57 protein-coding genes and 1 riboswitch (1 of these 58 only partly in view) are annotated in these 53,781 nt (G+C 72.7%); of the genes, 28 read left to right on the forward strand and 29 right to left on the reverse strand.

From position 1 onward, the window contains the following. Positions 1–77: 77 nt before the first annotated feature. Both ACGFI1_RS43425 and ACGFI1_RS43430 read right to left on the reverse strand, forming a co-directional pair. On the reverse strand, positions 78–1,112 hold the full coding sequence (locus ACGFI1_RS43425) for an NADP-dependent oxidoreductase (RefSeq protein WP_392793486.1): 1,035 nt from the start codon (positions 1,110–1,112) through the stop codon (positions 78–80). Positions 1,113–1,116: 4 nt separating this feature from the next. After that, the gene (locus tag ACGFI1_RS43430; RefSeq protein ID WP_392793488.1) at positions 1,117–1,719 is read right to left on the reverse strand and encodes a TetR/AcrR family transcriptional regulator; all 603 of its coding nucleotides are present in this window, start codon (positions 1,717–1,719) and stop codon (positions 1,117–1,119) included. A 649-nt stretch (positions 1,720–2,368) separates the two neighbouring features. Between ACGFI1_RS43430 and ACGFI1_RS43435 the strand changes: the two genes are divergently transcribed. Beyond that, positions 2,369–3,613, forward strand: a complete 1,245-nt coding sequence (locus ACGFI1_RS43435) for an HNH endonuclease signature motif containing protein (RefSeq protein ID WP_392793489.1) — start codon at positions 2,369–2,371, stop codon at positions 3,611–3,613. A gap of 642 nt (positions 3,614–4,255) precedes the next feature. On the opposite strand, the gene ACGFI1_RS43440 is transcribed toward ACGFI1_RS43435, so the two are convergent. After that, positions 4,256–5,557, reverse strand: a complete 1,302-nt coding sequence (locus ACGFI1_RS43440) for an IS256 family transposase (protein WP_392793490.1) — start codon at positions 5,555–5,557, stop codon at positions 4,256–4,258. A 323-nt stretch (positions 5,558–5,880) separates the two neighbouring features. After that, on the reverse strand, positions 5,881–6,618 hold the full coding sequence (locus tag ACGFI1_RS43445) for an SDR family NAD(P)-dependent oxidoreductase (protein WP_392793491.1): 738 nt from the start codon (positions 6,616–6,618) through the stop codon (positions 5,881–5,883). Positions 6,619–6,749: 131 nt separating this feature from the next. Here ACGFI1_RS43445 and ACGFI1_RS43450 point away from each other — a divergent pair, with 131 nt between their 5' ends. The 3 genes from ACGFI1_RS43450 to bluB all read left to right on the forward strand — a co-directional run bounded on the left by ACGFI1_RS43450 (position 6,750) and on the right by bluB (position 8,703). Continuing rightward, positions 6,750–7,388: a TetR/AcrR family transcriptional regulator gene (locus tag ACGFI1_RS43450; RefSeq protein ID WP_392793492.1), complete on the forward strand. Its 639-nt coding sequence runs from the start codon at positions 6,750–6,752 to the stop codon at positions 7,386–7,388. Beyond that, complete coding sequence (locus ACGFI1_RS43455; RefSeq protein WP_392793494.1) at positions 7,385–7,831, forward strand: NUDIX hydrolase; 447 nt, start codon at positions 7,385–7,387, stop codon at positions 7,829–7,831. Before ACGFI1_RS43450 ends, ACGFI1_RS43455 begins: the two co-directional genes overlap by 4 nt. A gap of 18 nt (positions 7,832–7,849) precedes the next feature. Further along, positions 7,850–8,044, forward strand: a riboswitch (cobalamin riboswitch). 32 nt (positions 8,045–8,076) lie between these two features. Beyond that, a complete protein-coding gene (bluB, locus tag ACGFI1_RS43460) occupies positions 8,077–8,703 on the forward strand; it encodes a 5,6-dimethylbenzimidazole synthase (RefSeq protein ID WP_387077945.1) in 627 nt (208 codons plus the stop codon). Here bluB and ACGFI1_RS43465 read toward each other — a convergent pair. Then, entirely contained in the window at positions 8,600–9,778 is a 1,179-nt protein-coding gene (locus ACGFI1_RS43465) for a glycosyltransferase 87 family protein (protein ID WP_392793495.1), read from the reverse strand. The genes bluB and ACGFI1_RS43465 overlap by 104 nt on opposite strands. Positions 9,779–9,911: 133 nt before the next feature. Here ACGFI1_RS43465 and ACGFI1_RS43470 point away from each other — a divergent pair, with 133 nt between their 5' ends. The 4 genes from ACGFI1_RS43470 to ACGFI1_RS43485 are packed head-to-tail and all read left to right on the forward strand — an operon-like array spanning position 9,912 to position 13,019. Further along, positions 9,912–11,024: a sensor histidine kinase gene (locus tag ACGFI1_RS43470; protein WP_392793497.1), complete on the forward strand. Its 1,113-nt coding sequence runs from the start codon at positions 9,912–9,914 to the stop codon at positions 11,022–11,024. Beyond that, complete coding sequence (locus ACGFI1_RS43475; protein ID WP_138638186.1) at positions 11,021–11,695, forward strand: response regulator; 675 nt, start codon at positions 11,021–11,023, stop codon at positions 11,693–11,695. The genes ACGFI1_RS43470 and ACGFI1_RS43475 overlap by 4 nt, the downstream gene beginning before the upstream one ends. Before the next feature lie 38 nt (positions 11,696–11,733). Then, positions 11,734–12,117, forward strand: a complete 384-nt coding sequence (locus ACGFI1_RS43480) for a BlaI/MecI/CopY family transcriptional regulator (protein ID WP_386876462.1) — start codon at positions 11,734–11,736, stop codon at positions 12,115–12,117. Beyond that, a complete protein-coding gene (locus ACGFI1_RS43485) occupies positions 12,114–13,019 on the forward strand; it encodes a M56 family metallopeptidase (RefSeq protein ID WP_138638185.1) in 906 nt (301 codons plus the stop codon). Before ACGFI1_RS43480 ends, ACGFI1_RS43485 begins: the two co-directional genes overlap by 4 nt. Here the strand turns inward: ACGFI1_RS43485 and ACGFI1_RS43490 are convergent. Continuing rightward, a complete protein-coding gene (locus ACGFI1_RS43490) occupies positions 12,976–14,466 on the reverse strand; it encodes an MFS transporter (protein WP_392793498.1) in 1,491 nt (496 codons plus the stop codon). The two genes, ACGFI1_RS43485 and ACGFI1_RS43490, sit on opposite strands and share 44 nt — an antisense overlap. A gap of 47 nt (positions 14,467–14,513) precedes the next feature. Then, positions 14,514–15,002, reverse strand: coding sequence for a MarR family winged helix-turn-helix transcriptional regulator (locus ACGFI1_RS43495; RefSeq protein WP_138638183.1), 489 nt, complete (start codon positions 15,000–15,002; stop codon positions 14,514–14,516). Between the two features lie 229 nt (positions 15,003–15,231). Between ACGFI1_RS43495 and trpS the strand changes: the two genes are divergently transcribed. Then, entirely contained in the window at positions 15,232–16,299 is a 1,068-nt protein-coding gene (gene trpS, locus ACGFI1_RS43500) for a tryptophan--tRNA ligase (protein WP_392793499.1), read from the forward strand. On the opposite strand, the gene ACGFI1_RS43505 is transcribed toward trpS, so the two are convergent. Genes ACGFI1_RS43505 through ACGFI1_RS43520 form a run of 4 tightly spaced genes read right to left on the reverse strand, consistent with a single transcriptional unit; the run spans position 16,296 to position 18,992 of the window. Then, complete coding sequence (locus ACGFI1_RS43505) at positions 16,296–16,913, reverse strand: TetR/AcrR family transcriptional regulator (protein WP_392793501.1); 618 nt, start codon at positions 16,911–16,913, stop codon at positions 16,296–16,298. The genes trpS and ACGFI1_RS43505 overlap by 4 nt on opposite strands. Next, positions 16,913–17,275, reverse strand: a complete 363-nt coding sequence (locus ACGFI1_RS43510; RefSeq protein WP_392793502.1) for a hypothetical protein — start codon at positions 17,273–17,275, stop codon at positions 16,913–16,915. The genes ACGFI1_RS43505 and ACGFI1_RS43510 overlap by 1 nt, the downstream gene beginning before the upstream one ends. Next, entirely contained in the window at positions 17,251–18,063 is an 813-nt protein-coding gene (locus tag ACGFI1_RS43515; RefSeq protein WP_392793504.1) for a class I SAM-dependent methyltransferase, read from the reverse strand. The genes ACGFI1_RS43510 and ACGFI1_RS43515 overlap by 25 nt, the downstream gene beginning before the upstream one ends. 41 nt (positions 18,064–18,104) lie before the next feature. Continuing rightward, positions 18,105–18,992 (reverse strand): LysR family transcriptional regulator, encoded by an 888-nt coding sequence (locus ACGFI1_RS43520; protein ID WP_392793505.1) that lies wholly within the window; start codon positions 18,990–18,992, stop codon positions 18,105–18,107. A gap of 77 nt (positions 18,993–19,069) precedes the next feature. Between ACGFI1_RS43520 and ACGFI1_RS43525 the strand changes: the two genes are divergently transcribed. Continuing rightward, a complete protein-coding gene (locus tag ACGFI1_RS43525; RefSeq protein WP_386876478.1) occupies positions 19,070–19,771 on the forward strand; it encodes a CTP synthase C-terminal region-related (seleno)protein in 702 nt (233 codons plus the stop codon). Positions 19,772–19,886: 115 nt separating this feature from the next. Next, entirely contained in the window at positions 19,887–20,972 is a 1,086-nt protein-coding gene (locus ACGFI1_RS43530; RefSeq protein WP_392793506.1) for a winged helix DNA-binding domain-containing protein, read from the forward strand. Positions 20,973–21,001: 29 nt separating this feature from the next. Here ACGFI1_RS43530 and ACGFI1_RS43535 read toward each other — a convergent pair whose 3' ends face one another. Next, a complete protein-coding gene (locus ACGFI1_RS43535; RefSeq protein WP_138638177.1) occupies positions 21,002–21,490 on the reverse strand; it encodes a MarR family winged helix-turn-helix transcriptional regulator in 489 nt (162 codons plus the stop codon). A 92-nt stretch (positions 21,491–21,582) separates the two neighbouring features. Here ACGFI1_RS43535 and ACGFI1_RS43540 point away from each other — a divergent pair, with 92 nt between their 5' ends. Next, positions 21,583–22,344, forward strand: coding sequence for a dioxygenase family protein (locus ACGFI1_RS43540; protein ID WP_392793507.1), 762 nt, complete (start codon positions 21,583–21,585; stop codon positions 22,342–22,344). Between the two features lie 33 nt (positions 22,345–22,377). Here ACGFI1_RS43540 and ACGFI1_RS43545 read toward each other — a convergent pair whose 3' ends face one another. Beyond that, on the reverse strand, positions 22,378–23,226 hold the full coding sequence (locus ACGFI1_RS43545) for an NAD-dependent epimerase/dehydratase family protein (protein WP_392793509.1): 849 nt from the start codon (positions 23,224–23,226) through the stop codon (positions 22,378–22,380). Positions 23,227–23,474: 248 nt separating this feature from the next. Here ACGFI1_RS43545 and ACGFI1_RS43550 point away from each other — a divergent pair, with 248 nt between their 5' ends. Further along, a complete protein-coding gene (locus ACGFI1_RS43550; protein ID WP_392793510.1) occupies positions 23,475–23,987 on the forward strand; it encodes an O-acetyl-ADP-ribose deacetylase in 513 nt (170 codons plus the stop codon). 17 nt (positions 23,988–24,004) lie between these two features. On the opposite strand, the gene ACGFI1_RS43555 is transcribed toward ACGFI1_RS43550, so the two are convergent. The 3 genes from ACGFI1_RS43555 to ACGFI1_RS43565 form a co-directional block, all read right to left on the reverse strand. Continuing rightward, a complete protein-coding gene (locus ACGFI1_RS43555) occupies positions 24,005–24,469 on the reverse strand; it encodes a universal stress protein (RefSeq protein WP_387077908.1) in 465 nt (154 codons plus the stop codon). 63 nt (positions 24,470–24,532) lie between these two features. Further along, positions 24,533–25,321, reverse strand: a complete 789-nt coding sequence (locus tag ACGFI1_RS43560) for a TIGR03084 family metal-binding protein (RefSeq protein ID WP_138638172.1) — start codon at positions 25,319–25,321, stop codon at positions 24,533–24,535. Positions 25,322–25,431: 110 nt separating this feature from the next. Next, positions 25,432–27,033 carry an AMP-binding protein gene (locus ACGFI1_RS43565; protein WP_392793511.1) on the reverse strand — a complete coding sequence of 534 codons (1,602 nt, stop codon included), beginning with the start codon at positions 27,031–27,033 and terminating at the stop codon, positions 25,432–25,434. Between the two features lie 146 nt (positions 27,034–27,179). Here ACGFI1_RS43565 and ACGFI1_RS43570 point away from each other — a divergent pair, with 146 nt between their 5' ends. Then, positions 27,180–28,244 carry a class I SAM-dependent methyltransferase gene (locus tag ACGFI1_RS43570; protein WP_392793513.1) on the forward strand — a complete coding sequence of 355 codons (1,065 nt, stop codon included), beginning with the start codon at positions 27,180–27,182 and terminating at the stop codon, positions 28,242–28,244. Positions 28,245–28,251: 7 nt separating this feature from the next. Here the strand turns inward: ACGFI1_RS43570 and ACGFI1_RS43575 are convergent, their stop codons facing one another. Beyond that, positions 28,252–29,010: an SDR family NAD(P)-dependent oxidoreductase gene (locus ACGFI1_RS43575; protein ID WP_301177748.1), complete on the reverse strand. Its 759-nt coding sequence runs from the start codon at positions 29,008–29,010 to the stop codon at positions 28,252–28,254. A gap of 149 nt (positions 29,011–29,159) precedes the next feature. On the opposite strand from ACGFI1_RS43575, the gene mshA reads away from it, so the two are divergent. From mshA to ACGFI1_RS43590, 3 genes are read left to right on the forward strand one after another with little or no spacing between them, the layout of a single operon-like run. Continuing rightward, a complete protein-coding gene (mshA, locus tag ACGFI1_RS43580; RefSeq protein ID WP_386876490.1) occupies positions 29,160–30,479 on the forward strand; it encodes a D-inositol-3-phosphate glycosyltransferase in 1,320 nt (439 codons plus the stop codon). Further along, positions 30,476–30,967, forward strand: a complete 492-nt coding sequence (locus ACGFI1_RS43585; protein ID WP_386876492.1) for a type III secretion system chaperone family protein — start codon at positions 30,476–30,478, stop codon at positions 30,965–30,967. Before mshA ends, ACGFI1_RS43585 begins: the two co-directional genes overlap by 4 nt. Positions 30,968–30,995: 28 nt before the next feature. Next, positions 30,996–31,829, forward strand: coding sequence for a phosphoglyceromutase (locus ACGFI1_RS43590; RefSeq protein ID WP_171069176.1), 834 nt, complete (start codon positions 30,996–30,998; stop codon positions 31,827–31,829). A gap of 27 nt (positions 31,830–31,856) precedes the next feature. Here the strand turns inward: ACGFI1_RS43590 and ACGFI1_RS43595 are convergent, their stop codons facing one another. The 6 genes from ACGFI1_RS43595 to phoU form a co-directional block, all read right to left on the reverse strand. Continuing rightward, positions 31,857–32,309 carry a hypothetical protein gene (locus tag ACGFI1_RS43595; RefSeq protein WP_392793514.1) on the reverse strand — a complete coding sequence of 151 codons (453 nt, stop codon included), beginning with the start codon at positions 32,307–32,309 and terminating at the stop codon, positions 31,857–31,859. Positions 32,310–32,444: 135 nt separating this feature from the next. Beyond that, the gene (locus tag ACGFI1_RS43600) at positions 32,445–32,828 is read right to left on the reverse strand and encodes a hypothetical protein (protein ID WP_392793515.1); all 384 of its coding nucleotides are present in this window, start codon (positions 32,826–32,828) and stop codon (positions 32,445–32,447) included. A 164-nt stretch (positions 32,829–32,992) separates the two neighbouring features. Beyond that, complete coding sequence (locus ACGFI1_RS43605; protein ID WP_392793516.1) at positions 32,993–33,769, reverse strand: hypothetical protein; 777 nt, start codon at positions 33,767–33,769, stop codon at positions 32,993–32,995. Further along, positions 33,769–35,115: a serine/threonine-protein kinase gene (locus tag ACGFI1_RS43610; RefSeq protein WP_392793517.1), complete on the reverse strand. Its 1,347-nt coding sequence runs from the start codon at positions 35,113–35,115 to the stop codon at positions 33,769–33,771. The genes ACGFI1_RS43605 and ACGFI1_RS43610 overlap by 1 nt, the downstream gene beginning before the upstream one ends. Further along, positions 35,102–37,147, reverse strand: a complete 2,046-nt coding sequence (locus ACGFI1_RS43615; RefSeq protein WP_392793518.1) for a protein kinase domain-containing protein — start codon at positions 37,145–37,147, stop codon at positions 35,102–35,104. Before ACGFI1_RS43615 ends, ACGFI1_RS43610 begins: the two co-directional genes overlap by 14 nt. Before the next feature lie 108 nt (positions 37,148–37,255). Next, complete coding sequence (gene phoU / locus ACGFI1_RS43620; protein WP_301176158.1) at positions 37,256–37,918, reverse strand: phosphate signaling complex protein PhoU; 663 nt, start codon at positions 37,916–37,918, stop codon at positions 37,256–37,258. Between the two features lie 166 nt (positions 37,919–38,084). Between phoU and ACGFI1_RS43625 the strand changes: the two genes are divergently transcribed. Next, on the forward strand, positions 38,085–39,290 hold the full coding sequence (locus tag ACGFI1_RS43625) for a sensor histidine kinase (RefSeq protein ID WP_138638459.1): 1,206 nt from the start codon (positions 38,085–38,087) through the stop codon (positions 39,288–39,290). Continuing rightward, entirely contained in the window at positions 39,287–39,967 is a 681-nt protein-coding gene (locus tag ACGFI1_RS43630) for a winged helix-turn-helix domain-containing protein (protein WP_386876503.1), read from the forward strand. Before ACGFI1_RS43625 ends, ACGFI1_RS43630 begins: the two co-directional genes overlap by 4 nt. An 85-nt stretch (positions 39,968–40,052) precedes the next feature. Here the strand turns inward: ACGFI1_RS43630 and ACGFI1_RS43635 are convergent, their stop codons facing one another. Next, positions 40,053–40,949, reverse strand: coding sequence for a hypothetical protein (locus ACGFI1_RS43635; RefSeq protein ID WP_392793519.1), 897 nt, complete (start codon positions 40,947–40,949; stop codon positions 40,053–40,055). A gap of 199 nt (positions 40,950–41,148) precedes the next feature. After that, positions 41,149–41,919 carry a hypothetical protein gene (locus tag ACGFI1_RS43640; RefSeq protein ID WP_387077883.1) on the reverse strand — a complete coding sequence of 257 codons (771 nt, stop codon included), beginning with the start codon at positions 41,917–41,919 and terminating at the stop codon, positions 41,149–41,151. A gap of 350 nt (positions 41,920–42,269) precedes the next feature. Here ACGFI1_RS43640 and ACGFI1_RS43645 point away from each other — a divergent pair, with 350 nt between their 5' ends. Beyond that, positions 42,270–42,752, forward strand: a complete 483-nt coding sequence (locus tag ACGFI1_RS43645; RefSeq protein ID WP_089328581.1) for a CarD family transcriptional regulator — start codon at positions 42,270–42,272, stop codon at positions 42,750–42,752. A gap of 34 nt (positions 42,753–42,786) precedes the next feature. Continuing rightward, positions 42,787–43,260 (forward strand): 2-C-methyl-D-erythritol 2,4-cyclodiphosphate synthase, encoded by a 474-nt coding sequence (gene ispF, locus ACGFI1_RS43650; RefSeq protein ID WP_392793521.1) that lies wholly within the window; start codon positions 42,787–42,789, stop codon positions 43,258–43,260. Here the strand turns inward: ispF and fahA are convergent. From fahA to ACGFI1_RS43665, 3 genes are read right to left on the reverse strand one after another with little or no spacing between them, the layout of a single operon-like run. Beyond that, the gene (gene fahA / locus ACGFI1_RS43655; RefSeq protein WP_392793522.1) at positions 43,257–44,474 is read right to left on the reverse strand and encodes a fumarylacetoacetase; all 1,218 of its coding nucleotides are present in this window, start codon (positions 44,472–44,474) and stop codon (positions 43,257–43,259) included. The two genes, ispF and fahA, sit on opposite strands and share 4 nt — an antisense overlap. Further along, positions 44,471–45,253, reverse strand: a complete 783-nt coding sequence (locus tag ACGFI1_RS43660; RefSeq protein WP_392793524.1) for a hypothetical protein — start codon at positions 45,251–45,253, stop codon at positions 44,471–44,473. Before ACGFI1_RS43660 ends, fahA begins: the two co-directional genes overlap by 4 nt. Positions 45,254–45,282: 29 nt before the next feature. Further along, the gene (locus ACGFI1_RS43665) at positions 45,283–46,395 is read right to left on the reverse strand and encodes a hypothetical protein (protein ID WP_392793526.1); all 1,113 of its coding nucleotides are present in this window, start codon (positions 46,393–46,395) and stop codon (positions 45,283–45,285) included. Positions 46,396–46,611: 216 nt separating this feature from the next. Between ACGFI1_RS43665 and ACGFI1_RS43670 the strand changes: the two genes are divergently transcribed. From ACGFI1_RS43670 to ACGFI1_RS43700, 7 genes are all read left to right on the forward strand, one after another. After that, a complete protein-coding gene (locus ACGFI1_RS43670; RefSeq protein WP_392793527.1) occupies positions 46,612–47,340 on the forward strand; it encodes a DUF6585 family protein in 729 nt (242 codons plus the stop codon). A gap of 130 nt (positions 47,341–47,470) precedes the next feature. Next, positions 47,471–47,827: a YciI family protein gene (locus ACGFI1_RS43675; RefSeq protein ID WP_205719424.1), complete on the forward strand. Its 357-nt coding sequence runs from the start codon at positions 47,471–47,473 to the stop codon at positions 47,825–47,827. Further along, a complete protein-coding gene (locus ACGFI1_RS43680; protein WP_392793528.1) occupies positions 47,824–49,101 on the forward strand; it encodes an RNA polymerase sigma factor in 1,278 nt (425 codons plus the stop codon). The genes ACGFI1_RS43675 and ACGFI1_RS43680 overlap by 4 nt, the downstream gene beginning before the upstream one ends. Further along, complete coding sequence (locus ACGFI1_RS43685) at positions 49,088–49,939, forward strand: alpha/beta fold hydrolase (RefSeq protein WP_392793529.1); 852 nt, start codon at positions 49,088–49,090, stop codon at positions 49,937–49,939. Before ACGFI1_RS43680 ends, ACGFI1_RS43685 begins: the two co-directional genes overlap by 14 nt. Before the next feature lie 114 nt (positions 49,940–50,053). Further along, entirely contained in the window at positions 50,054–51,448 is a 1,395-nt protein-coding gene (cysS, locus tag ACGFI1_RS43690) for a cysteine--tRNA ligase (RefSeq protein ID WP_364547342.1), read from the forward strand. Between the two features lie 160 nt (positions 51,449–51,608). Further along, a complete protein-coding gene (gene rlmB, locus ACGFI1_RS43695) occupies positions 51,609–52,523 on the forward strand; it encodes a 23S rRNA (guanosine(2251)-2'-O)-methyltransferase RlmB (protein ID WP_387077861.1) in 915 nt (304 codons plus the stop codon). A 107-nt stretch (positions 52,524–52,630) separates the two neighbouring features. Beyond that, positions 52,631–53,593: an EamA family transporter gene (locus tag ACGFI1_RS43700; RefSeq protein ID WP_392793530.1), complete on the forward strand. Its 963-nt coding sequence runs from the start codon at positions 52,631–52,633 to the stop codon at positions 53,591–53,593. Between the two features lie 2 nt (positions 53,594–53,595). On the opposite strand, the gene ACGFI1_RS43705 is transcribed toward ACGFI1_RS43700, so the two are convergent. Beyond that, positions 53,596–53,781, reverse strand: partial view of an RNA polymerase sigma factor gene (locus tag ACGFI1_RS43705; protein ID WP_392793531.1) — the 3' portion only. Its footprint extends 963 nt past the window's final position; only the last 186 of its 1,149 coding nucleotides appear in the window; its start codon lies off the right edge, out of view — the gene reads right to left on this strand; its stop codon occupies positions 53,596–53,598.

The following is a 53,781-nucleotide window of genomic DNA, read 5'->3' on the forward strand; positions in this document are numbered from 1 at the left end:
GACAACCTCATCTAGCAGGAGCTTCGCTACTTATGGGCGGCGGTCACCCGTCCGCAACCGCCCCGTGACCTGCGGACTCAGGTTGGAATCAGCTCCTTGCTCACCTGGACGAGCTGTTTTCCGAGGTTGGCGCCGTCGAAGAGCCGTTGCAGAGCGGCAGGGGCGTTATCGAGACCGTCGATGACGTCTTCGGCCCAGCGCAGTCGCCCCTCGGATACCCAGCCGGCGAGACGGGACAGCGCTTCGGGGAACTCGGACACGTAGTCGAAGAAGATGAAGCCCTCCATGCGAGCCCGCCGGAAAGCCAGTTGCATGTAGTTGGACGGCCCCGAGCCGTATCCGGTGGCCGTGTACCCGGACGAGATCGACCCGCACAGTGCGATGCGCGCATGGAGGGCCAGCCGGTCGAGCGCGTTCTCCAGGAGTACGCCGCCCACGTTGTCGAAGACGGCGCTGAACCCGTCGGGCGCGAAGGCGCGCAAAGCGGCCGGGACATCGTCGGCGCGGTAATCGACGCACGCGTCGAACCCGGCGACGTCCCTCACCCAGGCGACCTTTTCGGGCGAGCCGGCGGTGCCGATGACCCGAGCGCCGAGAAGCCGCGCGATCTGCCCCGCGAGCGAGCCCACGCTCCCGGCCGCGCCGGTGACCAGAACGGTGTCCCCGTCGGAGACGTCCAGCACGTGTGACATTCCGATGAATGCCGTCAGCCCGCTCACGCCGAAGACGGTGAGCATGTGGCGGGGATCGATCCCGTCCGGGACGGGGTTGACGCCGAACAAGCCGCCGTCGCGGGCCACGACATATTCTCGCCATCCCAGGTCGCCATAGACCCACTGCCCCTCCGGCAGCACCGGATTGCGGGACGCGACCACGCGGCCGACGCCACTGCCGCGCATCACCTCGCCGATTCCTACAGGTGCGATGTAGGTGGCGTCGGCATTGAGCCACGTCCGTTGTGTGGCGTCGATTCCAAGCCAGACGACCTGCACCAACGCTTCGCCGTCCTTGAGGGAAGGCACTGGCTCGGTCTGCTCAGCGAACGTGTCGGCGGTGATGCCCGCGCTCGGACGTTCACGAAGCACCATCTGGCGGGAGGTCTGGACGGGCATGAAATCAAGCTTTCTCGTTGGAGCGTGTCGCTTGGCTGAACGTCGCGGTCAGTTCGCTGATGACGTCGTCCACTGGAGCGCCGAGTGCGACCCGCAGCCCTTCACTGTCGAGGGTGCGTCGAAGCATTGATGCCATCATGACGGGGTCGAAGCGACGCAGTTCCTCGCTTTTCTGGCCTTCCTCGAACAGCGCCACAAGGTCTGAGAGGGACGCCGCCACGAGATCGTCGTAGGAACCCGCCGCCGTTGCCGCCCGGTGTGCGACGACGGCAATCAAGGCACGCGTCTCCACTGGTCGCTGCGCGCAGTACGCAAGAAAAGTGCGGATGTAGGAGGTGAGCCGGGCTAGGACGCTGCCTTGGCTATGCAGCGTGGCGGCGAGTTCCGGCCCGAGACTTCCGACCACGTGAGCGACGACGGCGTTGAGGATCTCGTCCCTGGTCTCGAAATTGCTGTGGTAGGCGCCACGGCTGTACCCGGCCTCCTCCGCGATCGCCTCGACGGAGGTGGCGGCGACCCCACGCTCCGCGAACAGCCGCGCCGCCGACACCACAAGCTCAGCACGCGTCCGCCGCTGCCGCTCGACCCGCGTCTCTCGTCTCGCCATGGCCGCAGGATACATCACCGTATCTGGATACGTGGCCGTATGCAGACGGTTGAGACGGAGGGCTGCTGGTGTCGAGCTGCTTGCCTGAGTGCGACGTGGTGACCCCGCAGGGTGGTTCATGTGCCCAGACGGCTGTGTGCCTTGCCTTCAACGGAAAGGGAGATCGCCGGCGGCCCGGAATGCGGAGATGTCATGGTTGAAGGCTGGCGCGGTGCTGTGAACTCGACAATCGTCCAACAGTCGAGAGATGCGGGATGTTCGCCGGAGGTCGTTCCTGCGAGGCATGTTCGTACGAGGCATGTTCGTGGAATTGTGGTGGGGGCGGCGCTGCGTACGGGGCTGCCCCTCCAAAGTCAAGGGCGCCTTCGGCGTCGCTTCGCGATGGGACTCCGTCCCACCCTTGACTTCGGAGCCTCTACGGCCCCTGAGTGCAGCTTTCGTCGGGCAGGCTCCGCCTGCCCTCTGCCTGACGCGCCGCCCCCACCCCAACAAAGAAACCACAACACACAAGTGCAGAGCGTCAAATCGAAATGCCCGAAATGAGCCTTTGGAGAAAACAGGCGAGAGCCGATCAAGGAAGTCCAAAAGAATCATGGTCGAATTTCGGCTCGAAAGGACGAAGTGGCGTCCGGCCGGATATCATAAGGGCATGAGTTCAATCGCGGTCGACCTCGATGCCGCGTCCACCATGGAATTGGTGAACGCGGCATCGGCGATCGCCGCCGAACTCGCCTCCCGCACCGCCCCCGAATCGGCAGCGGCGTGCATGGAACTCACCGAGACCCTCGCCACCGCAGGCGATCTGCAGGAGGCCGCTCTGGCCGGGTTCATCGGCGTGGTGGACGGTGCCCGGGAGGTGCAGCGGTGGGGCTTCCCCTCCACCCGATCGTGGCTGCGGTCCCGCCTGGGGATGCGCGAGTCCCGCGCCAAGGAACGCCTGACCCTGGCCCGGCAGCGCCACCGTCTGCCCGAGATGACCGAGCGGTGGACCGCTGGTGACCTGTCGGCCGGATATGCCGCCACCATCGCCGACGCGACCGCCCGACTCGACGACGATGACTGCGGCAAAGCCGAAGACATCCTGCTGGGCATGGTCGACCAGTGCTTCTCCGCCGGGAAGGTCGCCAGCTTCGGCAAGCGGATCCGCGACGTCATCGCCGAACGCGACGGCACCGAACAGGCACCCGAGGACGCCCAACGCGGTTATGAGCGGTCGTGGGTCGACTCGACGCGTTCGCTGGACGGTGGCCGCTACATCAAGGGCTGGCTGAACGCCGAAGACGCCGCCATCTGGGACGGCACCCTCGGGCCGCTGGCCAAACCCGCCGGAACCGACGACCACCGCGACCTGTCCGAACGCACCGCCGCCGCACTCACCACCGTCCTGTCGGGCGGGCACAAGGCCACCAAGGTCACCGTCATCTGCGACCTGGACACCCTCACCGGCGGCACCACCCCCGCCCGCCTCACCGACGGCACCCCCATCCCCGCCGCCCAAGCCCGCCGCATCGCACTCGCAGCCGGAGTCTCACCCCTGCTGCTCGGCGGCGGCAACACTCCGCTGTACCTGGGCCACCGGGTCCGATTCGCCACCGCCCCGCAACGCCAGGTCCTGGAGACCCTGTACTCCACCTGCGCCGTCCAGGACTGCGAAGTACCCGGCAGCCTCTGCGAGGTCGACCACGTCAACGGCTGGGCCATCGGACGAAGTCCCACCGACATCGACCAACTCGCCCTCACCTGCGGATGGCACAACCGCTACAAACACACCAACCCAGACCGCCTCCACATCACCAAAACACCGGACGGCCGCTACACCTACCGCCTCCACCCACCCGGAACCAGAGCCCTTCCCGAACCCGGCCGCCCACCACCCTGGCCACAAGCCGCATGATCGGCAGGCCCTGTCCTGCCGTCGCGGCAAACAGGCCAAGGACTGCTCGCCTCAGCCTGGCCGCCTACCTCCTCCTTGGCCCAAGGCCGCATGACCGCGCGTCGATGCCCCGGCCCGTCCGGCCGCCACACCAGCACGCTCCGGGCCGGGCCGCCGTCCGCCCTGGGCGGGTCGCTTGCCGAGCTGGCCCAAGGCCACGTACCTGCAGCAGCATCCCCGCGGCCCGACTCGCCCCCCAGCCAAGTACCTGGATCCGTCCGCCAGCCGCGCCGGCCGACGGCTGTGCGATTGCAGGCGCAGACCCCGCGCCCGGTCACGCCACGGACACGGGCCTGGAGCCTTCCCCCAGCCCCCTCGACTGCAGCTTGACGAAAGACCGCGTGACCGCAGGTCCATCCACATCTGGCCGCTCCCCGCAGCACGGGCCGGGCCACCCTAGGCTGACCGACCGCTGGGTTGGCCCAGAGGCCGATTGCTTGCGCCACACACCGCGCCCGGGCCGCCTTGCGGCGCCCTCAGAACCGTTCCAGCCGCACTGGCCAAAGGCGGTGTCATCGCCACGCTCTCGGGTCAGTGTCGTAGGCCGGAAGGCAGGCCGTCCAGGGTCTGTCCAGTTAACGGTGTAACTCGATCTTGCAGGGTCTAGTTGCGGGCGGCGGCCAGGCGGCCTTCAAAGGTGATCTCGAAGGCGTTGAGGGCGGCCTTCCAGCGGGAGATCCAGCGTTTGCGGCCGGTGCCTTTGGGGTCCAGGCTCATGACCGCGAGGTAGACGCACTTGAGCGCGGCCTGCTCGTTGGGGAAGTGGCCGCGGGCCTTGACCGCGCGGCGGATGCGGGCGTTCACCGACTCGATCGCGTTGGTGGAGCACACGACCTTGCGGATTTCGGGGTCGAACTGCAGGAACGGGACGAACTCGGCCCAGGCGTTCTCCCACAACCTGACGATCGCCGGGTATTTCGCGCCCCAGGCCTCGGCGAACTCCAGCCACCGCTCCAACGCCGCCGACTCGGTCGGGGCGGTGTAGACCGGCTTGAGCGCCTTGGCGATGGCGTCCCAGTCCTGGCGGGAGGCGTAGCGGAAGGAGTTGCGCAGCAGGTGCACGATGCAGGTCTGCACCAGCGCCTGCGGCCACACGTTCGCGACCGCGTCCGGCAGCCCGGTCAGGCCGTCGCAGACCACCATGCAGGCGTCGGCGACCCCGCGATTCTTCAGTTCGGTGAGCACGTGCAGCCAGTACTTGGCGCCCTCACCACCACCGTCGCCGGCCCACAGCCCCAGGATGTCGCGGGTGCCGTCGACGGTGACGGCCAACGCGACGTAGATGGGGCGGTTGGCGACCTGCCCGTCGCGGATCTTGACCTGGATGGCGTCCAGGAAGATCACCGGGTAGACCGGGTCCAGCGGCCGGTTCTGCCATTCGGTCATGCCGTCGATGACCTTGTCGGTGATGGTGGAGATGGTCTGCTTGGACACCGACGCGCCATACACCTCGGCCAGGTGCGCCGAGATCTCGCCGTGGGTCAGGCCCTTGGCGCTCAGCGACAGCACCATCTCCTCCACCCCGGTCAGCCGCCGCTGCCGCTTGCGCACGATCTTCGGCTCGAAGCTGGCGTCCCGGTCGCGAGGCACCTGGATCTCCACCGGCCCGACCTCGGTGGTCACCGTCTTGGACCGGTGCCCGTTGCGCCAGTTCTCGCCGCCGGCCCGCTCGTGCCGGTCATAGCCCAGGTGGTCGGTGATCTCGCCCTCCAGCGCCGACTCCAGCACCTGCTTGGTCAGCTGGGCCAGCAGCCCGCCCTCACCGGTCAACTCCAAGCCCCGCGCTCGAGCCTGCGCAACCAGCTGCCCGACCAGGTCCTGATCGACCCGGCCCGCGCCCTTGCTCTTGGAGGGCTTGTCGGCCTTGGCCACCGCACCGTCTGCCTTCACTTCAGATGTCGTCATCAGGTGTCACTCCTTGATCAGGAGTTACACCGAAAACCGTACAGTCCCACCCTCCAGCCGAACCGGCGCGTCCTGTGTGAGCCCTCTGGGCTTGGAAAACTGCCAGTTCACGGGCAGAGAGCGCTTGCGGCTGGGACGGTTCTCCTCGGCTGGTTGCCCGCCTGTTTGTTGGTGGCCATGCTCACGAGCGGTCGTGCCGTCTACATGGTCTGGGGGCGTCCGCAGCCCGGGCGGCTGCCACCTGTCGACGCGGCGTGTTCTCAGGTGCTTGCGCGTTGGCTTATCGGCGTGGAGGTGTGCAGGGGCGGGGGAGGGGTGCTTGGTTAGCGGGTTTGGTCGGTTGGGCGGATGAGGATTTCGTTGACCGCTACGTGTTCTGGCTGGGTGAGGGCGTACACGACGGCGTTGGCTATGTCTTCGGGCTGGAGGGTGCGCATGGACGCGGCCATCTGCTGTGCGGCTGCCCGGGTCGCCGGGTCGGAGATGTGGTCGGCCAGTTCGGTCGAGACGAAGCCCGGTTCCACGATCACCACGCGGACGCCCTGGGCGGTCACCTCCTGCCGGAGTGCTTCGGAGAACGCGTTGACGCCGAACTTCGTCGCGGCGTAGACGGCGCCGCCCGCTGATGCGATCCGTCCTGAGGTCGAGGAGACCTGGAGGACGGTGCCCTTGCTCTTCAGCAGGTGCGGAAGGGCCGCGTGGACGGCGTACATCGAGCCGAGCAGGTTCGTTTCGACCATGCGGGTCCATTCGGTGGTGTCGGCGCCTGCGATCGGGCCGCTGAGCATTACCCCGGCGTTGTTCACCAGGACGTCCAGGCCGCCGAAGTGTTCGACGGTCGCCGCTACTGCGGCCTGCACTGACTGCTGGTCTGTGACGTCCAGGTTCAGGGGCAGTACCTCGCCTGGTGCCTTGTCCGCGAGGGTCGCCAGGCGGTCGGCTCGGCGGGCGCCGGCGGCCAGGTTCGCGCCTGCGGCTGACAGGGCCAGTGCGGTTGCCTCGCCTATGCCTGAGGACGCGCCGGTGACCAGGACGATCTTTCCGTCGAGCTTGTCGTTCATGGCTTTCCCTTCGATGTGCGGTCTGCGCTCCGGTCAGACAGTAAGCGGACCGGGTGGTCACCTTAGAGTAGCTCATAAGCGGACCGATTGGTCACGTTAGGTAGAGTGGTCGCCGGAGGAAGGAGCGGCACATGGCCAGGAGCGTCCCGTCGCGCAGTGATGCGGTGCGGAACCGCCGGCTGCTGCTGGACGCGGCGGCCCGGACGTTCGCCGAGCGCGGGGTCGAGGTGTCCATCGGCGAGATCGCGGAGTGCGCCGGGGTGGGCAAGGGCACGGTCTTCCGGCACTTCTCCTCCAAGGCCGACCTGCTGGCGGCGATCATGCTCGGCATGCTGGACGAGCTGGAGAGCACCGGGACCGCGCTGCTGGAGGCCGACGATCCGGGGCGGGCGCTGCGGGAGTTCATGGCCGCCGGGGTGGAGATCTTCGTCAGGGACCGGGCGTTCTGCGAGGTCGTCGGCCGGCCTTCCCTGCAGAGCGAGCAGGTGCGGGAGGCGATCCAGCGGCTGCGCGACGTCGCGGAGGGGATCACCGACCGTGCGCGGCGGCAGGGGGCCGTGCGGCCGGACGTCACCGGCACCGATGTGGTCCTGCTGCTGAGCGGCATCCAGCACACGGCGGCGCCGCTACTGGATCATGAGCCACAGGCTTGGCGGCGTTATCTCGAGCTGGCTCTTGATGGGCTTTCCGCCGAGTCGCGGCCGGACCTGCCGTATCCGCCGCCGGGTCGGTTGTCGCTTGTGGGAGCGGAGGGCGGTCCTGGCGGTTGAGCCTGCCCAGGATTCGTGTCGCCGCTTATGTGATCAGGTACGGGCCTGGTCCTGAACTGCTCGTTTTTGATCACGTGGGGATGCCGGAAGCGGGGACTCAGGTGCCTGCGGGTGGTGTCAGGGGTGGTGAAGGCTTGGTGCGGGCGGTTTTGCGGGAGGTTTTTGAGGAGACGGGGCTGAGCGATGTCTCGGTTGTTCGGCGGATTGCCGTGGAGGAGAAGCCGCATCCGTGTACTGGGGAGTCTCGCCGGACGTCGTTCTTTCATCTTGTCGCGGGGGCCTCTGTGGCTGACGCCTGGGAGCACGTGGTGGATGGTGACGGGGGCGATGCGGGGTTGACGTTCGCCTGCCGGTTCGTGTCGTTGCCGTTGGCGCGGCCGCTCGCAGATGACCAGGGTGCTTGGCTGGGGCTCGTTGATACGGCCTTCGTTCGTGACGACTGACGGCTGTAGAGTCGCCGGTGGCATTGACTGACGCGGGGTGCCCCTTCGTGGGGAGAATCGGGAAGCCGGTGTGAATCCGGCACGGGCCCGCCGCGGTGACCGGGGAGCTGTCGTCCACGCGCGTTTGCGCGGCCACTGGCCGGAAGGCTGGGAAGGCGGGCGGTCCAGCGTCGATCCGGGAGTCCGAAGACCGGCCCCGCTCCACGCGGCCGCCTTGCGGCGGCCCTACGCAGCGGGAGCCTGCCATGGAGCTTTACGACGTCATCCACCGTCGCCGCGATGTGCGCGCCGAGTTCACCGGTGCGCCCATTCCGCGGGACGTCCTCGACCGGGTGCTCGCGGCGGCGCATGCCGCGCCGAGCGTGGGGCTGTCGCAGCCCTGGGATTTCATTCTGGTGAGGGACGTTCGGCTTCGGCGTGCCTTCTATGAGCATGTCCAGGGGGAGAGGGCTGTATTCGCTCGTGACTTGCGAGGGGATGCGGCTGAGCGGTTCGGGAAGATCAAGATTGATGGGGTTCTGGAGTCCACTCTTTCGGTTGTGGTCACGTACGACGCTGCTCGGGGTGGGCCTGCGGTTTTGGGGCGGCATGCGATCGCCGATGCTGGACTGTACTCGGTCTGCCTGGCCATTCAGAACTTGTGGCTGGCCGCTACGGCGGAGGGTTTGGGGGTGGGGTGGGTTTCGTTCTACCGCGAGGTCTTTGTGCGTGAGTTGCTCGGCATTCCGGGGGACGTTCGTCCGGTCGCCTGGCTGTGTCTGGGGCCGGTCAGCCGTCTGCAATCCGCTCCGGATCTCGAACGGCACGGGTGGCGGCAGCGGCGGGAGCTGGATGCCGCCGTTCACCTTGATCGGTGGGCGGGGCGGTCCTGAGGCGGATCGCCATGTGGGCCAGGAAGGCCACGCCGGCCAGCAGGTAGCAGTTGGCGATCGGGGTCAGGAAGATGTGGAAGCCGTATTGGAGCGGGTGGCCGTTGTGGGGCGTCCACCAGAGCGGGGAGAGTGCGAAGAGGGCGTAGGCGGCCAGGGCGGTTTTCCGGTTGTTGTTTCTGAGGAGTACCGCCAGGGCGGGGACGATCCATACCCAGTGGTGCGCCCAGGAGATGGGGGAGACCAGTAGGCCGGTCGCGCCTGTGACGGCTGTGGCGGTCAGCCAGTCGCCTCTTCTTGCCCAGAGGACGGCGATCGTCAAGCCGATCGCGGCGATCGTCAGCGGGATGGCGGTGTACCAGTCACCCACTTCGGCCGTGCCGCGCAATATGCGGTTCAGGGTGCCGTAGGGGGATTGGTTGCTGATGTACGGGACGCCCACCCGGGACGTGTCGTAGAAAGTGTCCAGCCAATAGACGCGGGACGCTTCCGGCGCGATGACGTAGGTCAGCAGGGTGCAGGTGGCGAAGGTGGCCGTGGCGGTCACGGCGTCCTTCGAGCGCCTCGTCAGTAGGAGCAGGACGACGAAGATGGCTGGGGTCAGTTTGATCGCGGTCGCGATGCCGATGGCGATTCCGGCGGGGCGGCCTTGGGCGGCGCGGTGCATGTCGGCCAGGACGAGGGCCAGCAGGAAGAGGTTGACCTGGCCCAGGAAGAACGAGTGGTAGACCGGTTCCAGAAGGAGGCCGCCCGCTACGACGGCGATGAGGGGGACGTGGCGGCCGGTCAGTTTCATCGTGATTCTGCATGCCCATATGAAGGCGGCCAGTGCGGCGAATTGCCAGATCACGCGGGCCAGGGTGAGGGGCAGCAGGGAGAGGGGGGTGAAGAGGGCGGCGAAGAAGGGGGTGTTGGTGAACCAGTGGTCGGCCAGCTGCTCCGTGTAGAGGCGGGTCCCGTCGGTTATGGCGTCTCCGCCCAGCCAGTAGATGCGGAAATCCAGCGAGTCGTAGGTGATGGAGAATACTGCTATTGCTGCGACTTCGATGGCCAAGAGCAGTGGTATCCAGCGTTTCATGCGGATAACGGTGTCGATGGGCCCAGTTTTTGCGCATCGGGCCGTCGCACACATTTGCGGAACGCCCGTTAGCCCGTGGGATTACGCCCGCGGGCCAATGTGCGGGAGAACGGCCGGCGGTTACGATCGGCCCATGTCAGCCCGAGTGCGCCGTCTCAGCGGCGCGGTTCTCGCCTGGTCGGGAGCCGCGCTCTATCCCGGCGTCCTGTTCCTCGCCCTCTCCACCGGGCGGTTCATCTCGCGGGAACTGGACATCCTGCTCTGCGTCGGCCTCACCGTGCTCGTCGCCGCGCTGCTGCGGCGGAACCCCCTCCCGGCCCACGCGATCCTGCTCTTCTCCTGGATCCTGGCCCTGTCGGAGACGCCGAACGGCGTCGTCGCGGGTGGGCAGATCCTGCTCACCGATCTCGCGGTCTGCTACATCGCGGCGACACGGCCGCGCTGGGTCTCGGGCGCCGTGGCGGTCGTCACCGGCGTCCTGCAACTGCTGTCGGTCGCGGCGTTCTTGATGGCGGACGAGGTGCTCCTGCTCACCATCGTCCTGGCGATGGTCGTCGTGTGGATGACGGGCAACTCGCTGCGGGTGCGGCGCGCGCATGCGGAGGCAATGCGCGAGCGGGAGACCGCGCAGGCCGTCGCCGCCGAGCGGCTCCGGATCGCCCGCGAGCTGCACGACATGGTCGCGCACAGCATCGGGATCATCGCGATCCAGGCGGGCGTGGGCGGACGGGTGATCGAGACGCAGCCGGCGGAGGCCCGCAACGCGCTGGGCGCGATCGAGGCCACCAGCCGCGACACCCTGTCAGGGCTGCGGCGGATGCTGTCCGCGCTGCGCGCCGACGATCCCGTGCCGCTCGGTCCCGCGCCGGGCCTGGCCGACCTCGACCGGCTGGCGGCGGCGACCGCGGACGCCGGGGTCGCGGTCGACATCCGCCGGACGGGGGAGCCGCGGGCGCTTCCGCCGGACGTCGACCTCTCCGCGTACCGGATCGTCCAGGAGGCGGTCACGAACGTCGTCCGGCACGCGGGCACCGACCGCTGCCGGGTGACGATCGACTACCGCGACGGCGAGCTCGCGATCGAGGTGGCGGACGACGGGCGCGGCGGCGTGGTCGGCGCCGGGTACGGCCTGGTCGGGATGCGGGAGCGGGTCGCGCTGCTGCGCGGCGAGTTCGCCGCCGGGCCGTCCCCCGCGGGCGGGTTCCGGGTGGCGGCCAGCATCCCGGCGCCGGCGGCGGCCGTATGACGGTCCGTGTCGTGCTGGCCGACGACCAGCCGCTCATCCGCGCCGGGCTGCGCGTGCTGATCGCCGACACCCCGGACCTGGAGATCGTCGGCGAGGCCGGGACGGGCCGCGAGGCGGTCGACCTGGTCGAGGCCCTTCACCCCGACGTGGTCGTGATGGACATCCGCATGCCCGACATGGACGGCATCGAGGCCACCCGCCGCATCACCGGGGCGCACGTCATCATGCTGACGACGTTCGACGACGACGAGTACGTGTACGGCTCGCTGAAGGCGGGCGCGAGCGGCTTCCTGGTCAAGGACATGGCGCTGGAGGAGATCCTCGCGGCGATCCGCGTCGTGGCGGGCGGGGACGGGCTGATCGCGCCCAGCGTCACCAAGCGGCTGATCGAGGAGTTCGCCGCCCGTCCCGAGCCCGCCGCCGCGCCGCGGCGGGCCGAGCCGCGGGAGGTCGCCGGGATCACCGGCCGCGAGCGCGAGGTCCTGACCCTGGTCGGGCGCGGCCTGTCCAACCAGGAGATCGCCGACGAGCTCTACATCAGCGTCGCCACGGCGAAGGCGCACGTGGCCCGGCTGCTGGCGAAGCTGGCCGCCCGCGACCGGGTGCAGCTGGTCATCATCGCCTACGAGCTGGGCCTCGTGGCGCCCCCTACCGGCGGTAGTACTACCTGACGTGGTGACCTCGGTATCGGTCGGATAACCTTGAAGCCGTGAAGGGTCTGGGAGAGCTTGAACGCACGGTCATGGAGGTCCTGTGGGAGCGGGAGGACGCCGGCCACCAGGCGGCGACCGCCCGTGACGTGAGCCGTGCGCTCGCCGGCGACCGGGACCTCGCCCACACCACGGTCATGACGGTGCTGGACAGGCTCGCCAAGAAGGGCTTCCTGGAGCGCGAGCGCGACGGCCGGGCCTGGCGCTACCACCCGGTGGCGAGCCGGGAGATGTACGTGACCGAGCTGATGCTGGGCGCGCTGAACGAGACCGGTGACCGGGACGCGGCGCTCGCCCACTTCGTCCGGTCCGTGTCGCGGGACGAGATCGACGTGATCCGGGAGACCCTCGCGGGCCTCACGAGTAAGGAACCACCGGCATGACCGGCGCCGCCCTGCTCGCATTGATCTCTCTCGGGACCGTCGGCGGGGCGCACTTCCTGTCCCGCGCCCGGTGGACGTGGCGAGCGCCGCGCATCGGGATCGCGCTCTGGCAGGCCCTCGGGCTGTGCTGGGGCGTCGCCACGATCGGAGCCCTGCTCGGCCTCGCCCTCCTCCCGTACCGCAAGGGCGTCCTCGGCGGGCTGCCCGGCCTCTACGACGACCAGGCGGCACGCCTCGGCGCCGTGCAGGTCGCGGCGCTGCTCGGCGCGATCAGCCTGGCCGGCGTGCTGCTGGTCATGCTGATGTTCGCGGTGGTCCGGGTGTTCCGGGCCCGGCGGCGGCACCGGGCGCTGCTCGCGTTGGTGTCGCGCCGCGACTCGTCCGTGCCCGGCACCCTCGTCCTCGACCATCCGGGCGCCGCCGCGTACTGCGTGCCGGGCGTGCGCTCGCACAAGGTCGTCGTCAGCGCCGGCACGCTGGAACTGCTCGACCGCGGCGAGCTGGCCGCGGTCCTCGCGCACGAGCGCGCGCACGCGCGCGAGCGGCACGACCTGGTGCTGCTGCCGTTCACGTCGCTGCGCCAGGTGTTCCCGCAGTTCCACCTGGTCGGGCGGTGCCTGGACGCGGTGGAGCTGCTGATCGAGATGGCCGCCGACGACCGGGCCCGGCACCACCACCCGGCGCGCGAGCTGGCGACGGCGCTGCTGCGGTTCGCCGCGGCGCGTCCGGCGGCCGCCCCGTCCGGGACGCTCGGCGTGGCGCACGGCGACATGCCGGTGATGGTGCGGGTGAACCGCCTGCTGGAGCCGGAGCCGGTGTCGCGCCGCATGCGCGTCGCCGCGTCGGTCGCGGTCCCGGTCATCGCCGGCCTTCCGCTGCTGCTTCTCGTCCTGCCTCACTAGCCTGCGCGGGCGGTTCCGGAACGGCGGCCTGCGGCTTCGGGCGGCGCAGGACGAGAAGGGACACCGCGAGCGCGGCGACCAGGAGCCCGGCGGAGACGCCGAACGCCAGGTGGTAGCCGCCGGTGAGCGCGTGGGCGGCGTCCTCGCCGTCCGCGCGCAGGGTCTCGGTGCGGGCCGCGGCGAGCGTGGTCAGCACCGCGACGCCGAGCGCCATCCCTACCTGCTGGACGGTGTTGAACACTCCTGACGCGAGGCCCGCGTCCTCCGGGCGGGCGCTCGACATGCCGAGCCCGGTCAGCGACGGCAGGACGAGCCCCGCGCCCGCGACCAGCACGAACACCGGGAGCAGGTCGGTGGTGTAGTCGGCGTTCACCGGGACGGTCGTCAGCCACGTCATCGCGCCGATCAGGAGCACCAGGCCCGCCATCAGCACGAACCGCTCACCGAGCCGGTTGGACAGCCGCGCCGACACCAGCAGCGAGACCGCGCCGATCGCGACGGCGGCCGGGAGCATCGCGAGGCCCGTGTCCAGCGCGCTGTAGCCGAGGACCTGCTGCATGTAGAGGGCGACGACCACCTGGAACGAGAACATCGCCGACAGGGTGAGCAACTGCACGGCGTACGCGCCGGAGACGTTCCGCGAGCGCAGGATCCGCAGCGGCATCAGCGGGGTCGCGGCCCGCGCCTGCCGGACGGCGAACCCGGCGAGCAGCAGCAGCGACACCGCGCCGAGGCCCAGCGTGTGGAGCGAGATCCAGCCGTGGCCCTCGACCTTCACGACCGTGTAGATGCCGAGCATCAGCCCGGAGGTGACGAGCAGCGCCCCGGCGATGTCCGCGCCGGCGGCGAGGCCGAGCCCGCGGTCGCGGGGCAGGGCGGGGAGCGCCAGCAGGATCGTGGCGAGGCCGATCGGCAGGTTGATCAGGAAGATCCAGTGCCAGCTCAGCGCGTCGGTGAGGACGCCGCCGAGGACCTGCCCGATGGACGCGCCCGCCGCGCCGGTGAAGCTGAAGATCCCGATCGCCTTCGCCCGTTCGCGCGGGTCGGTGAACAGCGTCACGAGGATGCCGAGGACGACGGCGGTGGCGAGCGCGCCGCCGACGCCCTGGAGGAGGCGGGCGGCGATCAGCACGCCGGACGTGGTGGCCGCCCCGGCGAGCGCGGAGGCCGCCGTGAACACCGCGTTCCCGGCGAGGAACAGGGTCTTGCGGCCGACGAGGTCGCCGAGCCGTCCGGCGAGGAGCAGCAGGCCGCCGAGCGGGATCAGGTAGGCGTTCATGATCCAGCTGAGCCCGGCGGGGGAGAAGCCGAGGTCGGCCTGGATGGCGGGGGCGGCGACGGTCACGATGCTGCCGTCGAGGATCGCCATCAGCATGGTCGCCGACAGCACGCCGAGCGCGGCCCAGCGGGACCGCAGCAGGCTGGAAGGGGTCGTCTCCGTGGTCATGGAGCGACCGTAGCAGATGGTTTTGTTATAGACGATCCATCACGGATCTATTTTTTGCCCTGCCGGACGCGGCGGGCCGGCCGGGCGGTCTCGACGGGCGTCGCGAGATGCCCGGTGACCAGCGTGTTCAGGGCGCGGACGAGCACCTCCCGCTCGCCGTCCGGCAGCGACCCGAGGGCGGCCTCGTGCACGCCGTCCACGATCCGCTGGCTCTCCGCCGCGACCCGCGCGCCCTCCTCGGTCACCGCGATGATCCGGGCGCGGCGGTCGGTGGACGACGGCCGGCGCTCGGCGAGGCCCGCCTTCTCCAGCGCGTCCACGGTCACGACCATGGTCGTCTTGTCCATGTCGCCGATCTCGGCGAGCTGGATCTGGGTGCGCTCCTCCTCCAGGGCGTGGACGAGGACGCAGTGCATGCGCGGCGTCAGCCCGATCTCGGCGAGCGCGGCCGTCATCTGGGTGCGCAGGACGTGGCCGGTGCGGTCGAGCAGGAACGACAGGTCCGTCGTCGTCCGGCTGGGGGCCATCGAAGTCATGCCGCCAGCCTACCCAGGTTGTTCTGTTGCGGATTATCTGCTAGGGGCCGCATGCCGTCGTCTATGCTGGGGGCATGAACCGCGTATGTCTGGGCTGGTGGCCGTCCTAGGACGGCCGACGCTCGCGCATGCCACAGGGCCGTCCGCTGGACGGCCCTTCTGCTTCTCGGTGACCCGGGGCCGGTCCGGCGGGACGGCCGCCCAGCCCGCTCCCGACCGAGGAGAGACCATGGAGACCACCGCCACCAGCGCCACCACCGCCACCAGCACCGCCGCGGCCGAAGCGCGCAGCCGCGAGCTGGAGGAACGCATCGCCGCCGACCCCGGCGCGTTCCGCATCCTGACCGGTGACCGCCCCACCGGGCCGCTGCATCTCGGCCACTACTTCGGCACCCTCGCGAACCGCGTGCGGCTGCAGCGCGCCGGCGTCGAGCTGTTCGTGCTCGTCGCCGACTACCAGGTGCTCACCGACCGGGACGTCGCCGACCGGCTGTCGGAGTACGTCGAGGGCCTGGTCGCCGACTACCTGGCCGCCGGGATCGACCCGTCCGCCGCGACCGTCTTCCGGCACAGCGCCGTCCCCGCGCTGAACCAGCTCATGCTGCCGTTCCTGTCGCTGGTGTCGGTGCCGGAGCTGAGCCGCAACCCGACCGTGAAGGACGAGATCGCCTCGTCCCGGCAGTCGTCGGTCAGCGGGCTGATGTTCACCTACCCGGTCCACCAGGCCGCCGACATCCTGTTCTGCAAGGCCAACCTGGTCCCCGTGGGCAAGGACCAGCTCCCGCACCAGGAGATCACCCGGACGATCGCGCGCCGCTTCAACGAGCGCTACGCGCCGGTCTTCCCCGTGCCGGACGCGCTGCTGTCCGCCGCCCCGAGCCTGCTCGGCATGGACGGCCAGAAGATGAGCAAGAGCCGCGGCAACGCCATCGCGCTGTCCGCCGGGCCGGACGAGACCGCCAGGCTGATCAGGCGGGCGGTGACCGACACCGACCGGCGCATCGCCTACGCGCCCGAGACCCGCCCGCAGGTGTCGAACCTGGTGCTGCTCGCCGCGCTCTGCCAGGGCCGCGACCCGCACGCCGTCGCCGCCGAGATCGGGGACGGCGGCGGCGCCGCGCTCAAGAAGGTCGTCACGGACTCGGTCAACGAGTTCCTCCGCCCGATCCGGGCCCGCCGCGCCGAGCTGGTCGCGGACCGGACGTACCTGCGCGGCGTCCTGGACGAGGGCAACGAGCGCGCCAACGCCGTCGCCGACCGCACCCTGGCGGAGGTGAGGGCGGCGATGGAGTCCTAACGCGGGGCGATGCCGCGCAGCACGACGGCGACCAGCTCGTCGGCGGAGGCCGGCGGGACGCGGCGCGCGATGTCCTCGCCCTGGAAGAGCGCCGACAGCACCGGTTCGTGGCAGGCGCCGACGAGCATGGACGCGGCGGCGTCCAGCGGCGCGTCCGGGGCGAGGCGGCCGAGGTCGCGCTCGGCCCGCAGGTAGCCGGCGAGCCGGGACCGCCAGTCCTCCTCGCCGCCGCTCAGCGCCGAGAACCGGCTGAGCACCTCGGGCTGCGCGACCAGCCCGGCCAGGGCGGGGACGAGGGCGCCGTGCGTCGCCAGCCCGTGCGCGACGTACGCGCGCAGGTTCTCCTCGACGGTGGCGGTGCCGGGCTCGGGCAGCGGGTCGAGCGCCCGGCCCACCGCCTCCGCCCGCGCCCGCAGCGCGTGCGCGAGCAGCTCCTCCTTGTCGGCGAAGTGGTTGTAGAGGACGCCGTCGGCGACGCCGGCCTCCCGCGCGATCGCCCGGACGGTCAGCCCGGCCGTCCCGCGGTCGGCCATCATCCGCTCCGCCGTCGCGATCAGGTGCTCGCGCAGGGTCCGGTCGCCGGCGCGCAGCGCGGCCGCTTTTCGAGGTGACATCACCGCGCATCGTATTCTCCGAGCGCGAACCCGCGGGCGGCGAGCTCGGGCAGGAAGCCGGGGCCGGCGACGTCCTCGATGTGCCGGACGCCTGCCGGCGCCCCGGCCAGCCGCCGGACGACCAGCGCGGCGGCCGGGCCCGTCGCCCGGCTCTGCCGCCGACCGGCGAACGACCGGACCCGGCCGCCGGACGCGACCGCCACCGCGAACCCGTCCCCGCCCACGTGGACGTGCCGGAACGCGGCGTCCGCGACGACGATCTCCGGGACGTGCCCGCGCAGGCCCGCGACGACCTCCCGCCCCACGGCCCCGTACCCGCCGAGGACGACGACCCGGTTCATCGGCGCGCCGTCACCAGCCACGACCGGCTCCGCAGCCGCACGGCGCCGTCGCGCTCGAAGCGCCGCATCGCGTCCGCGAGCGTGTCGACGAGGTCGTCTCCGGCGCCGTAGTTGTAGCGGATCGGGCCCCATTCGGCGAAGAACTGGGCCGCGTCCCGGGCGTCCCGTCCCCAGATCTGCTCGGCCTCGACCTGGCGGCAGTTCACGGAGCCGAACCCGGCCGCGCCGAGCACCTCCTGGACGCGGTCGGGATCCGACAGCGACAGCGGCCCGTCATGCCCGATCGGGGCCTCCTCGCGCGGCGGCAGCGCGGCGAAGACCGCCTGGAGGTCGGTGTCGCCGATCGGCGCCATCGAGAGGAACGCCAGCCGCCCGCCGTCCCGCAGCGCCCGCCGGATGTTCCCGAACGCGGCGACGGGGTCGGCGAAGAACATGACCCCGACCCGGCTGATCGCCACGTCGAAGGCGCCGTCCTCGAAGGGGTGGACCTGGGCGTCGGCCTGCACGAACTCCACGTTCCCGACGCCCTCCGCCGCGGCGCGGCCGCGGGCGGTGCCGAGCATGGGCGCGGACAGGTCCACGCCCGTCGCCGCGCCGAGCCGGGCCCGCCGGGCCGCGAGCCGGGTGGTCTGCCCGTTCCCGCAGCCGATGTCGAGGACGCGGTCGTGCGGCCCGATGGCCGCCGCGTCCAGCAGGGCGTCGTTGAACCCGCCGTTGACCGCGTCGTACCGGTCGGGGTGCGTGGCCCAGTGCTCACCCTCGTACCCGTTCCACGCCTCCGCCTGGTGCGTGTTGACGATCTCCGCCATGCCCCCTCCTCGGTTATGAACGTATGTTCATGAACATAGGTTCATGTCGCGTCCGCCGTCAAGGCCGCGCTGAAGGCCGTACCCGCGGGGCCGGGCGAGCGGGGGCACAGCAGCTCGGTGCGATGGACGACCCGCGGCGCGCGGACGGGCACCTCGGCCAGGCCCGGATGCCCGGCGGCGCCCGCGGGCAGGACGGCCAGCCCGTGCCCGGCGGCGACCAGCGCGGCGACCAGCGCGAGATCGCCGCCCGCGCAGGCGAGGGACGGGCGGAAGCCGTCCCGCACGCCCGCCGCCCGGCGCAGGTCAGGCAGCGGCGCGGCGACGTCCGGGGCGTCCAGCCACAGCGCGTCGACGAGATCGCGCAGGTCCAGGCCGAGCCGGGACGCCAGCGGATGCGCGGCGGGCAGCGCGACCGCGAGCGGGCGCTCGGCCACCGCGGCCGCCGTGACCGGGGCATCGGCGTCCGGGCGCAGCGGGTCAGTGGGCGCGGCGATGCCGTCCACCAGCCCGATGTCGAGTTCGCCGGTCGCCACGGCCGCGCCGATGCCGGCGCGGGGCAGCACGCGGACGGCGGCGTCCAGCCGCGGATGCGCCCGGCGGGCCGCGGCCAGCGCCCCCGCGGCGTGGGCGGCGGCGAGCGGCGCGGCGCCGACGCGCAGCCGCAGCCGGGGCGCCCCGCCCAGCCGGTCGATCTCCGAGCGCGCCGCCCGCAGCCGCAGCAGGATCGGCTCGGCATGGTCGAGCAGCCGCGCCCCGGCCTCCGTCGGACGGACGGGACGGCGGTGCAGGAGCGTCACCTTGAGATCGCTCTCCAGCGACGCGATCTGCTGCGACACGGCGGCCTGCGTGTACCCCAGTTCGCGGGCGGCGGCCGAGAACGAGCCCGCCCGGACGACAGCGACGAACGTACGCAGGAGATGCGAATCCATGAGGATAAGCATTGCTTATCGAGCCATCGGGAATCATCGTTGGCGCTTGAGCATGCGGGCGGGCCAGGATCGAGGGCATGACGTTCACCGCACGCATCGCCCTGGTGGGGGAGCGGTCCCCCCACGTCCAGTCGCACGTCCGGATCCCGGGGCTCCTGGAGTCCGTCCGGGAGCGCGACGGCCTCCTCGTCGAGGCGTACTGGATCCCGACCGGCGACGTGGGCGACGGACTGGAGAAGTTCGACGGGGTGTGGCTGCTACCGGGCAGCCCGTACGAGAGCGAGGCCGGCGCCGTCACCGCCGTGCGGTCCGCCAGAGAGCAGGGGATTCCCATCCTCGGGACGTGCGGCGGCTTCCAGCACATGCTGCTGGAGTACGCGCGCAACGTCTGCGGCCTGGGCGAGGCCAGGCACGCCGAGAACGACCCCGGCGAGGCCGGTGACGACGCGCTGATCACGCCGCTGGCCTGCTCGCTCGCCGGTCACGAGGCGGAGGTCGCCGTGACGCCCGGCTCGTTCGCCGCGCGGCTCATGGGCACGACGCGCAGCACCGAGCGCTACGGCTGCGCCTTCGGCCCCAACCCCCGCTACGAGGACGCGCTGCGCGCGGGCGGCCTGCGGTTCACCGGCCACGACGACGCCGGGCAGGTGCGCATCGCGGAGCTGCCCGGGCACCCGTTCTACCTCGCCACGCTCTTCCAGCCGGAGCTTGCGGGCGACGGCACCCGCCCCCACCCGGTCATCGCGGCGTTCCTCGCCGCGGCGGCTGAGTCGCACTGATTATCCGATGTCGGACCCATCCGGGACGATGAGCGGATGAACTGGTTCCGGCATCGCCGCCCCGCCCTGGCCCTGGAGGTCTCACGCCTCACGGACGAGGAGCAGCGGGGTCGTCGTGAAGGCTGACAAGCGGGACCTGAACCGGGCGCTGCTCGCGCGGCAGATGCTGCTGGAACGGCGTGACATGCCCGTTCTGGACGCCATCGAGCACCTCGTCGGCATGCAGGCGCAGGCGCCCAGCCCGCCGCACATCGGGCTGTGGAGCCGTCTCGCCGGCTTCGCGTTCGACGCGGTGGGCCCGCTGATGACCGAGCGGCGGGTGCTCCGGATGGTGCTGATGCGCGGAACGCTCCACCTGGTCAGCGCCCGCGACGCCCGCGCGCTCCGGCCGCTCACCCAGCCGCTCCTGGACAACTACCTGCGGACCCGGGCCGCCGACCTGGCCGGCATCGACCTCGACGCGGTCACCGCGCACGCCCGCGCGCTGCTGGAGGACGAGCCGCGCACCGACAAGGAGCTGCGCGAACTGCTGGCCGAGCGGTGGCCGGACGACGACCCCGCGCTGCTCGGCTGGGCCGTCCGGTGCCGGCTGCCGCTGGTCCAGGTTCCGCCGCGCGGCATCTGGGGCGCCTCGGGGGTCGCCCGGCACACGACGCTCGACACCTGGCTGGACGGGCATCCGCCCGCCGAGACGACGCTGGACGACGTCGTGCTGCGCTATCTGGCCGCGTTCGGGCCGGCGAGCGTCCAGGACGTCCAGCAGTGGTCCGGCCTGACGCGGCTCGGCGAGGTCGTCGAGCGGCTGCGGCCGGAGCTGCTGGAGTTCCGGGACGAGAACGGCCGCGCGCTCTACGACGTGCCGGACGCGCCGCGTCCCGGCGGTGACGCGCCCGCGCCGGTCCGGTTCGTCCCGGACTTCGACAACCTGCTGCTCTCCCACGCCGACCGCGCCCGGATCATCAGCGAGGAGCACCGCAAGCGCGTCTTCACCGTCAACGGCATCATCCGCGCGACGTTCCTCGTGGACGGCTTCGTCCACGGCATGTGGAAGATCGAGAAGAAGCGCGGGGAGGCGGTGCTGCGCGTCGACCCGTTCGCCCCGGTCCCGAAGCGGGAGCGCGCCGCGCTGGAGGAGGAGGGCCTGCGGCTGCTGGCCGCCGGGCACCCCGACGCCAAGTCGTACGCGGTCGAGTTCGTCTAGCGCGCGCCGGTTCCTCTAGACCGCGCCGGTCAGCCTTCGCCGCGCGCGCACGGGGCCTCGTGGTCGGGGTCGAGGGACGACAGGAGCGCGTGCAGGGTCTCGCGGAAGGCGAGCATCTGCTCGCGGTCCAGCGGGTCGAACAGGTGGCGCCTGACCTCGGCGACATGGCCGGGCGCCGCCTTGACCAGCACCGCGTAGCCCTCGTCGGTCAGCCGCGCGATCGTGGTGCGGCGGTCGCCGTCGTGCTTGCAGCGGCTCACCCACCCGGCCTCCTCCAGCCGGTTCACGGCGTGGGAGAGGCGGCTCGGGGACGAGTGGACGAGGTCGGCGAGCGCGGTCATCGTCAGCGCGCGGTCGGGTGCCTCCGACAGCATCGCCAGGATCATGTAGTAGGCGTGCGGCATCCCGGAGTCGCGCTGCAGCTGCCGGTCGAGGGCGGCGTTGAGCAGCCGCGACGTCCACAGGAAGGCCCGCCAGGTCTCCTGCTCCTCGTCGTCCAGCCACTGCGCCTCGGTCATGCGGACAGTCTACCCAAAAGTTGAACCCTCAAGCCTTGAAAGTTCAAGCATCTTCCGCATATGGTTGAAGTCTCAAGTAAAAGGGGGACGACATGACCCGGATGCCGGTGCTCTACCTGAGCCACGGTGCTCCGCCGCTGGCGGACGACGCCAAATGGACCGACCAGCTCGCCCGCTGGTCGGCAGACCTGCCGAAGCCCGCGGCGATCCTCATGGTGTCCGCGCACTGGGAGGCCGCGCCGCTGAGCGTCGGCGCCACCCGGCCGGTGCCGCTGGTGTACGACTTCTGGGGATTCCCCGAGCACTACTACCGCGTCCGCTATGACGCGCCCGGCGCCCCCGAGTTGGCCGCCGACGTGCGCAAGCTGATCCCCGGTGTCCACCAGGACGAGGAGCGGGGCCTGGACCACGGCGCGTACGTGCCGCTCGTGGAGATGTACCCGGACGCCGACGTCCCGGTGCTGCAGATGTCGATGCCGACGCTGGAGCCGGAGCGGCTCTTCGAGGTGGGGCGGAGCCTCGCGCCGCTGCGCGACCGGGGCGTGCTGATCATCGGGAGCGGGTTCACCACGCACAACCTGCGGGAGCTGCGCCCGGACCCGGACGCCGCGCCGCCCGCCTGGTCGGCGGAGTTCGACGAGTGGACGGACCGAGCGGTGCGGGGCGGCGACGTCGACGCCCTGCTGGACTTCCGCGCGAAGGCGCCCGCGGCGCGCATCGCCCACCCGCGGACCGAGCATTTCGCGCCGCTGTTCATGGCGCTGGGAGCGGACGCGGACCAGGCGTCGGAGCGCCGGTCCGTGATCGACGGCTACTGGCTCGGGCTGGCGAAGCGCTCGTTCCAGTTCGGGTGAATTGTCACGTTCCGCCCGATTAGCCGGACGGGGTCAGTCGGCCGCCGTCTCCATCTGGGCGAAACCGGTGCGCCACGAGGTCACCTGCGGCTTCCAGCCGAGGTCCAGCGCCTTGGCGTTGGACACCGGGCGGCCGGTCGTCGCGGCGTGCTTGCCGGCGCTGCCCGGGTGCGGGGCGCCGATCGCCGCGCTGTAGACGGGCAGCCAGTCCGCCGTGGTGGCGGGCTCGTCGTCCACGATGTTGACGGCGCCGGCCGGCCAGTCGAGCGCGGCGAGCGCCGCCGACGCCGCGTCGTCGGCGTGCACGAAGGACGTCCACGACGGCGCCAGCCGCAGCGTGCCCGCGCGGGCCCGCTCGGCGATCGCGCCGTCGGGGGCGTACCAGGTTCCCGGGCCGTAGAGCGCGCCGTACCGCAGCACCACGCCGCGCGGCATCTCGCCGACCGCGTCCTCCAGCGCCGCGACGCCCGCGTACGGCGGCAGCGAGGAGTCGAGCGGGTCGGACTCGACGGCCGCCGTGTCGCCCGGGACGTACAGCCAGGCGATGCTCTGCGCGACCATCGTCTCGACGCCCGCGGCCTTCGCCGCGTCCACCAGGTGGCGGGTGCCGGCGATGCGCAGCCGGGAGTTGGCGTCGAAGTCCTCCGCGCTGAGGTCGGTGAGCTGGTGGATCACGGCGTCCGGGCGCTCGGCCGCGACGGCGTCGCGGACCGCCGGGCCGTCGAGCATGTCCACGACGACGGGCGCGGCGCCGAGATCGCGCAGCAGCCCGGCGCGGTCGGACCGGCGCGTCGTCCCTGCGACCTCGTGGCCCGCCTGGACGAGCAGCGGGATCAGCCGGCGGCCGACGACTCCGGTCGCTCCGGCGAGGAGAATCTTCAAGGGGGTACCTCCGCGACTGTCACGCCTTCGTGAGATCGTCTTTTGTAAGATCGTCCAGTGCACTCGCCCGGCGTTCGGCATGGTAGCCCCCCTGCGTCCGGTCGGACGACGTCGGACGAGCCGCACCGCCCCCGGGGTCCCGTCCGCCCATGAGCGTACCGCCGGGAACCGCCCGAACGCGTTTCGCATCCGGCGCGGGCGAGAATTCACGTGTGCGAAACGGAACCGGCGACGGCGGAGGAACGCGCATGGAGATCACTCTCGTCCAGGGCGACATCACCGAGCAGGACGCCGACGCGATCGTGAACGCGGCCAACTCGTCGCTGCTCGGGGGCGGCGGCGTGGACGGCGCGATCCACCGCCGGGGCGGGCCCGAGATCCTCGACGCATGCCGTGACCTGCGCGCTTCGCGGTACGGCGGCGGGCTGCCGACCGGCCGGGCGGTCGCGACCACGGCCGGGCGGCTGCCCGCCCGCTGGGTGATCCACACGGTCGGCCCGGTGTACTCGGCGTCCGACGACCGCTCCGGCCTGCTGGCCTCCTGCTACCGCGAGTCCCTCCGCGTCGCCGACGAGCTGGGCGCCGTCTCGGTCGCCTTCCCGGCGGTGTCGGCGGGCATCTTCGGCTGGCCGCTGGACGATGCCGCCCGGATCGCCGTCGGCACCGTCCGCTCCACCCCCGCCCAGGTCGCCGACGCCCGTTTCGTCCTCTTCAGCGGCGACGTCTACGCCGCCTTCGAGCGCGCGCTGGAATCCCTCTAGCCGCTTCCGGCCCGCCGTCAGTCCTCCTTGGGGGGCGGCACCACGAGGACGGGCCGGTGCGCGTGGTGCAGCACGCGGGTCGACACGCTGCCCAAGATGACGGAACGGGCGCCCGCGAGACCGCGCGAACCCGTGACGATCAACGAGGCGTTCAGCTCGTCCGCGACGTCCACGATGGCGGCCCACACGGGTCCGCCGCCGCGCTCCGCCCGCGTCGTCACCTGGGTCAATCCGGCGGAGAGGGCGAGGTCGGCGCCCGCCTGGGCGAGCTGTTCGGCCTGCTTCTCCTCCTCCCAGGTGTCGCCGTCCTGCGGCCCGGCGGGGATGGGGGCCACGGCGGCGATCGGCGCCCAGGTGATCTGAGTCAGCAGCGGCTCCCACACCGTCATCACCACGGTCGGCTCGGCCTTCAGATGGCGCGCGGCGAACTCGATGGCGGTGCGCGAGTCGTCAGAACCGTCGAATGCAATGAGAACTGTCATATGAAAGACATTTCCAAGATCAGAGGCGGGGGAACCCGAACGGCCCGCACAGTGGCCGATCTCTCAGCCGGCCTGGGGCGCGCGGCCGGTGCCGGGCGGGCCGGCGAACGCCTGCGCGATGTCGAGCCAGCGGTCGGCGTCCGGGCCGGTGGCGGTGAGCGCGAGGTCGGCGCGGTGCCGGCGCTGCGCGACGGCGTGGCAGAAGTCGAGCGCGGGACCGGTCACGGACTGGCGCGCGTCCGCCGGCCCCCACGTCCACTCCTCGCCGCCGGGGCCCGCCAGGACGACGCGGAACTCCTCGGCCGGCGGCTCCAGGCCGCGGTTGCGGTACGCGAAGTCGCGGGTCCGGACGCCGATGTGCGCGACGTGCCGGAGCCGGTGCGTCGGCTCGCGCCGGACGCCGAGCGCGTCGGCGACGTCCTCGCCGTGCGCCCACGTCTCCATCAGCCGCGCGGTCGCGAGTGTCGCGGCGCCCATCGGCGGGCCGAACCAGGGCAGCCGCGTGCCGGGCGGGACGGCGGCGAGGGCGGCCACCATGCGGCGGCGGCCCTCGCGCCAGCGGGCGAGGAGCGCCGCCGGGTCCTCCTTCGCGCCCTCCCGCGCGCCCGTCTCCACGTAGCCGTCGGGGTCGGCGAGCGCCTCCTCGACGAGCTTGCCGAACGCGTCGGCGTCGGTGGCCGCGACCACGGCCTGGTCGTCGGTCCAGGCGAGGTGGGCGATCTGGTGCGCGATCGTCCAGCCCTCGGCCGGGGTCGGATCCGCCCAGCGGGCGGCGGGCAGCGGCGCGACGAGGGCGTCGACGGAGTCGCCCTCGGCGGCGAGGTCGGCGAGCAGAGAGTGCAGATCCGGCATTCCGCCAGCATCGTCCAGCCGGCCGCCCCCGGTACAGGGGGCGGACTACAAAACCGAACGCGGTTCTTTAGCCGGGCCCGTCAGTCGCCGCCGGCCGCCGTCGGTCGCCGTCAGCCGAGGAGGGCGCGGGCGGCGGCGTAGTCGGCCTTGCCGTTGGGCAGCCGGAGGCCCGCGTCCGTCCGGACGAACGCCTTCGGGATCTTGTAGCGGGCCAGGTGGGCGGCGCAGCCCGCGCGCAGCTCGTCGTCGGACGGGCCGCCGGCGGGGCTCACCACCGCGACGATCTCGGTGCCCCAGCGCTCGCTCGGCCGGCCGACGACCAGCGCGTCCGCGACGCCCGGCAGCCCGCGCAGCACGGACTCGACCTCCTCCGCGAACACCTTCTCCCCGCCGGTGTTGATCGTGGTCGCCTCCCGGCCGTGGACCTCGACGGTGCCGTCCGCGAGCAGCCGCGCCCGGTCGCCCGCCACCACGAGGCGCTCGCCGTCCAGCGTCAGGAACGTGGAGGCGGTCTTCGCCGGGTCGCCGAGGTAGCCGCGCGGGATCGCGTCGCCGCCCTTGGCCAGCCAGCCCAGCTCGTCCTCGCCGGGCGCGAGGCGCCGCGACCGGTCGGCGGACAGCACCGCCGTCCCGGGCGCCGCTGCGAACGTCCTCGCCGCCGAGCCGTTCCGGGTCACCTGGAACCCCGACTCCGACGAGCCGAGGACGTCCACGATCCGGGTGTGCGGCAGAAGCTCCAGCATCCGCGCCTTCACGCCGGGGCTGATCGCGGCGGCCGAGTTCACGAACGTGCGGAGCGCGCCCAGGTCATGCGGCCGGGCCTCCAGCGCCGCCGTGATCGGACGGGCGAACGCGTCCCCGACCAGCGGCATCCGGGTGACGCGCTCGCGCTCGGCGGTCGCCATCAGGTCGGCCGCGTCCAGGCCGTCCACCCGGTCGGGGAACACCACGCACCCGCCGCCGCACCAGGCGCCGAGCGCCGACCACGTGCCGGCCCCGTGCATCAGCGGCGGGCCGACCAGCACCCGCACGTCGCTGCGGACGGCCCGCGCGACGGCGTCGTCCAGATCGGTGACGGGGACGCCGTCGCGGCGCCGCAGGCCGAGCGGGCCGATCATCAGGTCGCCGATCCGCCACAGCACGCCCTTCGGCATGCCGGTCGTGCCGCCGGTGTAGAGGACGTGCAGGTCACCGGCCTCGGACCGCACCGGCGGCGGGTCGGCGGACGCCTTGGCGAGGGCGTCCTCGTAGTCGAGCGCGCCGGGCAGTAGCGGGGCGCCGGACTCGTCCGCGACCTGGAGGAGCAGCGGGCGCTCGGCCAGCCGCTCGACGACCCGGCCGATGGCGTCCGCGAACCGCGCGTGGAAGAGCACGGCGGCCGGGCGGGCGTCGCCGAACAGGTGCGCCAGTTCGTCGTCCACGTACCGGTAGTTGACGTTGAACGGGGCGACGCGGGCCTTGTGCGCGCCGACCAGGCCCTCCAGGTACTCGGGGCCGTTGTGCAGGTAGAGCGCGAGATGGTCGTGCGGCGACTCCCAGGGCTCGGCCGCCGTGCCGCGCAGGCCGAGGCCGTGCGCGTGCAGGACGTTCGCCAGCCGCCGGGTCCGGTCGGCCGTCTCCCGCCAGGTCGTCCGGCGGTCGCGCCACACCAGGCACTCGCGGTCGGGGATCGCGGCGGCGATGGCCTCGTGCAGGGTCGCCAGGTCGAGCATCGGCACTCCTCGGGGGGACGGCGTCGGCAGCACCGTAACCGATAACTTACCGAACCTCGTTCGGTGGTGGCGGGAGTGGGCGGGCGGACGATTCCCGGCACCCTCGGACGTACGGGGCATAGGCCGCGAGAAGGAACAATTACCGGGTGCCCCCAGCAAGCCGGCCGCGAGGAGAGGCGACTCGCGGCACCACCGCCCCCAACCGGCTCCGCCGCGTCGACCGCTGGATCGCCGCCACCCAGGCGGGCCCGCTGCGCGCGGACCCGCGACCGCTGGCCGTCGACCTCGGCTACGGCGCCTCGCCGGTCACCACGTTCGAGATCTACGCGCGGCTGCGCGCCGTCGCACCGCGCCTGGAGGTCGTCGGCATCGAGATAGAGCCGGACCGCGTCGCCGCCGGCCGCACCCTCCTCGCCGCCCTCCGCGAACCCCCCGAACCCCCGGACCCGCCCCCGCCGAAAACCGCCGAACCCCGCAAAGGAGTCGGAGACGGCAAAGGAGCAGATGACCGCAAAGGAGCAGATGACCGCAAAGGTGCAGATGACCCCGCGCGTGCCAGGGCCCCGAAAGGAGCCGTGGGCTTCAAAGGAGCCGCTGCTTCCAAAGAGGGCTTGAGGCTGAACGGTGCCGGTGCCCTCAAAGGAGTCGTCGGCGCCAAAGGAGCCGGTGCGGCCTTTGAAGGGCTGTCGTTTAGGCGCGGCGGGTTCGAACTGCCGGTGCCGCGGCCGCCCGTGCTGGTCAGGGCGTTCAACGTGCTGCGCCAGTACGACGAGTCGGCCGCCTGGCGCGCATGGGACGATCTGCGCGCGCGCCTGGCGCCCTCAGGGGTCCTCGTAGAGGGGACGTGCGACGAGATCGGGCGTCGTGCGGTCTGGGTCACCCTCACCGAGGACGGGCCCCAGACCATCACCTTCGCCGCGCATCTGGGCTCGCTGGAGCGTCCGTCCGTGCTGGCCGAGCGGCTGCCGAAGACGCTGATCCACCGGAACGTGCCGGGCGAGCCCGTCCACGCGCTGCTGGCGGACTTCGACCGCTGCTGGGCGACGGCCGCGCCGCATTCGGCGTTCGGCCCCCGCGCGCGCTGGGTCGAGGCGGTGTCGCTGCTGGCGCGGAACCATCCCGTCTTCACGCATCTGCCGTACGGCGGGCGGCACCGGTGGCGCCTCGGCGAGGTCACCCTCCCCTGGACGGCGGTCGCCCCGCGAGGCTGACCCCGCGCTACTCGCGGTGCAGCTTGTAGGGGGCGGCCTGCACGCGGGGCTGCACGTCGATGCGGTCGATGTTGACGTGCGCCGGACGGGTGACGGCCCAGGCCACGCAGTCGGCGACGTCCTCGGCGACGAGCGGCTCCGGGACGCCCTCGTACGGCTTGGCGGCCCGCTCGGCGTCCCCGCGGAACCGGACCAGGGAGAACTCCTCCGTCTTCACCAGCCCCGGCGCGATCTCGGTGACGCGCACCGGCTCGGCGACCAGCTCCAGCCGGAGCACGTCGTTGACCGCGTAGGCGGCGTGCTTCGCCGCGTTGTACCCGCCGCCGCCCTCGTACGGGACGTGCGCGGCCAGCGAGGTGATGTTCACCACGTGCCCGGCGCCGCTCTCGATCAGCTTCGGCAGGATCGCCTTGGTCACCCGGACCAGGCCCAGCACGTTGGTGTCGTACATCGTCTGCCAGTCGGCGAGGTCGGCGGACGCGACGCTCTCCAGGCCGACGGCACCGCCCGCGTTGTTGACCAGCACGTGGCAGGTGCCGACCGCCGCCGCCAGCGCGTCCACCGACTCCTGGGACGTCACGTCCAGGGTGACCGGGGCGATCTTCGCGGCGCCCGGCACGGTCTCGGCGATCTCCTTGGCGAGGGCGTCGAGGCGGTCGCGGCGCCGCGCGGCGAGCACCACGTTGAACCCCTCGGCCGCCAGGCGCCGCGCGGTGGCGGCCCCGATCCCGCTGCTTGCTCCGGTCACTATCGCGGTCTTACGCATGCGACCAGGGTCCCAGACGCGGTGCGCGGCGCCGCCGGGGGAGGGGGAGCCGGTGAGACCGGTCACTGTGGCGAGAAGTCACGAATGTCCCCCTTCCCGAGGGAACACCCGACCCGGTCGATAGGTTGCACTACCGGAGGTGATGTTCAGTGTCGCGTCGTATCAACCGGGTTGCGACGGTCAGTGTTCATACTTCCCCCCTTGACCAACCTGGTACCGGCGACGCGGGCGGTATGAACGTCTACATCGTCGAGGTGGCCAAGAGGCTGGCCGCGAGGGGCGTGGAAGTCGACATCTTCACCCGCGCGACGTCGCGGGCCCTGCCCCCGGTGGTCGAGCTCGCTCCGGGCGTGCTCGTCCGCAACGTCGTCGCCGGGCCGTTCGAGGAGCTGGACAAGACCGAGCTCCCCCGGCACCTGTGCGGATTCACGTCCGGGGTGCTGCGGGTCGAGGCGGCCCACGACCCCGGCCACTACGACCTCCTGCACACGCACTACTGGCTGTCCGGCCAGGCCGGGTGGGCGGTCAAGCAGCGGTGGGGCGTGCCGCTCGTCCACTCGATGCACACGATGGCGAAGGTCAAGAACGCGGCGCTCGCCGACGACGACAAGCCCGAGCCCGCCGAGCGCGTCCTCGGTGAGGAGCAGGTCGCGGCGTCCTCCGACCAGCTCGTCGCCAACACCGCCAAGGAGGCCCGCGAACTCGTGGACCTCTACGGCGCCGACCCCGCGCGGGTCGCGACCGTCAGCCCCGGCGTCGACCTGTCGATGTTCCGGCCCGAGTCGCCGATCCTCGCCCGCAGCACCGGCCTCCTCCCGCACCGCACCGGCCCGGCCCGCCGCCGGCTCGGGCTGCCCCGCGACGCGTACGTGCTTTTGTTCGTCGGCCGGATCCAGCCGCTCAAGGCGCCGGACGTCCTGCTGCGCGCCGTGGCCCGCATGCTCGACGACGACCCGGCGCTGCGCGCCAAGCTCGTCGTCGCCGTCGTCGGCGGCCCGTCCGGTTCCGGCCGCTGCCGCCCCGAGGGGCTCCAGTCCCTCGCCGCCCAGCTGGGCATCACCGACGTCATGCGCTTCGAGCCGCCCAGCCCGCAGCGCGAGCTGGCCGACTGGTACCGGGCCGCGGACGTCACCGTCGTCCCGTCCCACAGCGAGTCGTTCGGGCTCGTCGCCGTCGAGTCGCAGGCGTGCGGGACGCCCGTCGTCGCGTCCCGCGTCGGCGGCCTGTGCACCGCCGTAGCGGACGGCGAGTCCGGCGTGCTGATCTCCGGGCACGACCCCGCCGACTACGCCGCCGTCCTGCGCCGGCTGCAGGCCGAACCCGGCCTGCACGCGCGCCTCGCCCGCGGCGCCGTCCGACACGCGGACGGCTTCGGCTGGGACGCCACGGTCGACCGCCTCCTCGACGTGTATACCGGTGCCATGTCGATCCCGGCCGTGAACGTCGCCCCTGCAGAGGTCACCGCATGAACCACGTCGAGACCATCAGGGAAACGCTCAAGGCGGCGGAGCTGGAGTTCGACGAGCCGCGCGAGAACGCGTTCTTCGTCAAGCTCCCCGGGCAGCACAAGCTCGCCACCATGACGTGGCTGATCGTCGGCGACCACTCCCTGCACGTCGAGGCGTTCTTCTGCCGCCGCCCGGACGAGAACCACGCCGAGTTCTACCGGTTCCTGCTGGAGAAGAACGGCCGCATGTACGGGGTCGCGTTCGCCCTGGACGACGTCGGCGACGTGCACCTCGTCGGGAAGCTGCCCCTCGACTCGATCTCCCCGGACGAGATCGACCGCGTGCTCGGCTGCGTCCTCACCTACTCCGACGAGAACTTCGACAAGGCGCTGGAGCGCGGGTTCAAGACGTCCATCCAGCGCGAGTGGGACTGGCGGGTCAAGCGCGGCGAGAGCCTCGCCAACCTGCGGGCGTTCGCCTCCTTCGCGGACCCGGCCAACCGCGAGTGACCTCCGGCGGGCCGATAGGCTCTGCGGCATGGCGACCCTGGTATTGCTCCGGCATGGCGAAAGCGTTTGGAACGCGGAAGGGCTGTTCACCGGCTGGGTGGACGTCGACCTGTCCGCGAAGGGCGAGAGCGAGGCGACCCGCGGCGGCGACCTGCTGCTCGACGCCGACATCACCCCCGACGTGGTGCACACCTCCCTGCTGAAGCGGGCCATCCGCACCGCCAACATCGCCCTGGACGTCGCGGACCTCCTCTGGATCCCGGTGAAGCGCTCCTGGCGGCTGAACGAGCGCCACTACGGCGCCCTCCAGGGCAAGAACAAGGCGCAGACGCGCGAGGAGTTCGGCGAAGAGCAGTTCATGACCTGGCGCCGCTCCTACGACACCCCGCCGCCGCCCATCAAGGACGACGACCCGCTGTCCCAGGTCAACGACCTCCGCTACGCCGAGCTGCCGTCCGAGCTGATCCCGCGCACGGAGTGCCTCGCCGACGTCGTCGACCGGCTGCTGCCCTACTGGTACGACTCGATCGTCCCCGACCTGGCCGCCGGCAAGACCGTGATGGTCGCGGCGCACGGCAACTCGCTGCGCGCCATGGTCAAGCACCTGGACGACATCTCCGACGAGCAGATCGTCGGCCTGAACATCCCGACCGGCATCCCGCTCGTCTACGAGCTCGACGACGACTTCAGCCCGCTCAAGCGCGGCGGCGAGTACCTCGACCCGGCCGCCGCGAAGGCCGCGATCGAGGCCGTCAAGAACCAGGGCGCCGCGAAGTCGGACGGCCCCAAGCCGCCGACGCCGCCCGCGAAGGACGCCAAGGACGCGAAGAAGGACAAGCCCCGCCGCGGCCGCAAGAAGTGACGCCCGAGGGGCCGCCGCGGCGGCCCCTCACCCCGCGAACGCGGAGGCGATCCCCGCGCCGACGGCCGCGAGCCCGGCGAACGCCAGCGGTCCGGTCGCCCACGCGCAGGCCCGCGCCTGCCGCTCCGACGCCCCCGCGCGCACGAGGGTGCGCCGGACGTCCCCGTAGGGCGAACCGCTCCGATCGGGCATCGGCATGAACGCCACCGGCGCGTACAGCAGGCTCAGCACGAGCGCCGCCGCCCGCGCGAACAGCCCGTCCAGCGCGGCGTGCACCGCGAGCAGGACCAGCCCGAACGCGATCATGCCGACGATGTACAGGATGGCCGACCTCACGGCTGCCCGCAGGACGCCGCCCCCGGCGGACCGCACGACCGGTGCCCAGAGCTTGCAGATCATGTCGGTCCGCAGGACGGACACCCAGATCACGAACGCCAGGATGCCGATCACGACGGCCGCGGCCTCCCGCCATGACGACATGCCGTCCTCCCCGGGGTCGGATCACATCCTCGAGTGAATGATCTCAAACCCGGGCGCCGCAGGACAGGCGCGGCGAAAGCTCCGGCGCGGCCGCGGGAAGGAACCGCCGGGGGCCGCCTCCTCGGCGGCCCCCGGCTAAGGCGTGATCTTCACGACGGCTTCGTCTCCCTTGATTCCGAGGGCTTCGATGGAGATGTTCTGCAGCCGGCTGCGGACCTTGGCGCTCGCGGAGACGGAGAAGGACGAGCCGCCGCCGTCCGTGGACTTGCAGGTGATCTCGTCCCCGCTGATGGTGATCTGGACCGGGGTCATGCCGAACTCGTCGTCAAGAGGAATCTCGGCCCCGTTGCCGACGCGGACGGTGCAGTCGGCGTCGGCGCAGGCTTTGAGGTCGGTCCCGTCCGCGGCTTCGGGGAGGGACGCCTGCCCGCAGCCGGCGAGCACGAGCCCGAGGGCCGCGGCGAAGGGCAGCGCCCTACTGATCTGCATGGTCTTGGTCTGCATGGTCTTGGTCTGCATGGTCGTCTGCCTACTCGTGCTCGATCGGGATGACCGCTTTGCGTCCCTCGGCCCCGCCCCTGCCAGCGCCGCCCGTGTTCCCGTTACCGTCGGCATCGGCATCCTTCCTCGACGTGGTCGGTGGAAGTATGGCCGAACGGCTCCGGGACCGGTCCCGGAGCGGCTCACTCCAGGAACGCCAGGTCGGACTGGACGATCGTGGCGCTGACGAGCAGTTCGGTGATCAGGTTGTGGTTGAGCTGGTTGCCCAGCGGCGGCGAAAGCTCGCTCTCCCGCAGGCCCGGGACGTGCGGGGTGAGGCGCTTGCGCACCTCGGCGACGATGTGGGCGGCGCGCTTGGCGGTCCATCGTTCGTCCGGACGCAGGCGGCCCAGTTCGTCGGCGACCTGGACCCAGGTGAGGGGCTGCGGGTCGGGCTCTTGGGCGAGGTAGCGGCGGCTCAGGCAGACCAGGACGAGGTGTTCGACGGGTGTGAGCGGCCAGCCGTCCGGGTCGGAGGTGCCGACCTCGTGCCGGTCTTCGGCCTCCCAGCGGGTTCGGGGGGCGATGCTCACTTCGAGCAGGTGCTCCTGGTTCGGGGCGACGATGATCAGGGGAGTGTAGGACGGGGGGAGCGCGGCGTGATGTCCGCCGAGGACGAGGCGGTCGGGGAACCGGATCGCCAGCCTGCCGATGTTGTGCAGCACCCAGTGCGAGCCGTCATGGCGGATGTATCCGGCTCGGCGGCTGACGTACGGGTCGTGGCCTCCCACACAGACGTGCACGTCCGGCTCGCCCCGCCCGAAGATGAGGGAGAACCGGGCTTCCGGCGCCACGCGCATCCCGCCGCTCGGCCCCCGGGCGAACAGCGTCCCCGGGGCGGCGGGCGGCAGGCCGTGGGCGAGGTCGCCGCCCCCGGCGGGCAGGATGTCGACCTTTGGCCGAGGTCTGGTCCCGTCCATCAGTAGATGCCCTCCGCGTGGCCCGTGCCCCCGCCGACGTTGACCCCGCGGGTGAGGAGCCGCCCGTCCACGTCGACGTTGTAGCGGACCTCGCCGCCGCCGCTCCGCAAGTCGAGCTCGTACGCCGTCCTGGGCACCGAGGACGGTATCGGCACCGTGATCTCCCACGGCAGTTCGACGTTCTCCACGGTCTTGGACTCGCCGTTCACCGTGTACGTCAGCGACTCGACCTCGCCGTCCCCGGAGAGGGAGAAGCGGATCACGCCGACCGGCGTGGGCGACGCGGCCGGCGCCGACCGGGACGCCGGCGCCGCCGGGGTCGCCTGGGCGGGCGCGCCCGCGGCGTCCGTCCCGGGGTCTCGGCCCTGGTACCAGAGGGCGGCGGAGACTCCCGCGGCCAGGAGCACGATCACGGCGACGGCGGCGACGACGACCGGGGTCCGGTCGCGGCGCGGGGCGGGAGGGTGCGCGGCCTCGCGCCGCCGCCGGTCGATCTCGGTCGCGATCGGGGACGGCCAGGCGGCCTCGGGGGCGGATTCCGCGAGCCGCTCGGCCAGCTCCCCGGCGGTGGGCCGCAGCGACGGGTCGCGCTCCATGCAGCCGGCGATGATCGCACGCAGCGACTCATCCGGGATCCGGTCGAACCGCGGCCGTTCGGAGCGCAGCCGGGCGAGCCGCTCGTGCCACGGGCCGGTACCGAACGGCTCCTTGCCGGTGGACGCGTACAGCAGCGTCGCCCCGAGCGTGAAGACGTCGCTCGCCGGGCCGATCCGGTCGCCGGCGGCCTGCTCGGGGGACATGAACCCCGGCGAACCGAGGGTGGTCTCGGAGTGCGTGATCGTGGCGGCGTCCAGCGCGCGGGCGATCCCGAAGTCGATCACGCGCGGGCCGTCCGCGGTCAGCAGGACGTTCGCGGGCGTCAGGTCTCGGTGGACGATCCCGGCCCGGTGCAGTTCGAGCAACGCCTCCGCGACGCCCGCCGCCAGGTACCGGACGACGTCCGGCGGCAGCGGGCCCCAGTTCCGGACGGCTTCCCGCAGCGGCACCGACGGCAGGTACTCGGTCGCCAGCCACGGGCGCGGGGCGTCCGGATCGGCGTCGACGACGGGGGCGGTGAACCCGCCGCCGACCGTCGCCGACAGCTCCGCCTCGCGCCGGAACCGCTCCCGGAACCGCGGGTCGGCACCGAACTCGGGGTGCACGAGCTTGACGGCCACGACCCGCCCGGCGGCGGAACGCCCCAGGTAGACCGTCCCCATGCCGCCGGAGCCGAGCCGCGCGAGCAGCCGGTAGCCGCCCTGCGGCGCCTCGACCGTGCGCGGGTCGCCGGGCTCAAGAGCCTCCACGCGATCCTCCGGGGGTCTCGGGCGGAGCGAGCGCTCGGACATGCCCGTCCTCCGTTACGGCGAACACCCGTCCGGCGGCGCTCACGGGGACGCTGACCCGGATCGTCTCCGCCGCATACGTCCAGCGGACGCGGCCGTCTGCCGCGTTCAACGCGTACAGTGTGCCGTCGGTGCACGCTGCGTACAAGATCGCGCCCGACAGCCGCAGCGCGGTCGCCTGGCTCCTGGGGTCGTTCTCCACCCGCGCGAGGCGGCGTGACCAGGCCGTCCGCCCGGTGGACGCCTCCAGGGCGAGGATCTCGGCGTCCGCCCCCTCCATGTAGAGGAGGCCGTCGCCGAGCCGTCCCGACCGGGCGGCCACGTTCTGGCGCCGCCACAGGACGCCTCCGTCGGCGGCCCGTAGCGCGTGCAGGGTTCCGACGCGGTCGCAGGCGAAGACCAGCTCCCGGCCGATGATCAGGTAGTCGCCGTGGTCCATCGGCCGCGTCCACCGGGCCCGTCCGGTGCCGGCCTCCAGCGCGGCCAGCCGGTCGGACGACGCGGCGACCACGAGGTCTCCGCGGGCGGCGATCGCGTCCGGGTCGTCGCCGAGCCGGCTCGTCCAGAGCCGCCGCCCGTCCGCACGGTTCAGCGCGCCGGCGCCCGCCCGCCCGTCCCGGCCGGCCCGCGAGACGGCGAAGCAGACCACCCGGTCGGATGCCGCCAGACGGCTCGGGCCCTCGCCGAACGCGAAGTCGTACGTCCATCGCGTGCCGCCGGAGGACGCCCGGACGGCGCGCAGCCGCCTGCCCTCGTTCTCCGCCAGGTACACGTCGTCGCCGGAGACGGTGGCGGACGCGTCGTCGCGCTTCCACAGCCGCTCACCGCTGCCCGGGTCCAGTGCCCGTACGCTCTCCTCGGCGCTCACCAGGACCACGCCTCCGGCGGTCTCCAAGCCCGCGTTCTCGTGGCCGAGCGGCCGTTTCCACAGCGGGACGCCTTCGGGCGGCGGCTTCGAGGGTCCCCGGGAGCCGCCGGACGCGGGCCCGCCGGCCGTCCCGTCGCGCAGGAGCACGCCCGTCCCCGCGGCGGCCAGCACGCCCGCGCCGATCCCGGCGAGCACCGTCCGGCGTCCCGGACGCCGCGGTCCCGCAGGCGGCGGCGCCTCCGGGACGACCTCGGCCGTGCGGCGCTCCACCTCCGCGGCGACCGGTGCGGGCAGCCAGCCGACGCCCAGCAGGGGCGGGCCGCCGAGCGCCCCGAGCCGGTCCAGCACCTCGGCGGCCGACGGGCGCGTGGACGCCTCGGCCCGCAGGCACGCCGTCACCAGGTCCCGCAGCCACGGTTCCGTGATCGCACCGAGGTCCGCCTGGACGTTCATCACCCGCAGGTGGCGGGCGTGCACCGGGCCGGTCCCGAACGGCTCGACCCCGGAAGCCGCGTAGGCCAGCGTCGCACCGAGGGTGAAGACGTCGGAGGCCGGGCCGATCTCCCGCCCCCGCACCTGCTCGGGGGACATGAACCCGGGCGAGCCGATCGGGTGGCCGGCGCGGGTGAGGGGGGCGGCGTCGTCCGGCCGCGCGATGCCGAAGTCGATCACCCGGGGGCCGCCCGCGGTCAGCAGCACGTTCGCCGGTTTCAGATCGCGGTGCACGAGTCCGCCGCGGTGGATCGCCGCGAGCGCCTCGGCGAGCCCGGCGGCCAGCGCTCGTGCGGCGTCCGCGGGCAGCGGCCCGAACTCCGCGACCGCCTCCCGCAGCGACGGCCCCGGCAGGTAGGCGGTGGCGAGCCACGGCGTCGGCGCGTCCGCGCCCGCGTCCAGGACGGGCGCGGTGAAGGCGCCGACGACCCGGCGGGCGGCGTCCACCTCGCGGCGGAACCGGGCACGGTACCTGGCCTGCCCGGCGTACCGGCTGTGGACGACCTTCACCGCCACCGGCCGTCCGCTGCGGGACCGGGCGAGGTACACCCTGCCCATGCCGCCGGCGCCGAGCCGGGCCACCACCCGGTAGGGGCCGATCCTGTCCGGATCGCCCGGCTGAAGGGGCTCCACCGCTATGCCCTCCGTGAACGCCGTCTCGGGTGGGCAGCAGGCTAGCGCGGTCCGCCGAGTGAAGGCGTGTCACCTTCCGGGGGCGCCGCGTCCACGCGGGTGCCGGGCCTACTGAACCTCGGTGATCTCCTCGGGGCGCTGCCCGGTCACCAGGTAGACGACGTTCTCCGCCACGTGGACGGCGTGGTCGGCGAAGCGCTCGAAGTAGCGCCCGGCCAGGGTGATGTCGACGGCCGGCTCGACGCCGTGCTTCCACTTGGGGGACAGCAGGATGTCGAACAGCCGCCGGTGGAGGCGGTCCATCTGGTCGTCGTCGGCGTCGAGTTCGAGGCCCATCTCGACGTCCTGGGACGCGATGACGCTGCCCGTCTTGGCGATCATGCGCTCGGCGATCTGCCCCATCTCTAGGACGGTCGCCTGCAGCTCCGGCGGGACGGCCGTCTCGGGGTGCCGCCGGCGGGCGGTCTTGGCGATGTGCACGGCGAGGTCGCCCATGCGCTCCAGGTCGCCGCTCATCCGCAGCGCCGTGATCAGCGTGCGCAGGTCGCCGGCGACCGGCTGCTGGCGCGCCATCAGGTCGAAGACGGTCGCCTCGATGTCGGCGTCGATCTTGTTGACGTGCTCGTCACCGCTGATGACCTCCTCCGAGAGCCGCAGGTCGGCGTCCAGCAGGGCGGTCACCGCGCGGGCCATCGCGGACCGGACGAGGCGGGTCATCTCCACCAGGCTGTCGGTGAGGGAGTCGAGCTCCTCGTGGTAGGCGTCGCGCAATTGAAGTCCTTCGCTGTGAACCGGGGGAGGGCGGACTCGCCCACGCAACAGCCTGCCCGGCCGTCATGAACGACCCCGGAGGAGAAGGTGAACTTTAAGGGAACGAGACGTACCTGACCTGCATCTCGGGGAAGGGTAGCTCGTTTCGCCGCTTACGATCCGTGGTGTGGAGGTCGAGATTGTCGCGAGCCTCGCCGGGCTCGCCGGGCTCGCCATCGGGCTCACGACTGGATTGGCGGTGCGCGTGAGCGAGCGAGCCCAGCGGACGGTGCCCCAGACCGCCCCGGTGGGAACACTGCCCCCGGGCGTGGCGTCGGTGCTGAGCGTCCTGCGGTCGTCGGCCGTGGTCGTGGACGGGGAGGACCGGGTGCTGCGCGCCAGTTCCGCCGCGCGCGCCTACGGCCTCGTCAGCGGCGACCGGCTGGTGGTGGACGAGGTCCTCGCCATGGCCCGGCTCGTCCGCCGGGACGGGGAGATCCGGGAGACCGAGATCCAGGTCGGGCCGACGAGTGCGCGGAGCCGGGCGGACGGGCGCTGGTTCGCGGTCCGGGTCGCGCCGCTCGGCTCGCACGGGCTCGTCCTCGTGCTCGCCGAGGACCTCACCGACATGCACCGCACCGAGGCGATTCGGCGCGACTTCGTGGCGAACGTCAGCCACGAGCTGAAGACGCCGGTGGGCGCCCTGTCGCTGCTCGCCGAGACCGTCGAGAACGCCGCCGACGACCCCGAGGCCGTCCGGCGGTTCGCCGGGCGGATGCAGTACGAGTCGGTGCGGCTGACCAACCTCGTCCAGGACCTGATGACGCTGTCGCGGGTCCAGGGGGACGAGCCGCTCCCCGACCTCAAGCCCGTCGACCTGGACGAGGTCGTCGCGGAGGCGCTGGAGCGCTGCCAGTTCCGGGCCGGTGAGAAGGACATAGAGCTGGCGTCCGGCGGCGAGGCCGACCTCCAGGTCCGCGCCGACCAGGAGCTGCTCGTCACCGCGCTGCGCAACCTCGTCGACAACGCCGTGGCCTACAGCCCCGAGCGCACCCGGGTGGTGGTGTCGGCCCGGCGCTGCGACGACCGGCAGGTCGAGATCAACGTGACCGACCAGGGCATCGGCATCCCGGACGCCGAGATCGGCCGGATCTTCGAGCGGTTCTACCGGGTCGACCCGGCCCGCTCGCGGCGCACCGGCGGCACCGGGCTCGGCCTCGCCATCGTCAAGCACGTCACCGGCAAGCACGGCGGCGACGTGACGGTGTGGAGCAAGGAGGGCCACGGGTCGACGTTCACGATCCGGCTCCCGCTGCTCGACGCCCCCCTTCGTCCCGCCTCAGGGACCGCAACGCAAGCCCCAGAGAACACCGCCCGGGAGGCATCACCGTGACCCGCGTGCTCGTCGTGGAAGACGAGGAGTCGTTCAGCGACGCACTGTCGTACAACCTGCGCAAGGAGGGCTTCGAGGTGGCGGTCGCCGCCACCGGCCCCGACGCGCTGGACATCTTCGAGCGCAACGGTGCCGACCTCGTGCTGCTCGACCTGATGCTGCCCGGCCTGCCGGGCACCGAGGTGTGCCGGGAGCTGCGCGCCAAGTCCAGCGTCCCGGTGATCATGCTGACCGCGAAGGACAGCGAGGTCGACAAGGTCGTCGGGCTGGAGCTCGGCGCCGACGACTACGTCACCAAGCCGTTCTCCACCCGGGAGCTGATCGCCCGGATGCGGGCCGTGCTGCGCCGCCAGGGCGAGGTGGACGAGCCGGCGCCCGCGACGCTGGAGGCCGGGCCGGTCCGGATGGACGTCGAACGGCACGTCGTCAGCGTCGGCGGCGAGCCCGTGCAGCTGCCGCTGAAGGAGTTCGAGCTGCTGGAGGTGCTGCTCCGCAACGCCGGCCGCGTCCTCACCCGGATGCAGCTGATCGACCGCGTCTGGGGCGCCGACTACGTGGGCGACACCAAGACGCTGGACGTCCACATCAAGCGCCTCCGCGCCAAGATCGAGGAGGCGCCGTCCACGCCGCGCTACATCGTGACCGTGCGCGGCCTGGGCTACAAGTTCGAGCCCTGATCGTGAGTGCCCCACCGGCATGAGGAACGGCCCGCTCCCGGCTGGGAGCGGGCCGTTCTCGCGTTCTCGCGTACGCGGGAGGGGGTCAGTGGCCCCCGGAGGCACCCGGCGTCTCGGTCGCGCCGGGCGACGGCGACCCGGTCGCGCCGGGCGTCTCGGTCGTGCCGGGCGAGGGCGACCCGGTCGTGCCCGGCGACGGGCTGCCGGTCGCCCCGGGCGTGCCGGTCGGCTGCGTCGTGGGCGTGGCGAGCGGGTAGGTGGCGAAGTCCTCCTGGTGCGGGGCCACGGGCACCTGGAACTCGATGGCGCCGGCGTGCTCGAACTGCATCCGCACCGGGACGGTCGACCCGGCGACCAGGTCCTGGGTGAGCCCGCTCAGCACCACGAGCGGCTGGTCGCCCGGGCCGGGGGTCACCGGGAGGCCGCTCTCCTGCGGGCTGGTGGTGTTCTCCGACGTCGGGGTGCTGGTGGTGTTCGGCGTGGCGCCGGTGCCGGCTGTGGTCCGCGGGCTCGCGGTGCCGGTCGGCTGCCCGGTCTGCCCGCCGGTCGGCGTGGCGGAGGCGGTCGCCTTCGGCTGCGGCTTGCCGAGCAGGGAGACCATGCCGCCCATCCCGTCCACCGAGGCGGGCGGCAGCGTGACGGAGCCGCCCGCGATCTTCGCCTTGCCGAAGGCGGGCGAGCTGACCGCGACCAGCCGGTCCGGGCGGCCCTTGACCTGGTTGATCAGCACGCCGTAGAGCGGGACGTCCGCGCCCGCCTTGAGCAGCTGCCCGTCCTGCGCGCCCAGCAGGAACATGTTGCGCAGGTCGATCTGGGTCGCGGCCTTCTTGTCCATGGGGATCGCCACGTTGACGCCCTCGGTCAGCCGCGTCGGCGCGGCGGACTGGGGCGACATGCCGGCGCCGCAACCGGAGATCACCGGCGCGATCGCGACGGCGCCCGCCACGGCGAGCACGACCACTCGACGGCTGTTTCGGATCACGGCGTCGGTCTCCTCGCGAGATGTCATGGTGATGGCGGCGTGAGATACGCCAGGGGAAGCGTAGCGAGACCCTGGCGCGGACCCCTCCCCGGGGTCGCCGACACGCCCGCGCACGTCCGGATCATGCTCGCGCACGCGCGGAACATGCGCATGCGCGCACGAAGATCAGATCGGGCCGGAGGGCCGGGCCGGCCGGGGCTCAGTAGCCGGTGCCGAGCGCCTCGACCCGGCCGGTGAGCTCGGGGCCCGGCCTGGGGCCCCGGACGATCTCGGTCACGATGCCGTCCGGCTGGACGAACACGGCGGTGAGGCCGGTGCCGGTGGGGCCGGGCGTGCCGGGCGCGGGGGAGTAGGCCGCGGCGAGGACGCCCGCCCGGTCCTCCAGGATCAGCGGGGTGCCGCCGTGGGCGGTGCCCGCGCACGCCTTCAGGTCCTTCATCGGGGTCGCCTTCTTGCCGGGGGCCGGGCGCGGGTCGGCGACGAGCCAGAAGTTGAGCTTGTACTGCCAGGTCTTGGCGGCGAGGTCGGCCACCACGCTCTCGCACTCGTACGCGGGCGGGACGATGCCGATCACGCCGGGGCGCAGGTCGCGCAGCGAGGTGGCCACGTCGCCGTCCGCGCCGGTGCCGACCTCCCGGTCCGGCAGCAGCCCGCCGATCTCGCCGGGGCTCGCGGACGGGCGGGGGGCGAGCTGCGCGCCGGTCGGCCGCGGCACCGGGCGCGGGCCGAACGCCGTCATGAGCACACCGCTGAGCAGCGCCACCAGCAGCGCGCCCGCGATGATCGGGATCGCGACGCCGAACCGGGTGACCGGGCGGGTGAGCCTCCGGACCCGGGCGCGGCGCCGCCGGCGCCGCTCCTCGCGGTGGTAGGCGGCCATGTCGCGCTCGAGCTCGCGCGCGTCATCGGGCACCACGACGTCAACGCGGGGAAGCCCGTAGTCGTCGGGGTCGCCGCCGTCCGGCCTCACGCCGCACCTCCCTCAACGGGTCGCGTCACCCGGGCCGCCGTCCAGTTCGAACCCTTCCGGGCGCTTCGTACCCGCACCGCGCGGAAGGCTCACCTCCCAGTATGGAACGCGTGCGCGGGTCCGGCGGGACGGATGCTTGTCACGGCGACCCCTTACCGGTAATGGCGTTTCGATGGGATCACGGTGATCTCCCGGCTACACTGAGTACGGGGAACTGGACGCCGATGCACCATTAAAGGGCTTTGTCAATACCCCAATATGCGGTTTGACCTGCGCATATGCCTGGATGGCCGGTTCAGCCATGCTCGTTTCCGTGCTACCCTGGTTCTAGCGGAAGGGGTACTTGTCACATGACTTTCCAGGTCGGCGACACCGTCGTCTACCCCCACCATGGGGCTGCTCGGATCGAGGCCATCGAGACTCGCACCATCAAGGGTGAGGACAGGACCTATCTGGTCCTGAAGGTTGACAAGGGTGACCTGACAGTGCGGGTCCCGGTTGAGAACGTCGAGGACGTGGGCGTCCGGGACGTCGTCGGCCAAGAAGGACTTGAGAAGGTGTTCGAGGTGCTTCGCGCACCCTACACCGAAGAGCCCACCAACTGGTCGCGCCGGTATAAGGCGAACCTTGAGAAGCTCGCCTCCGGTGATGTCAACAAGGTCGCCGAGGTCGTCCGCGACCTCTGGCGGCGCGACAAGGAGCGCGGCCTGTCCGCGGGTGAGAAGCGGATGCTCGCCAAGGCGCGCCAGATCCTGGTCAGCGAGCTCGCGCTCGCCGAGAAGACCAACGAGGACAAGGCAGAGGCCCTGCTGGACGAGGTCCTGGCCAGCTGAGCGGTCGACCGAATTGAGCACGAGGCTGCCACGGGTGGGCGTCGGAACCGACGTCCACCCGTTCTCGTCCACCCCGCGCCCGCTCAGGGTCGCGGGGCTCGAATGGCCGGGTGAGGGCCACGGCCTCGCCGGGCACTCCGACGGCGACGTCGCCGCGCACGCCGCGTGCGACGCCCTCCTGTCGGCCTGCGGGCTCGGCGACCTCGGCGCCGTCTTCGGCACCGCCGACCCGCGCTGGTCCGGCGCGTCCGGCGTCGACCTCCTCGGCGAGGTCGCCCGCCGCGTCACCGAGGCGGGCTTCACCATCGGCAACGTGGCCGTCCAGATCATCGGCAACCGCCCGAAGATCGGCAAGCGCCGCGCGGAGGCCGAGAAGACCCTCACCGAGGCCCTCGGCGGCGCCCCGGTGACGATCTCCGCCACCACCACCGACGGCCTCGGTCTCACCGGCCGGGGCGAGGGCCTCGCCGCCGTGGCGACCGCCCTGGTCCTGCCTCCCGGCCCCTAGCCCTGGGCCGGGTGGACGGTGCCGGTCACCTCGCCCAGGGTGATGCGCGAGCCGGACGCCCCCGGCGCCTGCGCGCGGATCGTGACCGTGTCGCCGTCCTCCAGGAACGTGCGCTTCGCGCCGTCGGGCAGTTCGAGGGGCTCCTGGCCGTTCCAGCTCAGCTCCAGCATGCAGCCGCGCTGGTCGCGTTCGGGGCCCGAGACCGTCCCGGAGGCGAACAGGTCGCCGGTGCGCAGCGGCGCGCCGTTCACCGTGGCGTGCGCGAGCTGCTGCGGCGACGTCCAGTACATCGACGCGAACCGCGGGCGCGCCGCCACCTGCCCGTTGATCAGCACCTCCAGGCGCAGGTCCAGGCCCCACGGCTCGTCGCAGCGCAGGTAGTCCAGCGGCGCCGGGTCCTGGACGGGCGGGTCGGTGCGCGCGGCCTCCAGCGCCGCGACCGGCACCACCCACGAGGAGACCGACGTCGCGAACGACTTGCCGAGGAACGGCCCGAGCGGCTGCGACTCCCATGCCTGCAGGTCGCGCGCGCTCCAGTCGTTCACCAGCACGTACCCGAACACGTGGTCGCGGAACGCGCCCGTCGCGACGCCCCGGCCGGCCGAGGACGGGACGCCCGCGACGAACCCGACCTCCGCCTCGAAGTCCAGCCGCAGCGACGGGCCGTAGGACGGCTCGTCGTCGCCGGGCGCGCGGCGCTGCCCGCACGGCCGGATGATCGGCGTCCCCGACGGGTACACGGTGCCCGCGCGGCCGTGGTACCCGACCGGCAGCCGCTTCCAGTTGGGCGGCAGCGGGTCGCCGGACGGCCGGAAGATCCGCCCGGCGTTCACGGCGTGGTGCTCGTTCGAATAGAAGTCGACGTAGTCGGCGACCTCGAACGGCCGCAGCAGCTCCACGTCCGCGACCGGCAGCAGGTGCGGCTCGACCCGGTCCCGGTACGACGGGTCGGTGAGCAGCTCCGTCACCCGCTCCCGGTTCGCCCGCCACGCGCGGCGCCCCGCGACCATGAACGCGTTCAGCGAGCCCGAGGCGAAGTAGCGCCGGTCCTCCACCAGCCCGGCCGCGGACATCGCGACCAGGTCGAGGACGCGGTCGCCGATGGCGACGCCGACGCGCGGCAGCTCCCCGGGGCGCGCGAACACCCCGTACGGCAGGTTCTCGATGCCGAACCCGGCGTCCTCGTCCACCTCAACCCACGACTCGGTCGTCATGGAGACATATCTTCCCCCGTGTCCGGCGATTCGATCAGGCCCAGCCGGTGCAGTTCCGCGCGCGCCGCGCCGAGGCGCCGGACGCAGACCGCGGCCAGCAGCCGGCGGGCGGCCCGCGCGGCCGCGTCCGGGAGCTCGCGAGCCTTGGCGGCCAGGCCCGCCGCGTCGGTGCGGTCGAGGATCCGCGCGATGTCGCGTTCACCGGCGTCGTCGGCGGCGTGCGCCGCAGCCAGCAGGACGGTCAGGGCCTCGTGGGCCGTCCCGGCCGGGCAGGTGAAGTCGAGTTCGCGCTCGGCGCAGGCCGCGATGAACGCCGCCGGCGCCGTCCGGGTCGCGGCGCCGAGGGGCACGCCGTGGTCGCGGGCGGCGGCGATGCGGTCCAGCGCGTCCCGCCAGCCGGGCGAGGGGCGCACCTCGACGCGCGCGGGGACCCCGGCGGGCAGCCGCGCCACCGCCACGGCCACGGCCCGCGCCTGGTCGGCGTCCTCCGACACGGCGATCTCCACGGCCGGGAGCCGGACCCGCGGCTCCGCCTCGACCGCGTCCAGCGCCTTCGGCAGCTCCTCGAGGCCGGTGTCCGCGACGAGGACGAGGTCGAGGAGGTCCTCCGGGACGAGATGGGTCCGCAGTTCCGCGAACCGGGACGCGGGGCAGCGCAGCCGCCCGGTGACCGGCGCGCGGGCGGCGGCCCGGTAGGCGGGCAGGGCCTCGGCCGGCGGGGCGGAGGCCGGCGGGGCGAGCGCGGCGTCGTCGAGGAGCCGAGCGAGGAGGGCGCTCATGCCGGGCCCCCTACCCCGGACCCGTCCCGCTAGTCGGCGGGCGGGGTGGGGCCGCTGCGGAAGTTGCCGGACGGCGGCGGGTTCCACTCCTTGGCCGGGCGGTCGCCGGCGTCGGGGTCCTCGGCGCGGTCGGCGGGCGGCGCGTCGTGGAGGTCCTCGTCCGCGCCGGGCGGGCCGGACGGGACGGGCACCACGATGTCGGGGCGGGTCGTCGCCGCCACCTGCCGCTTCGGCGCCTCCTCGCGGTCATGGCTCCGGACGAGTTCGACGTCCGTCGGCAGCAGCGCCGGGACGGGGTCGAGCGACGGCCGGGGCTCGGGGAGCGCGTCCAGCGGCGGCGCCGGCTCGGACGACAGGCTCCCGGCGTACGGGGCGTCCGCGAACCCGCCGGGCTCCAGGGCGGCGGGCTGCTGCCCGGCGGGCTCGTGCGCGTCCGCCGCGTGGGGCTCCGGCTCCTGAGCCTCCGGCTCGTGGTGTTCCGGTTCGTGGATCTCCGGCTCGGGGGCGGCGGTCTCCGGGAGGAACGGGATCAGCTCGTCCTGTTCCTCGGGCAACTGTTCCCCGGGGAAGGGGGCGTGCGGCTCCGGCGCGGTCTCGGCGGGGGCCTCCAGGGCGAGCGGGGGCGCGGCCGGCTCCAGCACCTTCACGTGGCCGCGCTGCTGCGTCTCCGCGGGCGCGCCCGCGTCGTCGGCGGCGGGCCGGGCCACCCGGATCTGCTTGAACATCGTCAGCCACAGCCAGAGCGCGATCACCAGCATGACGTGCGGCGCCACGGCGATCCCGGCCTTCACCGCGTCGTCCGGCAGGGACGCGTAGCCCCACACGGAGTGCTGGACGTGCAGCGTGGCGCCCCCGGCGACGAGGGCGAGCAGCAGCGCCCAGCGCAGCAGCCGCGTCCACCAGCGGGCGCCCCGGGTGACGACCAGCGACAGGATCGTCATCGCGACGAGCGTGTCGGCCATCACCGGGTACAGCGGCGCCCAGCGCCGGCTCACCCCGCCGGCGAGCGCGAGTTCACGGAGCACGGCGTAGGTGAGCACGTACGCGCCGGCCGCGAGCGCGGCGACGACGAGGCCGGCGAGGGCGGTCAGCAGCCGCCGCTGCCCGCGGCTGTAGGCGGGCCGGGTCCGATCAGTTGGCATCGAGTCTCGTTCCGGGGGAGAGGGCGCCTGAGGTCCTGAGCCGAGATTAACCAGCCCGGACCGCGCCGAACCGCAACTTCTTGGTGATCACTTTGTCGCTGTGCACCATAAGTGGGGAGACGTACGGTATGGACGACGACACCCCGAGGGGAGGCTGCGATGCCGTACGGCCGGTTCGTGGACGGAATGCGGGCCGGGCAGGCCCGGTAGCGCGGCGTGGCGCCGCCTCATGATCGGCTGGGCGAGCCGATCCGGACGTTCGACGGCAGGGCCGCGGGCCGCCGCACGTGGCTGTGGCTGGGCCTGCTGAGCCTGGCGTCGCTGGCGCTGATCCCCGGCGCCGTCTCCTACCTGCGCGACCGCGTCTGGTGGGTGGGGATCCCCGCGCTGCTGCTGGCGATGGGCTACGCGGCGGCCGCCGGCTGGATCGCGGGCCGCGACCGCCCGCGCCTCCGCCACCGGGTCGCGCGCCTCTACTCGGGCGGCCTCTCGGTCACCGGGCCGGACGGCGAGGCCGCCTACGCCTGGGACGAGCTGGCGTCGGTGACGGTCTCCGGTCGGCGCGGCGGGCCGCGGACCCGCTGGCGCTTCACGATCGTGGCGGAGGACGGCCGCGTGCTGCGCCTCGAAGACGACATCCCGGACGTCCGGGCGCTCGGCGTCGCCGTCGCGGAGGAGGTGACGGCCCGGCTCGTCCCGCGCTGCCTGGCGGCGGTGCGGGCCCGGGAGCCGGTGCGGCTGGGCCCGTTCACCGTGGACCTCGACGGGGTCGAGAAGGACGGCGAGCGGCTGCCGTGGAAGGACGTCCGGGACGTGGTGATCGAGAACGGGATGGTGGCCGTCCGGTCGCACCCCGGCCGGACGGACCTGATGGCGGTCGCCTCCCAGGTGCCGGACGCGCCGGCGCTGGCGGCCCTGTGCCACCGGCTCGGCGACGAGACCTGATCCCGCCGGAGAATTTTTCGCGGATCGCGGCGGGGGATGTCGAGAACGTGTCCGCGGCTCCGATCGTTCTGTGACGAGCGGCCGCCGCGGCCGCCCGGAACCGCGAACAAGAGGAGCACCCGTGAAGTACATGCTGCTGATCTACAACCGTCCCGGCTTCGTGGAGGAGCTGACGGAGGCCGAGCGCGAGGCGCTGTTCGGCGAGGTCGACGCGATCATGGCGGAGCTCACCGAGTCGGGGGAGATGGTGCAGGGCAACGCCCTCGCCGACGCGACCACGGCGAAGACCGTCCGGGCGAGGGACGGGCAGCCGGCCGTGACCGACGGGCCGTTCCTGGAGGCCAAGGAGCACTTCGCCGGCTACATCATGGTCGACTGCGAGTCGCAGGAGCGGGCCGTGGAGATCGCCTCGCGCTGGCCGGACGTCCGGTACGGCGGGTACATGGAGGTCCGGGCGGTCATGACCGAGGCCGGGACGGAGATGTGAGGACGCCCCCGGCCGTCGAGGACCTGCTGCGCGCGCTCGCGCCGCAGGTGCTCGGCACGCTCGTGCGGCGGCACGGCGCCTTCGACGCCTGCGAGGACGCCGTGCAGGAGGCGCTGCTGGCCGCCGCCGTGCAGTGGCCGGGGGAGGGCGTCCCGGAGAACCCCCGCGGCTGGCTGCTCACCGTGGCGACGCGGCGGCTCACCGACCAGTGGCGCAGCGAGCGGGCCCGGCGCGACCGCGAGGCGGCCGTCTTCGCGGAGGAGACCGCGCTGGCGGGCGAGGGGGCCGCGCCGGGGCCGGGGGAGGGCCGGGCGGCCGACCGGGACGACACGCTGACGCTGCTGTTCCTGTGCTGCCACCCGGCGCTGTCGCCGCCCTCGCAGGTCGCGCTGACGCTGCGCGCGGTCGGCGGGCTGACCACGGCGCAGATCGCGCGCGCGTTCCTCGTCCCGGAGGCGACGATGGCGCAGCGGGTCAGCCGCGCCAAGCAGAAGATCAAGGCGGCGGGGGCGCGGTTCGCGATGCCGCCGGCCGGGGAGCGCGACGCGCGGCTGCGGGCCGTCCTGCATGTGCTGTACCTCGTGTTCAACGAGGGCTACACGGCGTCCAGCGGGCCGGACCTGCAGCGCACCGACCTGACGGCGGAGGCGATCCGGCTGGCGCGGGGGGTGCGCGCGCTGCTGCCGGGGGACGGCGAGGTCGCGGGGCTGCTCGCGCTGATGCTGCTCACCGACGCCCGGCGCCCGGCCCGGACGGGGCGCGGCGGCCTGCTGATCCCGCTCACCGAGCAGGACCGGACGCTGTGGCGGCGGGACGCGATCGAGGAGGGCACGGCACTGATCACCGAGGCCCTCACCTGGTCGCCGCCCGGCCCGTACCAGCTGCAGGCCGCGATCGCCGCCGTGCACGCGGAGGCGCCGCGCGCCGAGGACACCGACTGGCGGCAGATCCTCGGGCTGTACCGGCTGCTGTCGCATTTGTCCCCGAACCCTATGGTCACCTTGAACGAGGCAGTGGCGCTTGCCATGGTGGACGGCCCGTCCGCCGGGCTGGAGCTGCTGCGCACCCTGGACGGCGACGCCCGGATGGCCGGACACCACCGGCTCGCCGCCGTCCGGGCCCACCTGCTGGAGATGGCCGGCGACCCGGACGCGGCGCGGGAGGCGTACCGGGAGGCGGCGCGGCGCACGACGAGCCTGCCCGAACGCCGCTACCTCGACTCCCGCGCCTCACGACTCAACGGATCCGATGGAGAAGACGATGACGACGCTTGACGTTCCCGGTGCGTCCCTCTACTACGAGGTGCGCGGGTCGGGGCCCGTTCTGCTGCTGATCTGCGGCGGAATCTACGACGCGGCGGGCTACGCCGGGCTCGCCGGGCTGCTCGCGGACCGGTACACGGTCGTGACGTACGACCGGCGCGGCAACTCGCGCAGCCCGCTGTCCGGCCCGCCGGAGCCGCAGAACGTCGCGGTGCACGCCGACGACGCGTCCCGGCTGCTCGCCGAGGTGGCGGACGGGCCCGCGTTCGTGTTCGGCAACAGCTCGGGGGCGCAGATCGCGCTGGAGCTGGCGGCGCGGCACCCCGGGCAGGTGCGCGCGCTGGTCGCCCACGAGCCGCCGCTGCTCGGCCTGCTGCCGGACGCGGCGCGCTGGGAGACGGTCATCGCGGACGTGGAGCGCGCCTACCGGGACGGCGGCGTCGGCCCGGCGATGGGGGTCTTCGGCGCCGCGATGGGCATGGGCGACGACTCGGACGACCCGGACGGCGGCTCGGACGGCGGCTCCGGCGAGGAGCAGCAGGGCGAGCCGGACCCCGAGATGCTGGAGATGTTCGCGCGCTTCGAGAAGAACACCGGGTTCTTCGTCGGCTACGAGGTGCCGGGGTTCGGGCGGCAGGTACCCGATGTCGAGGCGCTGCGCGGGTCGTCCGTCCGGATCGTGGTGGCGGCGGGGGAGCAGTCCGCCGGCGAGCCGCCGCACCGGGCCGCCCTCGCGCTGGCGGAGCGTCTCGGCACATCCGCCGAGGTGTACCCGGGCGACCACGGCGGCTTCGGCGCCGAGGCGGAGGCGTTCGCGGCCCGGCTGGACGCCGTGTTCGCCAAGGCATGACCCGGTCGCATGAGGCGATCGGCACCGGCATGACGCGAACCGCATAGGCCGATGGCATGCCGCGCGTGGCGCGATGCACGACGCGCGGCACGCCTGATCCAATAACCTGAACCTGTGAGCCTGCGCTTCTACGACACCGGCACCCGTACCGTCCGCACGTTCGAGCCCCTGGAAGAGGGCCGCGTGGGGATGTACGTGTGCGGTGCGACCCCGCAGGCGTCACCCCACATCGGCCACCTCCGCTCGGGCGTCATCTACGACGTGCTGCTGCGCTGGCTGCGCGCGTCCGGCTACGAGGTGACGTTCGCGCGCAACGTCACCGACGTCGACGACAAGATCATCGCGGTGGCGGCGGAGCAGGGCGTGCCGTGGTTCGCGATCGCCGAGGGCAACCAGCGCGTCTTCAACCAGGGCTACGACCTGCTCGGCTGCCTGCCGCCGACGGTCGAGCCGCGCGCCACCGGGCACGTCCCGGAGATGATCGTGCTGATCCGCCGGCTGATCGAGAAGGGGCACGCCTACCCCGCGGGCGGCGACGTGTACTTCGACGTCAAGTCGTGGGCGGACGAGTACGGCGCGCTGTCCAACCAGCGGCTCGACAACATGCGGTCGGCGGGCGACACCCCCAACGAGGACGCCAAGCGCGACCCGCGCGACTTCGCGCTGTGGAAGGGCGCCAAGCCGGGCGAGCCGTCCTGGGAGACGCCCTGGGGCGACGGCCGCCCCGGCTGGCACCTCGAATGCTCGGCCATGGCGACGAAGTACCTCGGCCCGGCGTTCGACATCCACGGCGGCGGCGTCGACCTGATCTTCCCGCACCACGAGAACGAGATCGCGCAGTCGCGCGCGGCCGGTGACGGCTTCGCCCGCTACTGGCTGCACAACGGGCTCCTCACCGTGGACGGCGAGAAGATGAGCAAGTCGGTGGGCAACGTGGTCCTGCTGCCCGACCTGCTGGGCAAGGCCCGTCCGGTGGAGGTGCGCTACTACCTGCTCTCGGCGCACTACCGCTCCCTGATGGACTACACGGACGCCGCCCTGGCCGAGGCCGTCTCCGCCTACCAGCGGATAGAGGGCTTCGTAACGCGCGCCGGCGAAGTGTTGGGCGACGTACCGGTGTCCTCTGTGCCGTCAGCGTTCAAGGAGGCGCTGGACGACGATCTGGGCGTCCCGCAGGCGCTGGCCGTGCTGCACGAGACCGTCCGGGACGGCAACAGCGCCCTGGCGTCCGGCGACCGGGACGCGGCGCGCGAGGCCCTCGCCTCCGTCCGGGCGATGGCGGACGTCCTCGGCATCGACCCGCTGTCGCCGCAGTGGAACCGCGCCGGCGAGGCTGACCTGCGTCCCGTCGTGGACGCGCTCGTCGCCGTCGCGCTGGAGCAGCGGCAGGCGGCGCGCAAGCGCAAGGACTACGCGTCCGCCGACGCCATCCGCGACGGCCTGGCGGAGGCCGGGATCCTCGTCGAGGACACCCCGCAGGGCCCGCGCTGGGAACTGAAACGGGACTGAGCCGGGCGATCGACGGGACTGAGGGGCGCCGCGCACCGGATAAAATCGGATGTTCGCGGGGGTTCGCCAGTGCGTCGCAGGGCGCCGTCCCGCTGAGATCTTGAGCCGCCCGGCAGCCGCGAGGGCGAGCACGCAACCGTCGCGAGGGGCGTAACCGACAATGGCCAAGCGCAAGGGCAAGGGACCCACCCCCAAGGCCGAGGACCGGCACTGGCACGCCAAGCGCCAGAAGGCCCGCGCCGTGAAGAGCTCCAAGCGCACCGGCACGCCGACGCTGGGCCCGGGCGCCCGCGCGAAGGGCGCCGCCGCGCCGTCCGCCGGGGGCCGCCCCGCCGGTGCGCGCCGCGCCAACGGCGAGGTCCCCGAGCTGGTCACCGGGCGCAACCCGGTGGTCGAGGCGCTGCGCGCGGGCGTCCCCGGCACGGCGCTGTACGTGATGTCCAGCACCGACGAGCGGGTCCGCGAGTCGATCCAGCTGGCCGCCGACCGGCGCGTCCCGCTGCTGGAGACCGGCAAGAACGAGCTCGACCGGCTGACCGACGGCGCCGTCCACCAGGGCATCGCGCTGCAGGTCAAGCCGTACCGGTACGCGCACCCCGACGACCTGCTCACCGGGTCGTCCCCGCTGGTCGTCGCGGTCGACGGGATCACCGACCCGCGCAACCTCGGCGCGATCGTCCGGTCCGCCGCGGCGTTCGGCGCGAACGGCGTCGTGGTGCCGGAGCGGCGCGCGGCCGGGGTCACCGCCGGGGCGTGGAAGTCGTCCGCCGGCACGCTCGCGACCTGCCCGGTCGCGCAGGCCACCAACCTGACCCGGCAGCTCAAGGCGTACCAGAAGGCGGGCTGCTTCGTCGCCGGGCTGGACGCCGCCGGCGGCGTGACCGTCGGCGACCTGGAGGTCGCGTCCGGGCCGTTCGTCCTGGTCGTGGGCTCGGAGGGCAAGGGGCTCAGCCGCCTGGTCGCCGAGACGTGCGACATGCTGGTGACGATCCCGATGCCGGGCAAGGCCGAGTCGCTGAACGCGGGCGTCGCGGCCGGCATCGCCCTCTACGAGGTCAGCCGCCTGCGCGCCTGATCTCCGCCGCGCCCCGGACTCGATTTCTCTCAACGGGAATAATCTCAACGTTCAGATAATTGACGTTCGCGTACCTGTTGGGATCGTCCGGTTCGAGGTGATCGTCCGTGACCGCCACCGCGGCATCCGCGACGCGGCGCAGCCGCTACGCGTCCGACCTGGCCCTGGCCGCCTTCGCGCCGGCGAGCTGGGGCACCACCTACGTCGTCACCACCACCCTGCTGCCCGCCGACCGCCCGCTGCTCGCCGCGACCCTGCGCGCCCTCCCCGCCGGGCTCGTCCTGCTCGCCGCCGGCCGCCGCCTCCCGCGCGGCGACTGGTGGTGGAAGTCGATCGTCCTCGGCATGCTGAACTTCGGCGCCTTCTTCCCGCTGATCTTCTTCGCCGCCTACCGGCTGCCCGGCGGGGTCGCCGCGACCATCGGATCCGTCCAGCCGCTGGTCGTGGCGCTGCTGTCGCTCGGCGTCCTGCGCGTCGCCCCGGCCCGCGCCGTGCTGTACTCGGCGCTCGCCGGCACCGGCGGCGTCGCGCTGCTGACGCTGACCGCCGACGCCCGCCTCGACCCGCTCGGCATCGCCGCCATGCTCACCGCGACGTCCCTGATGGCCGTCGCGATCGTCCTCGCCAAGAAGTGGGGACGCCCCGAATCACCGCTGGTCATGACGGGCTGGCAGCTCACGGTCGGCGGCCTGGCCCTGCTGCCGCTCACGCTGCTCACCGAGGGCGTCCCCGCGTCCGTCACCGGCGAGAACGTGCTGGGCTTCGCCTACCTCGGCATCGTCGGCACCGCGATCGCGTACGCGCTGTGGTTCCGCGGCATCGACCGGCTGCCCCCGACCTCGGTGTCCCTGCTCGGCCTGACCAACCCGATGGTCGCGACCCTCGCGGGCCTGCTGATCCTCGGCCAGACGCTCACGTTCTGGCAGGTCGTCGGGTTCACCATCGCGCTCGGCGCGCTGATCGCCGGCCAGTCCCTCAGCCGGAGGCCCGCACCGCCCGCGGACGCCGTCGCGGACGGGCCCGCCGCGGACGCGCCCCCGCCCGTCCCGCAGCCGGCGGGACGAGCCTGACCTCAGCGCCGCTTCCGCAAGAACGCGATCTCCACCGGATTCTCCGCCCGCTCGATGGCCGCGTCGTACGCCGCCGCGGCCTCCGCGTCCCGCCCGAGCCGCCGCAGCAGATCGGCGCGGACGGCGTGGAACAGGTAGTACCGGCCGAGGTCGAGCCCGTCCACCAGCGCCAGACCGGCCTCCGGACC

The organism is Actinomadura geliboluensis (assembly GCF_043197915.1).
GTDB classification, from domain to species: domain Bacteria; phylum Actinomycetota; class Actinomycetes; order Streptosporangiales; family Streptosporangiaceae; genus Spirillospora; species Spirillospora geliboluensis.

What these genes read in the sequence shown, in the direction of transcription:
- rlmB (WP_387077861.1), top strand. Translation starts at nt 51,609, where the DNA reads ATGGCCAAGCGCAAGGGCAAGGGACCCACCCCCAAGGCCGAGGACCGG.
- ACGFI1_RS43495 (WP_138638183.1), bottom strand. Translation starts at nt 15,002, where the DNA reads ATGACTTCGATGGCCCCCAGCCGGACGACGACGGACCTGTCGTTCCTG.
- ACGFI1_RS43535 (WP_138638177.1), bottom strand. Translation starts at nt 21,490, where the DNA reads ATGACCGAGGCGCAGTGGCTGGACGACGAGGAGCAGGAGACCTGGCGG.
- ACGFI1_RS43475 (WP_138638186.1), top strand. Translation starts at nt 11,021, where the DNA reads ATGACGGTCCGTGTCGTGCTGGCCGACGACCAGCCGCTCATCCGCGCC.
- ACGFI1_RS43600 (WP_392793515.1), bottom strand. Translation starts at nt 32,828, where the DNA reads ATGCAGACCAAGACCATGCAGACCAAGACCATGCAGATCAGTAGGGCG.
- ACGFI1_RS43590 (WP_171069176.1), top strand. Translation starts at nt 30,996, where the DNA reads ATGGCGACCCTGGTATTGCTCCGGCATGGCGAAAGCGTTTGGAACGCG.
- ACGFI1_RS43685 (WP_392793529.1), top strand. Translation starts at nt 49,088, where the DNA reads ATGACGACGCTTGACGTTCCCGGTGCGTCCCTCTACTACGAGGTGCGC.
- ACGFI1_RS43465 (WP_392793495.1), bottom strand. Translation starts at nt 9,778, where the DNA reads ATGAAACGCTGGATACCACTGCTCTTGGCCATCGAAGTCGCAGCAATA.
- ACGFI1_RS43565 (WP_392793511.1), bottom strand. Translation starts at nt 27,033, where the DNA reads ATGCTCGACCTGGCGACCCTGCACGAGGCCATCGCCGCCGCGATCCCC.
- ACGFI1_RS43585 (WP_386876492.1), top strand. Translation starts at nt 30,476, where the DNA reads ATGAACCACGTCGAGACCATCAGGGAAACGCTCAAGGCGGCGGAGCTG.
- ACGFI1_RS43490 (WP_392793498.1), bottom strand. Translation starts at nt 14,466, where the DNA reads ATGACCACGGAGACGACCCCTTCCAGCCTGCTGCGGTCCCGCTGGGCC.
- ACGFI1_RS43435 (WP_392793489.1), top strand. Translation starts at nt 2,369, where the DNA reads ATGAGTTCAATCGCGGTCGACCTCGATGCCGCGTCCACCATGGAATTG.
- ACGFI1_RS43605 (WP_392793516.1), bottom strand. Translation starts at nt 33,769, where the DNA reads ATGGACGGGACCAGACCTCGGCCAAAGGTCGACATCCTGCCCGCCGGG.
- bluB (WP_387077945.1), top strand. Translation starts at nt 8,077, where the DNA reads ATGGAGCTTTACGACGTCATCCACCGTCGCCGCGATGTGCGCGCCGAG.
- ACGFI1_RS43595 (WP_392793514.1), bottom strand. Translation starts at nt 32,309, where the DNA reads ATGTCGTCATGGCGGGAGGCCGCGGCCGTCGTGATCGGCATCCTGGCG.
- ACGFI1_RS43675 (WP_205719424.1), top strand. Translation starts at nt 47,471, where the DNA reads ATGCTGCTGATCTACAACCGTCCCGGCTTCGTGGAGGAGCTGACGGAG.
- ACGFI1_RS43515 (WP_392793504.1), bottom strand. Translation starts at nt 18,063, where the DNA reads ATGGCGGAGATCGTCAACACGCACCAGGCGGAGGCGTGGAACGGGTAC.
- ACGFI1_RS43425 (WP_392793486.1), bottom strand. Translation starts at nt 1,112, where the DNA reads ATGCCCGTCCAGACCTCCCGCCAGATGGTGCTTCGTGAACGTCCGAGC.
- trpS (WP_392793499.1), top strand. Translation starts at nt 15,232, where the DNA reads ATGGAGACCACCGCCACCAGCGCCACCACCGCCACCAGCACCGCCGCG.
- ACGFI1_RS43430 (WP_392793488.1), bottom strand. Translation starts at nt 1,719, where the DNA reads ATGGCGAGACGAGAGACGCGGGTCGAGCGGCAGCGGCGGACGCGTGCT.
- ACGFI1_RS43550 (WP_392793510.1), top strand. Translation starts at nt 23,475, where the DNA reads ATGGAGATCACTCTCGTCCAGGGCGACATCACCGAGCAGGACGCCGAC.
- ACGFI1_RS43560 (WP_138638172.1), bottom strand. Translation starts at nt 25,321, where the DNA reads ATGCCGGATCTGCACTCTCTGCTCGCCGACCTCGCCGCCGAGGGCGAC.
- ACGFI1_RS43645 (WP_089328581.1), top strand. Translation starts at nt 42,270, where the DNA reads ATGACTTTCCAGGTCGGCGACACCGTCGTCTACCCCCACCATGGGGCT.
- ACGFI1_RS43665 (WP_392793526.1), bottom strand. Translation starts at nt 46,395, where the DNA reads ATGCCAACTGATCGGACCCGGCCCGCCTACAGCCGCGGGCAGCGGCGG.
- ACGFI1_RS43440 (WP_392793490.1), bottom strand. Translation starts at nt 5,557, where the DNA reads ATGACGACATCTGAAGTGAAGGCAGACGGTGCGGTGGCCAAGGCCGAC.
- ACGFI1_RS43470 (WP_392793497.1), top strand. Translation starts at nt 9,912, where the DNA reads ATGTCAGCCCGAGTGCGCCGTCTCAGCGGCGCGGTTCTCGCCTGGTCG.
- ACGFI1_RS43520 (WP_392793505.1), bottom strand. Translation starts at nt 18,992, where the DNA reads ATGGATTCGCATCTCCTGCGTACGTTCGTCGCTGTCGTCCGGGCGGGC.
- ACGFI1_RS43540 (WP_392793507.1), top strand. Translation starts at nt 21,583, where the DNA reads ATGACCCGGATGCCGGTGCTCTACCTGAGCCACGGTGCTCCGCCGCTG.
- ACGFI1_RS43450 (WP_392793492.1), top strand. Translation starts at nt 6,750, where the DNA reads ATGGCCAGGAGCGTCCCGTCGCGCAGTGATGCGGTGCGGAACCGCCGG.
- ACGFI1_RS43555 (WP_387077908.1), bottom strand. Translation starts at nt 24,469, where the DNA reads ATGACAGTTCTCATTGCATTCGACGGTTCTGACGACTCGCGCACCGCC.
- ACGFI1_RS43505 (WP_392793501.1), bottom strand. Translation starts at nt 16,913, where the DNA reads ATGTCACCTCGAAAAGCGGCCGCGCTGCGCGCCGGCGACCGGACCCTG.
- ACGFI1_RS43485 (WP_138638185.1), top strand. Translation starts at nt 12,114, where the DNA reads ATGACCGGCGCCGCCCTGCTCGCATTGATCTCTCTCGGGACCGTCGGC.
- ACGFI1_RS43575 (WP_301177748.1), bottom strand. Translation starts at nt 29,010, where the DNA reads ATGCGTAAGACCGCGATAGTGACCGGAGCAAGCAGCGGGATCGGGGCC.
- ACGFI1_RS43525 (WP_386876478.1), top strand. Translation starts at nt 19,070, where the DNA reads ATGACGTTCACCGCACGCATCGCCCTGGTGGGGGAGCGGTCCCCCCAC.
- ACGFI1_RS43660 (WP_392793524.1), bottom strand. Translation starts at nt 45,253, where the DNA reads ATGAGCGCCCTCCTCGCTCGGCTCCTCGACGACGCCGCGCTCGCCCCG.
- fahA (WP_392793522.1), bottom strand. Translation starts at nt 44,474, where the DNA reads ATGACGACCGAGTCGTGGGTTGAGGTGGACGAGGACGCCGGGTTCGGC.
- ACGFI1_RS43445 (WP_392793491.1), bottom strand. Translation starts at nt 6,618, where the DNA reads ATGAACGACAAGCTCGACGGAAAGATCGTCCTGGTCACCGGCGCGTCC.